General features: G+C 63.2%; 52 protein-coding genes and 1 tRNA gene (2 of these 53 only partly in view). 34 read left to right on the top strand and 19 right to left on the bottom strand.

The genetic code is table 11. The features are described from left to right. The 8 genes from ACSHT2_RS12900 to ACSHT2_RS12865 form a co-directional block, all read left to right on the top strand. Window positions 1-962, top strand: partial view of an ABC transporter substrate-binding protein gene (locus ACSHT2_RS12900; protein WP_440641889.1) — the 3' portion only. Its footprint begins 64 nt before the window's first position; 962 of the gene's 1,026 nt are visible here — the last part of the coding sequence; its start codon lies off the left edge, out of view; the stop codon is at window positions 960-962. Window positions 963-992: 30 nt separating this feature from the next. After that, window positions 993-1,697, top strand: coding sequence for an NUDIX hydrolase (locus tag ACSHT2_RS12895; protein WP_440641888.1), 705 nt, complete (start codon window positions 993-995; stop codon window positions 1,695-1,697). A gap of 94 nt (window positions 1,698-1,791) precedes the next feature. Continuing rightward, window positions 1,792-3,102, top strand: a complete 1,311-nt coding sequence (locus ACSHT2_RS12890) for an ABC transporter substrate-binding protein (protein WP_440641887.1) — start codon at window positions 1,792-1,794, stop codon at window positions 3,100-3,102. Between the two features lie 15 nt (window positions 3,103-3,117). Next, window positions 3,118-3,885, top strand: a complete 768-nt coding sequence (locus ACSHT2_RS12885; RefSeq protein ID WP_440641886.1) for an ABC transporter ATP-binding protein — start codon at window positions 3,118-3,120, stop codon at window positions 3,883-3,885. Between the two features lie 3 nt (window positions 3,886-3,888). Further along, window positions 3,889-4,593, top strand: a complete 705-nt coding sequence (locus tag ACSHT2_RS12880) for an ABC transporter ATP-binding protein (RefSeq protein ID WP_440641885.1) — start codon at window positions 3,889-3,891, stop codon at window positions 4,591-4,593. A gap of 5 nt (window positions 4,594-4,598) precedes the next feature. After that, window positions 4,599-5,480, top strand: coding sequence for a branched-chain amino acid ABC transporter permease (locus ACSHT2_RS12875; protein WP_440641884.1), 882 nt, complete (start codon window positions 4,599-4,601; stop codon window positions 5,478-5,480). Then, window positions 5,477-6,496 carry a branched-chain amino acid ABC transporter permease gene (locus ACSHT2_RS12870; protein WP_440641883.1) on the top strand — a complete coding sequence of 340 codons (1,020 nt, stop codon included), beginning with the start codon at window positions 5,477-5,479 and terminating at the stop codon, window positions 6,494-6,496. The genes ACSHT2_RS12875 and ACSHT2_RS12870 overlap by 4 nt, the downstream gene beginning before the upstream one ends. Continuing rightward, window positions 6,456-7,382, top strand: coding sequence for a polyphosphate kinase 2 family protein (locus ACSHT2_RS12865; protein WP_440641882.1), 927 nt, complete (start codon window positions 6,456-6,458; stop codon window positions 7,380-7,382). Before ACSHT2_RS12870 ends, ACSHT2_RS12865 begins: the two co-directional genes overlap by 41 nt. A gap of 190 nt (window positions 7,383-7,572) precedes the next feature. Here the strand turns inward: ACSHT2_RS12865 and ACSHT2_RS12860 are convergent, their stop codons facing one another. Next, on the bottom strand, window positions 7,573-8,457 hold the full coding sequence (locus ACSHT2_RS12860; protein WP_440641881.1) for an MBL fold metallo-hydrolase: 885 nt from the start codon (window positions 8,455-8,457) through the stop codon (window positions 7,573-7,575). Window positions 8,458-9,174: 717 nt separating this feature from the next. Between ACSHT2_RS12860 and ACSHT2_RS12855 the strand changes: the two genes are divergently transcribed. The 4 genes from ACSHT2_RS12855 to ACSHT2_RS12840 all read left to right on the top strand — a co-directional run bounded on the left by ACSHT2_RS12855 (window position 9,175) and on the right by ACSHT2_RS12840 (window position 14,739). Then, entirely contained in the window at window positions 9,175-11,505 is a 2,331-nt protein-coding gene (locus tag ACSHT2_RS12855) for a mechanosensitive ion channel domain-containing protein (RefSeq protein ID WP_440641880.1), read from the top strand. A 307-nt stretch (window positions 11,506-11,812) separates the two neighbouring features. Beyond that, complete coding sequence (locus ACSHT2_RS12850; protein WP_440641879.1) at window positions 11,813-13,465, top strand: NAD-dependent malic enzyme; 1,653 nt, start codon at window positions 11,813-11,815, stop codon at window positions 13,463-13,465. Window positions 13,466-13,940: 475 nt separating this feature from the next. Continuing rightward, window positions 13,941-14,459 carry a septal ring lytic transglycosylase RlpA family protein gene (locus ACSHT2_RS12845; RefSeq protein WP_440641878.1) on the top strand — a complete coding sequence of 173 codons (519 nt, stop codon included), beginning with the start codon at window positions 13,941-13,943 and terminating at the stop codon, window positions 14,457-14,459. Window positions 14,460-14,562: 103 nt separating this feature from the next. Continuing rightward, window positions 14,563-14,739 (top strand): hypothetical protein, encoded by a 177-nt coding sequence (locus ACSHT2_RS12840; RefSeq protein WP_440641877.1) that lies wholly within the window; start codon window positions 14,563-14,565, stop codon window positions 14,737-14,739. Between the two features lie 15 nt (window positions 14,740-14,754). Here ACSHT2_RS12840 and ACSHT2_RS12835 read toward each other — a convergent pair whose 3' ends face one another. The 3 genes from ACSHT2_RS12835 to ACSHT2_RS12825 form a co-directional block, all read right to left on the bottom strand. Further along, window positions 14,755-15,141, bottom strand: coding sequence for a hypothetical protein (locus ACSHT2_RS12835; RefSeq protein ID WP_440641876.1), 387 nt, complete (start codon window positions 15,139-15,141; stop codon window positions 14,755-14,757). A gap of 85 nt (window positions 15,142-15,226) precedes the next feature. Next, complete coding sequence (locus tag ACSHT2_RS12830; RefSeq protein ID WP_319328505.1) at window positions 15,227-15,499, bottom strand: hypothetical protein; 273 nt, start codon at window positions 15,497-15,499, stop codon at window positions 15,227-15,229. 130 nt (window positions 15,500-15,629) lie between these two features. Further along, complete coding sequence (locus tag ACSHT2_RS12825; protein ID WP_440641875.1) at window positions 15,630-18,317, bottom strand: flavin-containing monooxygenase; 2,688 nt, start codon at window positions 18,315-18,317, stop codon at window positions 15,630-15,632. Between the two features lie 190 nt (window positions 18,318-18,507). Here ACSHT2_RS12825 and ACSHT2_RS12820 point away from each other — a divergent pair, with 190 nt between their 5' ends. Together ACSHT2_RS12820 and ACSHT2_RS12815 are read left to right on the top strand one after the other, a co-directional pair. Next, complete coding sequence (locus tag ACSHT2_RS12820; RefSeq protein WP_440641874.1) at window positions 18,508-18,756, top strand: hypothetical protein; 249 nt, start codon at window positions 18,508-18,510, stop codon at window positions 18,754-18,756. 75 nt (window positions 18,757-18,831) lie between these two features. Further along, window positions 18,832-20,298, top strand: coding sequence for a carboxylesterase/lipase family protein (locus ACSHT2_RS12815; protein ID WP_440641873.1), 1,467 nt, complete (start codon window positions 18,832-18,834; stop codon window positions 20,296-20,298). 7 nt (window positions 20,299-20,305) lie between these two features. Here ACSHT2_RS12815 and ACSHT2_RS12810 read toward each other — a convergent pair whose 3' ends face one another. Next, window positions 20,306-20,485 carry a hypothetical protein gene (locus ACSHT2_RS12810; RefSeq protein ID WP_036006694.1) on the bottom strand — a complete coding sequence of 60 codons (180 nt, stop codon included), beginning with the start codon at window positions 20,483-20,485 and terminating at the stop codon, window positions 20,306-20,308. A gap of 162 nt (window positions 20,486-20,647) precedes the next feature. Between ACSHT2_RS12810 and ACSHT2_RS12805 the strand changes: the two genes are divergently transcribed. Next, window positions 20,648-21,445, top strand: coding sequence for a DODA-type extradiol aromatic ring-opening family dioxygenase (locus tag ACSHT2_RS12805; RefSeq protein ID WP_440641872.1), 798 nt, complete (start codon window positions 20,648-20,650; stop codon window positions 21,443-21,445). 50 nt (window positions 21,446-21,495) lie between these two features. Here the strand turns inward: ACSHT2_RS12805 and ACSHT2_RS12800 are convergent, their stop codons facing one another. From ACSHT2_RS12800 to glgC, 3 genes are read right to left on the bottom strand one after another with little or no spacing between them, the layout of a single operon-like run. Beyond that, window positions 21,496-21,756 (bottom strand): SemiSWEET transporter, encoded by a 261-nt coding sequence (locus ACSHT2_RS12800; RefSeq protein WP_319328455.1) that lies wholly within the window; start codon window positions 21,754-21,756, stop codon window positions 21,496-21,498. A 32-nt stretch (window positions 21,757-21,788) separates the two neighbouring features. Then, window positions 21,789-23,243 (bottom strand): glycogen synthase GlgA, encoded by a 1,455-nt coding sequence (glgA, locus tag ACSHT2_RS12795; protein WP_440641871.1) that lies wholly within the window; start codon window positions 23,241-23,243, stop codon window positions 21,789-21,791. Then, a complete protein-coding gene (glgC, locus tag ACSHT2_RS12790; protein WP_440641870.1) occupies window positions 23,240-24,502 on the bottom strand; it encodes a glucose-1-phosphate adenylyltransferase in 1,263 nt (420 codons plus the stop codon). The genes glgA and glgC overlap by 4 nt, the downstream gene beginning before the upstream one ends. A 333-nt stretch (window positions 24,503-24,835) precedes the next feature. Here glgC and ACSHT2_RS12785 point away from each other — a divergent pair, with 333 nt between their 5' ends. From ACSHT2_RS12785 to ACSHT2_RS12775, 3 genes are all read left to right on the top strand, one after another. Next, complete coding sequence (locus ACSHT2_RS12785; RefSeq protein ID WP_440641869.1) at window positions 24,836-25,273, top strand: hypothetical protein; 438 nt, start codon at window positions 24,836-24,838, stop codon at window positions 25,271-25,273. A 373-nt stretch (window positions 25,274-25,646) separates the two neighbouring features. Next, complete coding sequence (locus tag ACSHT2_RS12780) at window positions 25,647-25,961, top strand: septal ring lytic transglycosylase RlpA family protein (protein ID WP_061879275.1); 315 nt, start codon at window positions 25,647-25,649, stop codon at window positions 25,959-25,961. A gap of 44 nt (window positions 25,962-26,005) precedes the next feature. Continuing rightward, on the top strand, window positions 26,006-27,175 hold the full coding sequence (locus ACSHT2_RS12775; RefSeq protein WP_440641868.1) for a Gfo/Idh/MocA family protein: 1,170 nt from the start codon (window positions 26,006-26,008) through the stop codon (window positions 27,173-27,175). A gap of 285 nt (window positions 27,176-27,460) precedes the next feature. Here ACSHT2_RS12775 and ACSHT2_RS12770 read toward each other — a convergent pair whose 3' ends face one another. Next, the gene (locus ACSHT2_RS12770) at window positions 27,461-28,771 is read right to left on the bottom strand and encodes an ABC transporter substrate-binding protein (RefSeq protein ID WP_440641867.1); all 1,311 of its coding nucleotides are present in this window, start codon (window positions 28,769-28,771) and stop codon (window positions 27,461-27,463) included. 261 nt (window positions 28,772-29,032) lie between these two features. Then, window positions 29,033-30,271 (bottom strand): SMP-30/gluconolactonase/LRE family protein, encoded by a 1,239-nt coding sequence (locus ACSHT2_RS12765; RefSeq protein ID WP_440641866.1) that lies wholly within the window; start codon window positions 30,269-30,271, stop codon window positions 29,033-29,035. A gap of 323 nt (window positions 30,272-30,594) precedes the next feature. Here ACSHT2_RS12765 and ACSHT2_RS12760 point away from each other — a divergent pair, with 323 nt between their 5' ends. Next, on the top strand, window positions 30,595-30,855 hold the full coding sequence (locus ACSHT2_RS12760) for a hypothetical protein (RefSeq protein ID WP_440641865.1): 261 nt from the start codon (window positions 30,595-30,597) through the stop codon (window positions 30,853-30,855). A gap of 168 nt (window positions 30,856-31,023) precedes the next feature. Here ACSHT2_RS12760 and ACSHT2_RS12755 read toward each other — a convergent pair whose 3' ends face one another. After that, on the bottom strand, window positions 31,024-31,998 hold the full coding sequence (locus ACSHT2_RS12755) for a LysR family transcriptional regulator (RefSeq protein ID WP_440641864.1): 975 nt from the start codon (window positions 31,996-31,998) through the stop codon (window positions 31,024-31,026). A 101-nt stretch (window positions 31,999-32,099) separates the two neighbouring features. Here ACSHT2_RS12755 and ACSHT2_RS12750 point away from each other — a divergent pair, with 101 nt between their 5' ends. The 5 genes from ACSHT2_RS12750 to ACSHT2_RS12730 all read left to right on the top strand — a co-directional run bounded on the left by ACSHT2_RS12750 (window position 32,100) and on the right by ACSHT2_RS12730 (window position 37,279). Further along, entirely contained in the window at window positions 32,100-32,927 is an 828-nt protein-coding gene (locus tag ACSHT2_RS12750; RefSeq protein WP_440641863.1) for an oxidoreductase, read from the top strand. 438 nt (window positions 32,928-33,365) lie between these two features. Continuing rightward, entirely contained in the window at window positions 33,366-34,928 is a 1,563-nt protein-coding gene (locus ACSHT2_RS12745; protein WP_440641862.1) for a 2-isopropylmalate synthase, read from the top strand. A 308-nt stretch (window positions 34,929-35,236) separates the two neighbouring features. Then, a complete protein-coding gene (locus tag ACSHT2_RS12740; RefSeq protein WP_319335096.1) occupies window positions 35,237-36,241 on the top strand; it encodes a TRAP transporter substrate-binding protein in 1,005 nt (334 codons plus the stop codon). A gap of 199 nt (window positions 36,242-36,440) precedes the next feature. Continuing rightward, window positions 36,441-37,037 carry a Spy/CpxP family protein refolding chaperone gene (locus tag ACSHT2_RS12735; protein ID WP_440641861.1) on the top strand — a complete coding sequence of 199 codons (597 nt, stop codon included), beginning with the start codon at window positions 36,441-36,443 and terminating at the stop codon, window positions 37,035-37,037. 166 nt (window positions 37,038-37,203) lie between these two features. Next, window positions 37,204-37,279: transfer RNA gene (locus ACSHT2_RS12730), tRNA-Lys, on the top strand. Between the two features lie 162 nt (window positions 37,280-37,441). On the opposite strand, the gene ACSHT2_RS12725 is transcribed toward ACSHT2_RS12730, so the two are convergent. Next, window positions 37,442-38,935: a hypothetical protein gene (locus ACSHT2_RS12725; protein WP_440641860.1), complete on the bottom strand. Its 1,494-nt coding sequence runs from the start codon at window positions 38,933-38,935 to the stop codon at window positions 37,442-37,444. 351 nt (window positions 38,936-39,286) lie between these two features. Next, a complete protein-coding gene (locus tag ACSHT2_RS12720; RefSeq protein WP_440641859.1) occupies window positions 39,287-39,892 on the bottom strand; it encodes a TetR/AcrR family transcriptional regulator in 606 nt (201 codons plus the stop codon). Window positions 39,893-39,979: 87 nt separating this feature from the next. Between ACSHT2_RS12720 and ACSHT2_RS12715 the strand changes: the two genes are divergently transcribed. The 7 genes from ACSHT2_RS12715 (at window position 39,980) to ACSHT2_RS12685 (ending at window position 45,483) form a co-directional block, all read left to right on the top strand. Then, window positions 39,980-40,357, top strand: coding sequence for an SDR family NAD(P)-dependent oxidoreductase (locus tag ACSHT2_RS12715; RefSeq protein ID WP_440641858.1), 378 nt, complete (start codon window positions 39,980-39,982; stop codon window positions 40,355-40,357). A gap of 53 nt (window positions 40,358-40,410) precedes the next feature. Beyond that, a complete protein-coding gene (locus tag ACSHT2_RS12710; protein ID WP_440641857.1) occupies window positions 40,411-40,929 on the top strand; it encodes a hypothetical protein in 519 nt (172 codons plus the stop codon). A gap of 236 nt (window positions 40,930-41,165) precedes the next feature. Next, window positions 41,166-41,609, top strand: coding sequence for a (2Fe-2S)-binding protein (locus ACSHT2_RS12705; protein ID WP_440641856.1), 444 nt, complete (start codon window positions 41,166-41,168; stop codon window positions 41,607-41,609). A 53-nt stretch (window positions 41,610-41,662) separates the two neighbouring features. Next, the gene (locus ACSHT2_RS12700; RefSeq protein ID WP_440641855.1) at window positions 41,663-43,786 is read left to right on the top strand and encodes a molybdopterin cofactor-binding domain-containing protein; all 2,124 of its coding nucleotides are present in this window, start codon (window positions 41,663-41,665) and stop codon (window positions 43,784-43,786) included. A gap of 31 nt (window positions 43,787-43,817) precedes the next feature. Further along, the gene (locus tag ACSHT2_RS12695) at window positions 43,818-44,516 is read left to right on the top strand and encodes a class I SAM-dependent methyltransferase (protein WP_440641854.1); all 699 of its coding nucleotides are present in this window, start codon (window positions 43,818-43,820) and stop codon (window positions 44,514-44,516) included. Further along, window positions 44,503-44,991 carry a tetratricopeptide repeat protein gene (locus tag ACSHT2_RS12690; RefSeq protein ID WP_440641853.1) on the top strand — a complete coding sequence of 163 codons (489 nt, stop codon included), beginning with the start codon at window positions 44,503-44,505 and terminating at the stop codon, window positions 44,989-44,991. The genes ACSHT2_RS12695 and ACSHT2_RS12690 overlap by 14 nt, the downstream gene beginning before the upstream one ends. A gap of 3 nt (window positions 44,992-44,994) precedes the next feature. Further along, entirely contained in the window at window positions 44,995-45,483 is a 489-nt protein-coding gene (locus tag ACSHT2_RS12685) for a DUF2147 domain-containing protein (RefSeq protein ID WP_440641852.1), read from the top strand. Window positions 45,484-46,405: 922 nt separating this feature from the next. Here the strand turns inward: ACSHT2_RS12685 and ACSHT2_RS12680 are convergent. The 3 genes from ACSHT2_RS12680 to ACSHT2_RS12670 are packed head-to-tail and all read right to left on the bottom strand — an operon-like array spanning window position 46,406 to window position 52,263. After that, the gene (locus ACSHT2_RS12680) at window positions 46,406-47,959 is read right to left on the bottom strand and encodes an efflux transporter outer membrane subunit (RefSeq protein ID WP_440641851.1); all 1,554 of its coding nucleotides are present in this window, start codon (window positions 47,957-47,959) and stop codon (window positions 46,406-46,408) included. Then, a complete protein-coding gene (locus ACSHT2_RS12675; protein WP_440641850.1) occupies window positions 47,956-51,078 on the bottom strand; it encodes a multidrug efflux RND transporter permease subunit in 3,123 nt (1,040 codons plus the stop codon). The genes ACSHT2_RS12680 and ACSHT2_RS12675 overlap by 4 nt, the downstream gene beginning before the upstream one ends. Window positions 51,079-51,096: 18 nt before the next feature. After that, on the bottom strand, window positions 51,097-52,263 hold the full coding sequence (locus ACSHT2_RS12670) for an efflux RND transporter periplasmic adaptor subunit (protein WP_440641849.1): 1,167 nt from the start codon (window positions 52,261-52,263) through the stop codon (window positions 51,097-51,099). 311 nt (window positions 52,264-52,574) lie between these two features. Here ACSHT2_RS12670 and ACSHT2_RS12665 point away from each other — a divergent pair, with 311 nt between their 5' ends. Next, window positions 52,575-53,132, top strand: a complete 558-nt coding sequence (locus ACSHT2_RS12665) for a cytochrome b (RefSeq protein WP_440641848.1) — start codon at window positions 52,575-52,577, stop codon at window positions 53,130-53,132. Window positions 53,133-53,307: 175 nt separating this feature from the next. Here the strand turns inward: ACSHT2_RS12665 and ACSHT2_RS12660 are convergent, their stop codons facing one another. From ACSHT2_RS12660 to ACSHT2_RS12650, 3 genes are all read right to left on the bottom strand, one after another. Then, window positions 53,308-53,805 carry a GNAT family N-acetyltransferase gene (locus ACSHT2_RS12660; RefSeq protein ID WP_440641847.1) on the bottom strand — a complete coding sequence of 166 codons (498 nt, stop codon included), beginning with the start codon at window positions 53,803-53,805 and terminating at the stop codon, window positions 53,308-53,310. A gap of 258 nt (window positions 53,806-54,063) precedes the next feature. After that, window positions 54,064-54,564, bottom strand: a complete 501-nt coding sequence (locus ACSHT2_RS12655) for an SH3 domain-containing protein (RefSeq protein WP_440641846.1) — start codon at window positions 54,562-54,564, stop codon at window positions 54,064-54,066. A gap of 191 nt (window positions 54,565-54,755) precedes the next feature. Beyond that, window positions 54,756-55,226, bottom strand: a complete 471-nt coding sequence (locus ACSHT2_RS12650; protein WP_440641845.1) for a DUF2147 domain-containing protein — start codon at window positions 55,224-55,226, stop codon at window positions 54,756-54,758. A gap of 216 nt (window positions 55,227-55,442) precedes the next feature. Here ACSHT2_RS12650 and ACSHT2_RS12645 point away from each other — a divergent pair, with 216 nt between their 5' ends. Beyond that, complete coding sequence (locus tag ACSHT2_RS12645) at window positions 55,443-56,129, top strand: response regulator (RefSeq protein WP_440641844.1); 687 nt, start codon at window positions 55,443-55,445, stop codon at window positions 56,127-56,129. Next, window positions 56,126-56,433: the 5' portion of an ATP-binding protein gene (locus tag ACSHT2_RS12640; RefSeq protein WP_440641843.1), read on the top strand. 796 nt of this gene lie beyond the right edge of the window; the window shows 308 of its 1,104 coding nt (coding positions 1-308); the start codon lies at window positions 56,126-56,128; its stop codon lies beyond the right edge, outside the window. The genes ACSHT2_RS12645 and ACSHT2_RS12640 overlap by 4 nt, the downstream gene beginning before the upstream one ends.

Here is a 56,433-nt window from a genome sequence, read left to right as displayed (position 1 = left end):
CCGCGGCGCAAAGCAAGGTGACCATCGCGGTCGGCGGCGGTTCCTGCCTGTGCTACCTGCCCACGGTGCTGGCCAGGCAACTCGGCGAATACGAGAAGACCGGCCTCAATGTCGAACTGGTCGACCTCAAGGGCGGTTCGGACGCGCTGAAGGCCGTGCTTGGCGGCAGCGCCGACGTCGTCTCCGGCTATTTCGACCATTGCGTCAATCTCGCCGCCAAGAAGCAGGAGCTCCAGGCTTTCGTGGTCTATGACCGCTATCCCGGCCTCGTGCTGGTGGTGGCACCCTCGCGCACCAATGATATCAAGTCGGTCAAGGATCTCGCCGGCAAGAAGGTCGGTGTCAGCGCGCCCGGATCTTCAACCGACTTCTTCCTCAAATACATGCTCAAGAAGAACGGGCTCGATCCCGCCGGCACCGCCGTGATCGGCGTCGGCCTCGGCGCCACTGCGGTTGCCGCCATGCAGCAGGGCCAGATCGATGCGGCCGTGATGCTTGATCCTTCGGTGACCGTGCTTCAGGGCAGCCACAAGGATCTTCGCATCCTCTCGGACACCCGCACCCAGAAGGACACGCTCGAGACGTTCGGCGGCGAATATCCGGGCGGCGCGCTGTATTCGACCGCGGCCTGGATCAACGGCCATGAGAAGGAGACGCAGGCGCTCACCAATGCGATCCTCGCAACGCTGGCCTGGATCCATTCGCATTCGCCCGAGGAGATCATGGCGAAGATGCCGGAGGAGACGGTCGGCAAGAACAAGGACCTCTATCTCGCCGCACTGAAGAACACGATTCCGATGTACTCCGAGACCGGCAAGATGGATCCGAAGGGCGCCGACGCCGTGCTCGCGGTGTTCACCGTCGGCTCGCCCGAGGTGGCCAACGCCAAGATCGACGTCAGCAAGACTTTCACCAACAAATTCGTCGAGCAGGCCAAGAAGACCACGGGGAGTGCCAAATAGCCGACGCGAAGGCGTGGTAATCGCCCGGTTATGACGTCACCTTTCATTCATCGCGTCACGACGCTTGATCTTGCGGTGCGGCCGATCGCGTGGCCGTTCGCGGAGGAACGGCGTGCCGAGATCGCAGCGCATTTCGCCGAACTGCAGCGCGAGCGACCGAAGATCTGGAATGGCCGCGTCTTGCTTGGGCGCGATCCCGTGTTCACGGGCAACCATTTCGCCGCGACCTATTTCGAGACCGATTTCGCCAGCTTCCTCGCCTGGCGCGACTGGGGCTTTCCCGACCCTGCCGTGTTCAACGGTTTCGGCATGGGTGCGCTACGCACGACCGACGGCGCCTTCATCATGGGCGAGATGGCGCAGCACACGGCCAATGCCGGCCGCATCTATTTCCCTTCGGGCACGCCCGACCTCGGCGACGTCAGGGATGGCGCCCTCGACGTTCCCGGCAGCGTCGTCCGCGAGATCGCGGAAGAGACCGGGCTGACCGCGGACGACTACGCGGCGGAGGCGGACTGGCACTGCGTCGTCTCCGGCCGTGCGATTGCGATGATTCAGATCCTCAACCTGGACATGCCGGGCGATGCGGCCCGTGCCCGGATCGAAGCCAATCTCGCACGTGACGACGAGCCTGAATTGTCGGCCATTCATCTCGTGCGCGACATGGGTGATCTCAGGCCGTCCATGCCGCGATTTGTCACGGCCTTCGTCGAGCGCCAGTTCGCCTCGCGCTGATGCGCGAGGCTTGACATCGCCGCGCTCAGCCCATGTGATGGGAAAAAAGCAAAAGCAACAAGAATGCGATGCACAATCGTCCAGGGAGGTTTTGATGCGCCTGCGCATGGCTATCCGTTTGGTACGTGGGGTGTTGGTCGCGATTGCCGCGACGGGCCTGGCGGCGTCCGCCCAGGCTCAGGAGAAGAAGATCAAGATCGGTGTGATCTATGATCTGACCGGCCCGCTCGCCGGCGGCGGCTCGGAGCTGCAATATACCGGCGCAAGAATCATGCTGGATCAGTACAGCGCGAAGGATGTCGAAGGCTACAAGATCGAGGCGATCTATGCCGACGCTCAGAGCAAGCCGGACGTCGCCATCAATGAAGCGATCCGTTTGATCGAGCAGGAAAAGGTCGACATGCTGCTCGGCTTCTTTTCATCGGCGCAGTGCGTGCCGGTGGCAGCGCGCGTCGAGCAGCTGAAGAAGTTCATGTGGATCACGACCTGCATTTCGTCAGCGGTGCTGGAGAACAAGAACTACAAATACGTGTTTCGGCCGCAGGCCTCCGGCGATCAGTTCGGTATGATGACGATGGACTTCATCGCGCAGAACACGAAGGAAAAGCTGGGCAAGGATCCGAAGGACCTGCGGGTCGCCATCATCCATGAGGACGGCGCCTACGGCGTCGACGTTGCCAAAGGCAATGAAGCCGGTGCCAAGAAGGCCGGCTTCAACATCGTGCTCAGGGAAGGCTATTCGGCCACGGCCCCGGATTTGTCTGCGCTGGTCACCAAGCTGAAGCGGGCCAAGCCGGATGTGATCTTCCACACCGGCTACAATCCCGACATCACCCTGTTGCTCCGGCAAGCTCGCGAACAAGGGCTGAAGTTCGGTGCACTGGTGGGACATGGCGCCGGCTACGGGGTCTATGAGAAGCTGAAGGAAGGCCTGGGCGCCGATGTAAACTACTTCTTCAACACCGATCCGATCTCGATCTGGCTCGCCAACCAGAAGAGCATGGATCCGAAGCTGCCGCCGATCATCAAGGCGGTTGGCGAGGAGTTCGACAAGCGCAAGCCGGGCGTCGCCATCCGTTCGGCTCATGTCGGCATGGCTGCGTCCAACACCTACCTGTTCCTGACCGACGTGCTGCCGCGAGCGATCAAGAAATATGGCGGCATAGATCCCGACTCCCTGCGCAAGGCCGCACTCGACACCGACATACCCGAAGGCGGCACCATGCTCGGCTTCGGCGTCAAATTCCACGGCGAGGGCTCGCCAATCGCCGGCCAGAACGAGCGCTCGTTCCCCGTCGTAATCCAGTACGTCGACGACAAATCCTACGTGGTGTGGCCCAAGAGCCAGGCGCAGCGCGAGGCGGTGCTGCCGCTGCCGAAAGGCACCACCTACAGCAACCAGTAGCGGCGGAGAGCGGCGGTGCTGGAAGTGAACGGGCTGGTGAAGCGGTTTGGCGGCTTCATCGCCGTGAACAACGTGTCGTTCAAGGTCGACCAGGGCGAAATCCTCGGCCTGATCGGCCCCAACGGTTCGGGCAAGAGCACGATCTTCAACATGCTCTCCGGCACGCTGGCGCCGACATCGGGTTCGATCCTGTTCGGCGGCCACGAGATCGCGGGCCTCGCGCCGCACCGGATCATCAACAGCGGCATCGGCCGCACCTTCCAGATTCCGCGCCCCTTCCGCCGCCTGACCATTTTCGAGAATGTCGCGCTCGCCGGCTTCTACGGCCAGGGCCGCCACAGTCGTGCCAGGGCGGAGGAGGCGGCCGAACGCTCGCTTGCCATGGTCGGCCTGCCGACAGATCGCCATGCCAGTGTCGATGGTCTCGGCGCGGCGGGGCTGAAGAAGCTCGAACTTGCGAAAGCGCTCGCTACCGCGCCGAAGCTGCTGCTGGCCGACGAGAGCCTCGGCGGTCTCGACGAGGCCGAGATGGATCAGGCCGCGGACATGCTGCGCAACATCCGCGACGAGCTGGGCATCACCATCATCTGGGTCGAGCACATCATGGGTGTGTTGATGCGCGTCGTCGATCGGGTCATGGTGCTCGATCACGGCGAGAAGATCTCGGAAGGCTTGCCGAGCGTCGTCGCCGGCGATCCGCGCGTGATCGAGGTCTATCTCGGCACAGATGCCGAGACCACGCAGGCCGCGGCCGCCGAAGCGCGCCGCCGCGCGGGAGGGTAGCCGATGCTGGAGCTTCGCGGCGTCAATGCCGGCTACGGCACCTTCCAGGCCCTGTTCGACGTCGCCCTCGATGTGAGGGCTGGCGAAGCGGTCGGCGTCATCGGCCCGAACGGCGCCGGCAAGACCACCTTGATGCGCGTCATCTCCGGCCTGATCCGTCCCTCGCGCGGGTCAGTCAGGATGGAAGGTATCGACGTCGTGGCCACGCCGGCGCACAAGATCGTCAGCCTCGGCATTGCGCATGTGCCGGAGAACCGCCGGCTGTTTCCGCAGCTCACAGTCGATGACAATCTCAAGATGGGCGCCTTTATGAAGGAGGCGCGCGGGCACTATGCCGATCGACTCGACGTCGTGTTCGAGCTGTTTCCGCGCCTGAAGGAGCGCCGCCACCAGATGGCGGGCACCATGTCCGGCGGCGAGCAGCAGATGTGCGCGATCGGTCGCGCGCTGATGTCCAATCCGAAGCTGCTGCTGCTCGACGAGCCTTCGGCGGGGCTCGCGCCGGTCGTGGTGCAGCAGGTATTCGAGCTGGTGAAACGGATTCGCGCCAGCGGCCTGACCGTGCTGATCGTTGAGCAGAACGTGCAGCAGGTGCTGAAGGTGGTCGACCGCGCCTATCTGATCGAGGCGGGCACGATCAGGGCGTCCGGCACCTCGGCCGAGATGCTGGCGAGCGACACGGTCAAGGAAGCGTATCTCGGGGTGTGACGGGCATGCAGGCATTCCTGGACATTTTCGACATCTACCTGCTGGAGGCCGTGATCAACGGCATCCTGCTCGGCGGCGTGCTGGCGCTGCTCGCGCTCGGCCTCAACCTGATCTTCGGCGTCATCGACGTCACATGGATCTGCTATGCCGAGCTCGTGATGATCGGCATGTACGCCATGTACTTCACGGTGCAGTATTACGGCGCCAGCTATTTCATCGCTGCGCCGCTCACCATCCTGCTGGTCGCGGTGCTCGGCGCGGCGCTGCACTACCTCGTGATCGCGCCGCTGCTGACCGCGCCGCCGATCAACCAGCTGCTCGCGACCGGCGGCGTGCTTTTCGTGCTGCAAAGCTTTGCCACCGTCGCCTTCGGCATCGATTTCCGCAATCTCGGCATCCGCCTGCCGGTGCTGGCCTTCGGCGAGATGAATTTCAGCTACGCACGGCTGCTATCGTTCCTGGCCGCGCTGGTCGGCATGGTCGCTGTCTATCTGTTCATGACGCGCACCTTCACCGGCACTGCGATCCGCGCCATCTCGCAGGACCGGCAGATCATGGCCTTGATGGGCGTCGATACCAGGCGGATCTATCTGATCACCTCGGCGCTGGGCGGCGCGTTGGCCGGCCTCGCCGCCTGCCTCCTGGTGCTGCAATATGACGTACATCCCTTCGTCGGCCTGTCCTTCGGGCCGATCACCTTCCTGATCTGCGTGCTCGGGGGGCTCGGCAATTTCATCGGCGGCTTCATCGCCGCCTTCGTCTTCGCCGAGATCATCTCGCTCGGCGGCCTGTTCTCCGATCTCGAATGGGGCTATGTGCTCGCCTTTGCCTTTTTCATCGTCATGATGTTCATCCGGCCCGCGGGCCTGCTTGCGAGGCGGCGATGATGGGGCAGGGACGGCTTGCAGCATGGGGGCTGGGGCTGGCGGCGCTGGTCGCGCTGCCCTTCGTTTATCGCGATCCCTATCATCTGCACATTCTGGTGCTGATCCTGATCTGGTCGTTCGCCTACACCTCCTGGTCGATGATGGGCCGGTTCGGCCTCGTCTCGCTCGGCCATGGCGGCTTCATGGGGATCGGCGCCTACGTCACCGCGCTGCTCTGGAATCATCTCGGCCTGTCGCCATGGATCGGCATTCCCATCAGCATGGTGGCGGCCGGCGCGCTGGCGCTGATCGTCGGCTATCCCTGCTTCCGCTTCCGCATCACCGGCCACTATTTCGTGCTGGTGACGCTGGCACTCTCCGGCATCGTGCTCCAGGTCATCACCGCGACGCGCGACTACACCGGCGGCTCGCTGGGCTACACGCCGAACCGGACCTCGGGCAACAAGCTGCTGGCGCTGCAATTCGACGACAAGACGACCTGGTACCTGATCGCGCTCGGGATCTGGCTTTTCGGCATCGTGGTCTGGCACTGGGTCGATCGCAGCATGGCCCGCTATGCGCTGGAGGCGATCTCGGAGGACGAGGACGCCGCTGCCGCGGCCGGCGTCGATGTCACTGCGGAGAAGCTGAAGATCACGCTGCTCAGCGCGCTGATGACGGCGCTTGCCGGCGCGATCTACTGCCAGTACCAGATGTTCATCACGCCTGACACGGTCAGCGGCATCGCGGTGTCGCTCCAGATGGTGTTCGCTGCCATCGTCGGCGGCCTGTTCGTCTCGCTCGGCCCGACCGTCGGCGCCGTCATCACCATTCTGCTGGCCGAGACCTTGCGCATCGGCTTCGGCACCAGGGCGGTCGGCTGGGACAACCTCGTCTACGGCGTGCTGCTCGTCCTTTTCATCATATTCCTTCCCAAGGGCATCCTTGGTAGCTTGCTCGACCGATTGAAGCCGCAACGCAAGGTGCCCCGCGCTCATGAGCAAGAAGCCGTCCAAATCGCTCGCCCAGGAACTTGACCGCTACATCACGCCATTCCGCCACGATGGTTCGGGCAAGTTTCACCTCAAGGACCACAAGACCGACGAGAGGGGCGATCTCGACAAGGAGAAGGCGCTGGCGATCCTCGACTCCAACAAGAAGCGGATGATCGAGTTCCAGGAGAAGCTTTACGCGCAGGACCGCTGGTCGCTCCTGATCGTGTTCCAGGCGATGGACGCCGGCGGCAAGGATTCTGCGATCAAGGCGATCTTCGAGGGCATCAATCCGCAGGGCTGCGAGGTTCATGCCTTCAAGGCACCGAGCAGCAAGGAGCTCGATCATGACTTCCTCTGGCGCCATGTGATCGCGCTGCCCGAGCGGGGGCGTATCGGCATCTTCAACCGCTCCCACTACGAGGAATGCCTGGTGACGCGCGTGCACCCGGAGATTCTCGCCAAGGAGAAGCTGCCGCCGAGGCTCGTGACCAAGCACATCTGGAGGGAGCGGTTCGAGGACATCTCGGCCTTCGAGCGCTATCTCTGCCGCAACGGCACCGTTGTGCTGAAATTCTTCCTCAACGTCTCCAGGGAGGAGCAACGCAAGCGCTTTCTCGAGCGGCTGGAGGATCCGGCCAAGCAGTGGAAGTTCTCGATGGATGACATCAAGGAGCGCGCGCTGTGGCCGCGCTACCAGGCAGTCTATCAGGACATCGTCCGCCACACGGCTACGCCCCACGCGCCCTGGTACGTCGTGCCCGCCGACCACAAATGGTTCGCCCGCGTCGTGATCGGCTCGGTGATCAACGCGGCGCTCGAAGAGCTCGACTTGCGCTTCCCGCGCGCCGACAAGGGCTCGCTGGAAGAGTTCGAGCAGGTGCGCCAGGCGCTGGTGAAGGAGGAGAATGGGGGCAAGAAGCGGCGATGATCCATCATGTGGCGGACCCGCGCGTCGCGATCAGTAACAAAAGCACGAAAACAACCCCATGCACAGTAGCCGACGACAGTCAAATCAATGACTTGGCCGCCGGTGTCATGCTTCTGCGGATTTCACGAAGCCGTTTGACTCGTCGGGCAAAACGGGGGCATGATGTCATCGTCGTCCCCTGTGCCTCCCCTCAATATCCGCGGGCCCACCAGTAGCAGAAGCGCTCGACATTGGCGGGAAGGGCGGTCTCGTAGTTCGCCCATTTCTCGTATTTCGGCAGCTTCACTTCCTTCATCGCGGTGTCGAAGCACTTGCCGGCATCCGCCGCCTTCTTCACCTCGGCGGAGAGATCCTCCATGTAGGCGATGTCGTTCTCGACGTCCTTCCTGGTGCCGAAGCGGCCGCCGGCATAGGGATGGCCGGGGATCATCCGCTCCCAGTCGAGCGAGGCGAGCTTCTTCAGCGAGGCGATATATTCCAGTGGCGAGGCGTTGTCGGGGATGTTGCGGAACTGGACCTGCTCGATCGGGGCGAAGTCGACCACGAAGACGAGCTTTTCCTTCGGCAGCCGCATCACCAGCGAATTGTCGGAATGGTTGCGGCCGACATAGTTCAGCTCCAGCGTGGTGCCGCCGAGCGTGATGCTCTTTTTGTCATCCACCACCTGATCCGGCATCACGACGTCCGCGAGCAGCGATTTCTGCTTCTTCAGCTCGAGCAGGCGCTCCTTGGTTCGCCGGTGCGCGATGAAAGTCGCGCCGAGATCCTTGAAGGGCTGGCCTCCGGCGATGTGATCGTAGTGATGATGGCTGTAGATGACGTATTTGATCGGCTTGTCGGTGACCGCCTTGATCGCGTCGATATAGGGTTTGGCGGGACGCAAATAGGAGATCGGATCGGTCGCGATCACGCCTTGCGGCGTCACCACGAACATCGCCTGATGACCGCCATAGCGGAAGATGTAGACGTTGTCGGTGCCGTCGACCTTCCTGGTGGATGTCTGCGGCGGGTTCTGCGCCAATGCTGATCCGGTGACGAGGGAAGCGAGAGCCGCGATGCAAAATGATGCTTTCATCTCTGGCTTTCCGGAAATGAACGAGGGTGACAGAGGCGGATATTCTCTTCGATACAAACGCTGCCGTCAGGGATTTATTCCGCCGCTTTCACGGGGCCAATCGGTCGTGGGAACGCCTGGAACGCGCCTTCAAATGTGATTTCAAGGCCTTTGATCCCGCTTGACAGTTTTGTGTCGCAGGAGGACCATCCCCATGGTCGCCAACAAGCGACGCGCAACGTCCACCTCATGAGCAAGGGGAGGTCTATGACGCCACCTCCGCAAATCCAGCCGCGTTGATTGCGATGGAGCTCGTTCGGACTATCGCATAGCGGCAGAAACCGCGAACGGCACGCCGGGACCAGGTTTAGCGGGCTGCATCAGTGAGGCAAAGCCCCTACCTTCCCGGCGCTGTATTTTGCGTTACATCGATCGCGTCTGACGGCCGGGACGAGGCCGCCGCGACGAGCATCCATGACATTCTTCTTTCCTCCTTCCTCCTCCTCGCCGTCGTTTCGCAATGACGGGAGAGGTCTTTGTGCGCACGGGGCCTGAAGGCGTTTCGCTGACGCCGCGGCTCCTGATTTTGCGTTGCGGCAAATGCCAAGAGAATGTCGCCTCAAAGGCCAACTTCCGACACAGGACCGGGGCGAATAGCAGGAATCCGACATGATGCATCTGCTTCGTCGGTGACGGTCCCGACGCCGCCGGCGCATTCATTTTTTCCAGGGAATCCTCGTGTCGCATAAGCTGGCCGTGGCGCTCCTCGCCGCTCTCTTCCTCACGATTCCATCTCTCTCCGGCGCCCGTGCCGAGCCGCCTCCACCGGCGGCAAATAGCGCTGCCGCACTGTCGCCCGACGAGGCGAAGCGCGCGCTGGAAACCCTTCAGGACGACAAGAAGCGCGCGCAGATGATCGACACGCTCCGCGCGATCGCCAACGCGTCCGGTCCGCAGCTACCCGCGTCCGAGCCAAAATCGCCGATCCCGCTCTCGGCCGACGGGCTCGGTGCGCAGCTCCTGCTCACGGTGTCGGACGAGATCGGCGAGATTTCGGGCCAGATCGCCGGCATGGCGCGGACGCTCACGCACTTCCCGGCGTTCTATTACTGGATCATGCGGACCGCGAACGATCCCGCGGCCTACAACCTCCTGATCGAGATCGCCTGGAAGCTGGCGCTGGTGTTCGGTGCTGCCTTCTGCGCGGAATGGGTGATCTTCCGCCTGATCCGGCGTCCGGTCGCGTTCCTGGAAGCACGCGTGCCGCAAACGGCACGCCTGCCAACCCAGGCGCTGCCGATTGCCGGTCCGCCGTCGTCGGTCGTTGATGTCACCCCCGAGCCGGAACTGCACAAGCGCCGTCACAACCTCGCGCGGATCTGGCAACTGTTGCTGCGGCTACCTTTCGTGCTGGGCCGCATCGTCCTTGAACTGCTTCCAGTGTTCGTCTTCGTGGGCGTTGCTACGGCGCTGCTCGGGACGGAAATCGGCGAGCCCACGACCGTTCGCCTCGTGATCCTCGCAGTCATCAATGCCTACGCGTTCTCGCGCGGGCTCATCTGCATGGTCCGGACGCTGGCGGGGCCGTTCGGCCTGTTTCCGGTGCGCGCCGAGACCGCCGCCTATATCGAGATCTGGGCGCGCCGCATCGTCGGCGTTGGTGTCTCCGGCATCGCCTTTGCCAACGTGGCGCTGCTGCTCGGCCTGCACCGCGCCGGCTACGCCGCGCTGCTGCGCATGGTGATGCTGGTCGTGCACCTCTTCATCGTCGTCATCATCCTGCAATGCCGCCGCCAGGTCGCCGACGCCATTCGCGCGCCGGCCGAGCGGCAGGGGATTGCCGCCCGTTTGCGTAACCGCATCGCCGGGGGCTGGCACTATCCTGCCATTGCGCTCGATCTCGCGTTGTGGGCGGTTTGGGCGCTCAACATCCGCAACGGATATTCGTTGTTGCTGCAATATTTCGTCGGCACCGCCGTGGTGGCGCTGGTCACGCGCGTCGTCATCATGGTGACGCTGAGCCTGATCGACCGCGGCTTCCGCATCAAGCCGGAGATCCTGCAGCGCTTTCCGGGCCTCGAGATCCGCGCCAACCGGTATCTGCCGCTGCTGCGCAAGATCGTGTCCAGCGTGATCGCCTTCATCGGCTTCGTCGCCGTGCTCGAAGTCTGGGGCGTCGACGCCATCGTCTGGTTCTATGGCGGCCAGATCGGCAGCCGGCTGATCTCCGCCGTGGTGACGATCGGCCTTGCCGTGCTAATCGCGGCCGCGATATGGGAAGCCAGCAACGCGCTGCTGGACCGCCAGATCAATACACTGTCCCGGGACGGCCATTATGCCCGCGCCGCGCGTCTGCGCACCTTCCAGCCGATGCTGCGCACGGCGCTGCTCTGTCTGATCGCCACCGTCGTCGGCCTCACGGCGCTGAGCGAGATCGGCGTCAATGTCGCGCCGCTGCTCGCGGGCGCCGGCATCGTCGGCATCGCGATCGGCTTCGGTTCGCAAAAGCTGGTGCAGGATCTCATCACCGGCCTGTTCCTGCTGCTGGAGAACACGGTCCAGGTCGGTGACAATGTCAGCGTCTCGGGGCTCTCGGGCGTGGTCGAGAATGTCTCGATCCGCACCATCCGCCTGCGCGCCGGTGACGGTGCCGTGCACATCGTACCGTTCAGCGCGGTCACGACCATCACCAATGCCAGCCGCGGCGCCGGCAACGCCTCCGTCAGCGTCAACGTCGCCTACAAGGAGGACACCGACCGTGCCGGCCAGATCCTCAAGGACATCGTCGACGAGATGCGCCGCGAACCGGAATTCCGCGCACTGATCCGCGGCGACCTCGAACTGTGGGGCATTGACAAGGTCGATGGCGCGATGGTGTCGATCGTCGGCCAGATCCGCTGCACCGAGGCCGGGCGCTGGCCGGTCCAGCGCGAATTCAACCGGCGCATGAAGCTGCGCTTCCAGCAGAACGGTATCGAGGTCGCATCCGCCACCCAGACCATCTTGATGCATATCGGGCCGCCGGCGGATAGCGCCGCCAGCCTGACGCCGCGGCGGGCGGCTGGATAAGCAGGTCCCCCAAACTTCCGGCTTGCCTCTACGGATGCGGCAGCATTCAGTCTGCATCCAGGTGCGCGAACATGGCCACTTTTCAGAAGGTTGAGACGGCGAAATGGTGGCCGATCGTGGAGGCGGCCGACATTGAGCCGGAGCAGCGCCGTTGCCCCATTTTCGCGCGCGCAATTGCCAGTCGTTCGCGAAAATCTCGCTGCGGTGCGGGATCATAGCCCATTCCCGAGTCCTCTCCGTCCTTGATCTGGATGGAGCGCTGGCCGACAATGTCCGCGATTCAACTACAAGCTCCTTGGGGGAATTCGTGAATAGACCTGCCCGGGTCGTTACCCAACCGACATCGTCCAATCCGCAGCAAGGCATGACGCTGCTGCGCGATCCCTTGCTCAACAAGGGGACTGCCTTCACGGAAGCGGAGCGCGAGACGCTCGGCCTGCGCGGCCTCTTGCCACCTTGCGTGCTGACGATGCAGACCCAGGCCGAGCGAGTTCTCACCAACCTGCGCGCGCTTCCGACCGACCTCGAAAAATATGTCGCGTTGAACGCCCTGCATGACCGCAACGAGGCGTTGTTCTTCCGCGTCGTTGTCGACAATATCGACGAGATTCAGCCGATCATCTATACGCCGACGGTCGGGCTTGCGTGCCAGAAATACGGCCTGATCTTCCAGCGGCCGCGCGGCATGTTCATCTCCTCGCGCGATCGCGGCCAGATCGCGGAGCTTCTGAAGAACTGGCCTTATCGGGCCGGGCTGATCGTCGTCACCGACGGCGAGCGCATTCTTGGTCTCGGCGATCTCGGCGCCAACGGCATGGGCATCCCGGTCGGAAAACTCTCGCTCTATTCGGCCTGCGCCGGTGTGCATCCCGAGTTGTGCCTGCCGATCGTGCTCGATGTCGGCACGAATAACGAAGAGTTGTTGAACGATCCCTACTATCTCGGCCTGCGCGAGCGGCGGCTGACCGGCGAGGCCTATGACAGCTTCGTCGACGAGTTCATGCAGGCCGCGCGAAAGACGTTTCCGGGCGTGCTGATCCAGTTCGAGGATTTCGCCAATCACTCCGCCTTCAAGCTGCTGCACAAGTACCGGGATGAAGCCTGCGTCTTCAACGACGATATCCAGGGCACCGCGGCGGTGGCACTCGCAGGCCTGTTCTCGGGCTTGCGTATTTCCGGCGGCAAACTCACGGATCAGCGAATCCTGTTCCTCGGCGCGGGCGAGGCGGCGACCGGCATCGCCGATCTCGTGGTGTCCGCCATGATGGCGGAGGGCGCCTCCGAGGCCGAAGCGCTTCGCCGTAACTGGCTGGTGGACTCCCGCGGCCTCGTCGTCAGCGGCCGCGAAGGCCTCTCTGGCCACAAGCTCCGCTACGCACATACCGACCAGGCGCCGATCGCCGATTTCCTCACCGCGATCAGGACGCTGAAACCGACCGCGATCATCGGCGTTGCTGCGGTTGGCGGCGCCTTCACGCCCGACGTGCTCAAGACGATGGCCGAACTCAACGAGCGGCCGATCGTGTTCGCACTTTCCAACCCGACTTCGAAGGCCGAGTGCTCGGCGGAGGATGCCTATCGCTACACCGAGGGCCGCGCGCTGTTTGCGTGCGGCAGTCCGTATGATCCGGTCACGCTCGACGGACGCACCTACGTGCCGCGCCAGGGCAACAATTCCTACATCTTCCCCGGCGTCGGTCTCGGCGTCATCGCCAGCCGCTCGCGCCTCGTCACCGACGAGATGTTCATGGCGGCGGCCCATACGCTTGCCGATTGCGTCGGCAAGGAGGACCTCGCGCAAGGCAGTCTCTATCCGGCACTGCCGCGCATCCGCGAGGTCTCGGTCCGCATCGCTGCGGCCGTTGCCGACGTCGCCTATCAGCGCGGGCTCGCAGACGGACCTGCGCCGAATGACGTGAAGGCCTTGGTCCAGTCGCAGATGTACGAGCCGCAATACTGAGGCACCAGGCCGACAGTTGATCGGCGCCGGAACGCAATCCAGTCGGGCGCTCGCCAGGCTTCTGGCGTAGCGCCCGATTTTTGTTACCCCTGCGCTGGCCAAAGCGCGATGAAATGAGGATTGATCGCTGCGACGACGGTAGTGAGCCCCCTCTCCCGCTTGCTTGCGGGAGAGGGTTGGGGCGAGGGTGCTTCCGCAATGGGACAATCCCCAAGAGGAGAAAGCCCTCACCCGGCGCTTCGCGCCGACCTCTCCCGCAAGCAAGCGGGAGAGGTGAACCGAGGCCGGTCCGGGCAAGGATTCAACCAAAGCCCGCCACGCTCATCTGGAGCCGGCTGTTCCGATTCAGAACACGCCACTGTGGTGGAATCGTCACAGCTGATCGTGAAACGGCCGCGGCCCCAGAGCCGCTTTTGTTCCGACAAGGTTCTGCCCTCATTGCCGACCGAAAATCCGGCTATTCGGAGGGCGTAACATGTCTCGCATTGCACGTGCCGAAACTGCCCCGATTTCCTTCGCAACCTCATGCCGGCTGGTGCTCGCCGTCGTCGTCGCAGCATCGCTCGCCGCCTGCGCGCAAGCGCCGGTCGGTCGCCAGAAGGCCGATCTCGCCGGCACCAGCCGGAAGGCCGCGGTGGAGCGTCCGCACAGGGTGGCGGCGCTGCATCCACGCCCGATCAGCCGGGCGCGCGCCACGAACAGTGACGCAAAGCAGACTCCCTCGCATGGGGTCGCCAGCTTCTATTCGGATACGGCAACTGCGAGCGGCGAGAAGTTCGATAAGAACGAGTTGACCGCGGCGCATCCCACCCTGCCGTTCGGCACCAAGCTGCGGGTCACCGATACCACCTCCGGCCGCTTCGTCACCGTCAGGGTCAACGATCGCGGACCCTATATTCGCGGGCGCGTGGTCGACATCACCCCTTCCGCGGCCGAGGCGCTCGGCATGGTCGACAAGGGCATCACCAATGTCAGGCTGGAGGTCGTGCAATAGGGCACGACTCGGTAAGACCAATGCAACGCGCTTAACCGGCTGTTAGCTGCTTCTCGAGCACCATGGCTGCCCACACAATTCGGGGCTTTCGGGGAGGCGGCGCTTGAACACGATCCAGTATCTCGAAGATCAGGCTGCGCGCGCCGAGCGGCTCGCCAAACGGATCACGGATACGCTGACGATCGAAAAGCTCCTGACCTTCGCCGGCGAGCGCCGCCGCGAGATCGAGGTCATCGCCGGCAAGCACCACGGCACTCGTTCCCCGAAAACGATGCTTTGAGCGCATTGCGCCACGTCATTCGGCGCGGAACTTCTCTTGTCCCGGCGTCATCCCGGCGATGCACGAGGATGAGGACATCATCGGCGCAACGCGCGCTTTAGGATGGCTCTCGACGAAGTCGCTGAGATAGTCAGGCAGCGTCACGCCGTCGATGTCGCAGCGCGCCTTTATCTCGCCGGCGACATCGGCCGAGATGTCCTTCATCCAATGCTCGAGCGTGTTGAACGAGATCACCTTGACGGGATCGTTGAAGCAGCCGGCGACGAGTTCGTCGATCGTGGTTTCGAGATCGCTCCGCTCAATGCGGATCTCGGTCGTCCGGTCGAGGCGATCGATCACCACGAACAGTGTCCGGTCTGCGCCATAGGGCACGACATGTGAGGGTAGGCCAGCTTCAAGCATCTGCGGCGCTCACGCCTTGGCTTCCGATCGCTGACAACGGGAAAGACCGGACGAAGGTTCCTGCGCGCGTGCTTGCAAACTGCCGTCAGAGAAATTCTCTCAACCGCGACAACTCGGTGACGTGCTCGGGCGAGAGGATCTCCGTCACGAGTGGCGGCTGCGGCACCGTCCGGATCTCGTAGAGATGCCGGGTCGTCGCCGGCTTCTCCATGAAGGCCGAGATGCACGCGTCGAGGGTGCCTTCGCTGATCTGGTACGACTCCCGGTCCGGCCGGCGCTGGTTTGCAAGCGACGGCCATTTATGCAGCACCGCATGCGCACCAAAATCGACCTTTGAACCCGCAATCGCATCCCCCATCGCACTCGCCTCACGCAAGAAGCACCCCAGCACGCGGACTTGCGTGCCGGGGCCCACACCTATCGCTGCATCTCAATGTCACAGCGCTGAACGCGGCCGCCGGGAAAAGGTTCCCGCCGTCTCGTCGTGATCAGCTCGCCGCCGCCGCGATTCTGTGTCCCGGGCTGGCCTGACCGCTGCTGTGCTCGTCGCCGCGCCCGACCTCCGGCGGGAGCCCGGCGAAGCGGCGCAAGGCTTCGGCCATCTGCACCCGGCCCGGCCCCCCGGTGATCACCACATCGACCATGGTGAAGGATGAGTGGAAATGGCCGTGCGCCCTAAGCTGCCTGACCGGAACGCCGGCTGCGGCCATCGCCTCGGCATAGGCGACGCCCTCGTCGCGCAACGGATCGAACTCGCAGGTGACAACGAAGGCCGGTGGCAGCCTTTCGACCTTGCCGCGCAGCGGCGAGACGCGCGGATCGGTGCGATCGGCCGGCGAGCAGTAGAGGTCCCAGAACCAGTACATCAGCGAGCGCGTCAGAAAATAGCCGGTCGCATTGTCGTTGTAGGACGGGCGATCGAAGGTGCAGTCCGTGACCGGGCATATCAGGAGCTGGCCCGCGATTTCGGGCCCGCCACGATCGCGCGCGAGCTGGCAGGTGACGGCTGCGATGTTGCCGCCGGCGCTCCAGCCCGCGACCAGCACCGCGCCAGGCTTGCCGCCGAGCTCGCTGGCGTGCTCGGCGATCCAGCGCGTTGCCGCATAGCCGTCTTCGGCGGCCGCCGGAAAGCGATGCTCCGGCGCGTGGCGATAGCCGACGCTGACGAACATCATGCCGGTTCGCCGCACCATGTCGCGGCAGAACGGCTCGTCCGACTGCTCGTCGCCGAGCACCCAGCCGCCGCCGTGGAAATAGACCACGACCGGATGCGGCCCGGGCGTTGCCGGCTTGTAGACGCGATAGGGCAGCGGGCCGTCTGCGCCGGGCAGGGTGCCGTCGACGATCTCGCCGATCGGCCGTCCTGCCGGGCGGCTCTTGTTGAACTCGTTGACGAAGGCGCGTGCGCCTTCCGCGCCCATCGACTCGATCGGCGGCAGGTTGAGCGATGCGAGCAGGTTCAGCACCAGCCGCACGTCCGGCTGCAGGCGTACCACCTCGCCGTCATTGCACTGCGCAGCAACGTAGGGTCCGCTGAGCCTGAAGCCGAGCATGCCGCGGCTGACCACCTCGTCGCAGATGCTGCGATAGGGGCCGACGCCGCCGGTATAGGGCATCAGTCCCTGGACCTTGCCGGGCACGTTGGCGCCCGTGTACCAGGTATTGGCGAGCCGGTGCAGCGTCAGCGTCGAACAGTCCGCCATGTGCCGGCCCCAGCCGGCTTGCGCCGTCTCGGTCGCCTCGATCGTGGTGAAGCCGGCCTCGCGCAGCGCAGCCAGGCGATCCACGACCCAGTCGACATGCTGCTCGATCGAAACCGCCATGTTCGACAGGACCGACGGGCTGCCGGGGCCGGTGATCATGAAGAAGTTCGGGAAGCCCGCGACCGTGAGGCCGAGATAGGTCTCGGGTCCCTTCGCCCACAGGTCGGAGAGCGACTTGCCGCCGCGCCCGGTGATCGGGTGCACGGCGCGGATCGCGCCGGTCATCGCGTCGAAGCCGGTCGCGAACACGATGACGTCGAGGTCGATGCTGCGCCTGGCCGTCGTGATGCCGCCTGCGGTGATCGCCTTGATCGGCTCCTGGCGCAGATTGACCAGCGTGACGTTCGGCCGGTTGTAGGTGGCGTAGTAGTTGGTGTCGAGGCAGGGACGTTTTGCGCCGAAGGGATGATCGTCCGGCGTGAGCGCCGCGGCGGTCTCGGGGTCCTTGACGGCGGCGCGGATCTTCTCGCGGATCAGGTCCTGAACGATCTTGTTGCCGTCGATATCGACGGCCTGGTCGGCCCAGAGCTGCGTGAGGATATAGACGAGATCGCCCTTGCCCCAGGCTTCCTCGAACCGCGCGCGGCGCTCGGCGTCGGTGAGCTGCCAGCTGACGACCGTCTGCTGGGGATAGGGCACTCCGGCCATCGACTGGCGTGCCTGCTCGCGATAGGCGGCGCGATCGCCCTGCAGCAGGCTCATGCGGTCCGACGGCGCCGGGCCGTTATGCGCGGGCAGCGCGAAATTTGGCGTGCGCTGGAACACGGTGAGATGTGCGGCCTGCTCGGCGATCAGCGGGATCGACTGGATCGCCGACGAACCCGTGCCGATCACGGCGACGCGTTTTCCCGCGAGGTTGACGCCGTCATGCGGCCAGCGGCCGGTGAAATAGACCTCGCCCTTGAAGTCCTTGACGCCGTCGATCTCCGGCGGCTTCGGCGCGGAGAGGCAGCCGGTGGCCATGATGTAATGGCGGCAGGAGACCGGTGCGCCATTGTCGGTCGTGAGCTGCCAGCGCTCGGACGCATCGTCCCATCTGGCTTCGGTGACCTTGGTCTTGAAACGAATGTCGCGCCTGAGACCGTAGCGGTCGGCGACGAAGCCGAGATAGCGCAGGATCTCGGGCTGGGTCGCGTATTTCTCCGACCAGGTCCAGGCTGACTCGAGCTCCGGGTCGAAAGTGTAGCTGTAGTCGATGGTCTGGATGTCGCAGCGCGCCCCGGGATAACGGTTCCAGTACCAGGTGCCGCCGACATCGCCGGCCTCATCGAGGGCGACCGTGGAGAAGCCGGCCTTGCGCAGGCGGTGCAAGAGATAGAGGCCGGCGAATCCGGCGCCGACCACGGCGACGTCGACCTGCTGAGCGGTTCCGCGCTCATCGGAGACACGTGTGGCAACCATTGCGTCAGGCATGGCATTCCTCCCGTATGTTTTGTTTTGCCGGCAGGCTATCGCCGCAGGTTCAGCTTGTCATCAGAGCAAGTGCAATCCCCGGTGGTCGTTTGCGGCGGCAGCGTGACCGCGCGAATGTTGCGGCATCACACGCACCGCGATGCACAATGGCCGTGATAGCCCGGGGTAATCAGAGCGCATCCTTCTGTGTATGCTTGCGCTTACAAGCCACGCGTACCGGCCGGGCGTCATGACAGAGTTGAGTGAGCGAACCAAAGCGAACATGGATGTCGTCCTCGAGGAGACGTGCCGCCAATTGCCGCATGGCGGCGATCATGACAGCCGCAGGTTCATCGCCGAGCGCCTGATCGAGGCGGCGCAGTCCGGCCACTCCACGCTCGGCGAGCTCGGCATCGTCGCGCGGCGCGCGCTGGCGGAGTTGATGGGCAAAGGCGGCTAGGCGCGGGCGCGAGGCTTGCCTCGCTGACGGCCGTGGACATAACCTGCCCGGGATCCTTCATCGAGATATTCGAAGATGCGGTCTTTGCTTGCACTCGTTGCGGCTTGCGCAGTCCTGTGTTGCGCACGATCGGCTGCGGCTCAGCCGGTCGGACAGTTTCCATTCGCGCTGACGCGTGAAGGGCAGATGCTCGGCGCCGTGGAAGGCGAGGTGGCGTCGTTCAAGGGACTGGCTTACGCGGCGCCGCCGGTCGGCGCGCTGCGCTGGCGTCCGCCGCAGCCGACGACCGAAAGCTCGGAAATGCGCACCGCTTACGACTATGGTGCGCCGTGCCTTCAACCGTCGCGGCAGGACGCGAGCGAGGATTGCCTGACGCTGAACGTGTTCCGTCCTTTCGGGGTCGACGGCCCATTGCCGGTGATGGTGTTCTTCCATGGCGGCGCCTTCGTCTCGGGCACGGCCAACGATCCGCTGTTCGACGGCGCCAGGCTGGCGCAGGCGGGCCTCATCGTGGTCACCGTGAACTATCGCCTCGGCGCGCTCGGCTGGCTCACTCATCCCGCCGTTTCGGACAGCGGCGGAAACTACGGCCTGATGGACCAGATTGCCGCGCTGCATTGGGTGCACGACAATATCGCGGCCTTCGGCGGCGATCCGAGCAACGTCACTTTGTTTGGCCGCGATGCAGGCGCGACGTCGATCGCGCTCCTGATGCTGTCTGTGCAATCACGCGACCTCTTCCAGAAAGCCATTCTGCAATCGGTGCCAGGTCGGACCCGCCTCCGTTCGGCGCACGAGGCGCAGGCGGTGGGCCGGCAGTTCGCGGCCGCGCTTGGACGAGAGGCGGATTTGCGCGCAGCCGAGCCGCGGCGCGTGCAGGCCGCCGAACAGCAATTGCTGGAGAAGTCGCCGCGCAGCTTCGCGCCGATGATGGATGGGCGTCTGGTGACCGAGGATCTCGCCCCAGCCTTCGCGGCCGGACGTCAAAGCCGCATTCCCCTGATCGTCGGCTCGAACGACGACGAGACGGGCTTCGACAATGAGTCCGATCTCGAGGGGGAGCTTGCGTCGTCCGGCATTCCCGGCGACGAACTGCGAAAGCTCTATCCGGACCTCGCCAGACCTTCGGATCTCGCGGCAAGGTTCTACACCGACAAGGTCTTCTCGGAGCCGGCGCGATTGCTGGCTCGCCTGCACGTTGCGAGCGGTGCGCCGGCGTTTCGCTATCGCTTCGCCTATGTGCCGGAGGCCCGGCGCGCGACTCCGGAAGGTGGCCACGGGCGGGAGTTGCAGTTCATCTTCGGTGCGGAAGGCGTGCCCGGCGCAGGCATCTTGTCGCGACGTGATCGCGCGGTCGCAAGCCGCATGCGCGCCTACTGGATCAATTTCGCGAGAAGCGGCGATCCCAACGGTCCCGACCTGCCGCGCTGGGACGCGGCGGGCGGCGATCGCCTGCTGCTGATCACGAACGATCGCATCGCGAGCGGCGACGATCCGTTGGCGGAGCGTCTCGACCGGCTCGCAGGTGAGGGCAGGAAATGAGTTGGAGTTACGCGGCGAGCTCGACGCGCGGCGCCGGGCTCAGCCGGTCTTCCTCCAGGTAGTCCATCGCGCCGTCCTTCTCGACGGCGTAGAACTGCTGGCCGTCCCTGGACTTGAAGGCGGCGCGGACGACACCGCGGCGGCCCTTGTCACTGTTGACGACGTCCCCCAGCGCAAACTTCCTCATCTCACCACGTCTCACTTGTCTTCAGGCCGACTCCTTCGGCCACACCGGGGATTCTGAGCGGCAAATCGTTAACGGCTTGCTAACCATGCGGGTTTGCCTATGCTCGCCCTTGATCGCGCGGCTGCTGCACGCGCATGTTGCGAACCAGACGAGCCGGCATCCATGACTCGATTTCCGACGTTCTTCCTGTCCCACGGCGGCGGCCCATGGCCGTTCATGGAGGACAGGCGGGTGCAATATGCGAAAACTGCGCAGGAATTCGGCCGGCTGCCGCAGCTTCTCCGGGAGCGACCGAAGGCCGTGCTCGTCATCACCGGACATTGGGAGGCCGATGCCTTCACCGTGTCCAGCTCGCCGCATCCGCCGATGGTCTACGACTACTACGGTTTCCCCGAGCATACCTATCACCTGAAGTATCCGGCGCCCGGCAAGCCCGAGCTTGCCGCAGAGGTGAAGGCGCAGCTCGCGCGCGCCGGCCTCGATTGCCGGGCGGATCCCAACCAGGGTTTCGATCACGGCACATTCGTCCCGCTCGGGCTGATGTATCCGAACGCCGACATGCCGATCGTGCTGCTGTCGCTGAAATCGAGCTACGATGCGGCTGAGCACATCAAGGTGGGACAGGCGATCGCTCCGCTGCGCGACGCCGGCATCCTGATCATCGGCAGTGGGCTCACCTATCACAACATGCGTGGCTTCAACCGGCCGGAGTCCAAGCCGGTCTCGTACGACTTCGAGGCCTATCTGAACGAGGCGATCAGCAACCCGGATGCGGCGCGCCGCAACGCGATGCTGGTCGACTGGGAGAATGCGCCGAGCGCGCGTCTTGCGCATCCGCGCGAGGATCATCTGCTGCCGCTGATGGTGGCGGCTGGTGCTGCCGGCAGCGACGTCGGACGCCGCGTCTTCGTCGACGAGGTCGCGAACGTGGCGATGGCGTCCTATGTGTTTGGCGGGTGACCCCTTCTCCCTTTCCCCGCAAGCGGGGAGAGGCGAAGAAAAAGTGGGCCTCACCCGTATTTCAGCTTCATGAACAGGATGCCGCCGGCGAGCAGCATGGTTATGGCGTTGGCGGCGACGAGGGGCGCATCGCCGGAGAGCAGGCCGTAGGCGAGCCAGAGCGCCAGGCCCAGCACCATGACCAGGAACATGCCGAGCGAGATGTCGCGCGCCGAGCGGGTCTTCCAGACCTTGATGAACTGCGGCGCGTAGGCAACGGTGGTGCAGGTTGCGGCGGCAAAGCCGAGCAGCTTGATCGCGAAGGGGTCCATGCCCGGCTCTATAGCATGGATTCGGCCATGCCTCACGCGCGGGCCGTGATGAGGCGGCGATAGAGCGCGGCATAGTCGCCGGCGCGGTTGCGCCATGAGACGTCGGTCGCAAGCCCGCTTCGTTGCAGCCGGCGCCAGGTCAGCTTGTCGTGGAAGACGGTGTTGGCCTTGCGCAGCGTGCCGGCGAGGGCATCCGCCGTCACCGGGCCGAACTTGAATCCCGTGGCGTCGTGGCCGGACGCATCGGCCTCGCCGATGTCGACGATGGTGTCTTCGAGGCCGCCGACGCGGGAGACGATCGGCACGGCGCCATAGCGCAGCGCGCAGAGCTGGGTCAGGCCGCACGGCTCGAACCGCGAAGGAACGATGAGGGCGTCCGAACCGGCCTGGATCAGATGCGCCAGAATCTCGTCGTAACCGATCACGACGCCGATCCGGCCGGGGTTGGCGCGGGCCGCAGCCTGATAGCGATCCTGCAGATCGCGGTCGCCGCTGCCGAGCAGTGCGAGCTGCATGCCCTGGCGCAAAATGGTCGGAATGGCCTCGAGCAGGAGATCGAGCCCCTTCTGCCAGGACAGCCGGCTGATGACGCCGAGCAGCGGCGCATCGTCGGAGGAATCGAGGTTGAACTGCTGCTGCAGCACCGCCTTGTTCGCGGCCCGGACCGTCAGGTCCTCCGCGCCGAAGCGGTAGGCGATGTGCGGATCTTCCTGCGGATTCCACACCGATATGTCGATGCCGTTGAGGATGCCGCTCAGCACGCCGGACCGTTCGCGAAGCAGACCGCCGAACCCCATGCCGCCTTCGTCGCTCTGGATTTCCTTCGCGTAGGTCGGCGACACCGTGGTGATGCGATCGGCGAATCGCAGGCCGGCCTTCAGGAAGCTGATGCCGCCGAAATACTCCAGGGCCTGAACGTTGAACGAGTCCCAGGGCAGGCCGATCGCTCCGATCAGCTCGCGCGCGAACTTGCCCTGATAGGCCATGTTGTGAATGGTCATCACGGTACCGGGCCGCGGGCGATCGTCGTAGTGCAGATAGGCCGGCGCCAGCGCGGCCTGCCAGTCATGGGCGTGCACGATGTCGGGCACGAACGCCGGAACGAGGCCGTGGCCGATATCGGCGGCGATGCGCGACAGCGCCGCGAAGCGCACGCCATTGTCGGGCCAGTCGATGCCCTCAGGGGTGACGTAGGGGTTGCCGGGCCGGGCATAGAGATGCGGCACGTCGAGCACGAACAGATCGAGCCCGTCATGCGAGCCCGCCAGCAGCCGGCCGGGGCCGCCGAAATAATCCGGCCAGCTCCGGAGTTCCTCCGCGCCCGACACCAGGCGCATCACGTCGGGATAGCCGGGCATCAAGGTGCGCATCTCGACGCCATGCGCCTTCAGCGCAACCGGCAGCGCGCCGGCGACATCCGCAAGGCCACCGGTCTTGACGAGGGGATAGACTTCAGAGGCGACCGCGAGGACGCGAACAGGCGTCATGTATTGAGCCTGTCGATCATCGGCTGGGTGATCAGCGAGATGCCCTGCTCGGTGGTGCGGAAGCGCTTTCCGTCGAGCTCGGGATCCTCGCCGACGACGAGGCCTTCCGGAATCTCGACGCCGCGGTCGATCACGACGTTCCTCAAATGGGCACCGCGACCGACATGCACATAGGGCATGATCACGGCGTTCTCGACATTGGCATAGGAGTTGATGCGCACGCCGGTGAACAGCAGCGAGCGCCGCAGCGAGGCGCCGGAGATGATGCAGCCGCCGGAGACCAGCGAGCTCACCGCCTGACCGCGCCGGCTCTCCTCGTCGTGGACGAATTTCGCGGGCGGCGTGATCTCGGCATAAGACCAGATCGGCCAGGCGCGATCGAACAGGTCGAGCTCGGGCACGACGTCGGTGAGGTCGATATTGGCGGCCCAATAGGCATCCACCGTGCCGACGTCGCGCCAATAGGCGCGGGGGTCGTTGCCGGAGCGGACGCAGGAGGTCGAGTACTGGTGCGCCATCGCGCGGCCGTTCTTGACGATGTAGGGAATGATGTCCTTGCCGAAATCGTGGTTCGAGTTCGGATCCTCGGCGTCGCGCTTGAGCTGGTCGAACAGGAATTTCGCGTCGAATACGTAGATGCCCATGCTGGCGAGCGAGACGTCCGGCTTGCCCGGCATCGGCGGCGGATCTTTCGGCTTCTCCAGGAACGCCTGGATCCAGCCGTTCTCGTCGATATGCATGATGCCGAAGCCGGAGGATTCCGTCCGCGGCATTTCGAGGCAGCCGACGGTGACGTCGGCGCCACTCTCGACGTGCTGACGCAGCATCAGCTCGTAGTCCATCTTATAGATGTGGTCGCCGGCCAGCACCACGATGAAGCGGCAGGCGTGAGTTTCGATGATGTCGATGTTCTGGTACACCGCGTCCGCCGTGCCGACATACCACATGGTCTCGGAGACGCGCTGGCTGGCGGGAAGGATGTCAAAACTCTCGTTGCGTTCGGGGCGGAAGAAGTTCCAGCCCATCTGGAGATGCCGGATCAGGCTGTGCGCCTTGTATTGGGTCGCGACCGCGATGCGGCGGATGCCCGAGTTCACCGCGTTCGACAGCGCGAAATCGATGATGCGGGACTTGCCGCCGAAATAGACCGCGGGCTTGGCGCGCCGGTCGGTCAGCTCAAGGAGCCGGCTGCCGCGCCCGCCAGCCAGGACGAACGCCAGCGCCTGACGGGCAAGCGGCTCGGGTCTCGCGGCACTCATGTCATCCTCCCACAACTCTGGCGCTCGCGAGAAGCCTCCCGGCTGCGCACATTGGAACCGATAGTAATGGCACGAATAGTAAATCGTGAAGGTGGTTGTTGGTTGCGAATGCGCGGGAAGCTTAATGCTTTCCGGGTGTTCGGGCCTCAGGCGCCGTCGCGCCGGTGTCACACGAGGCGAGGTCGCCGAGCTTCGCCGGGCACTGGCTGATCAGAACGGAGGCATGCGTCTTGTGCGGTGCACGCAAATCCCAGGCTTTGACTTGGCGCAAGGATGCCCGATCATGACGCTGCGATCCTTTTCCGAGCGAAAGGTCAGACAGGGAGTAAGACGATGAGGATCTGGAAGACGGCAATTGCCTGCTCGTTGGCCGGCGTGGTCATGGCAGGCCAAATCGGGCAGGCCGCGGCGGGCCCGATGCCGACCAACGTCGCGACGATGAAGGCTGCGGCCGGCGACAACGTCGCGCAGGTGCATTGGCGCGGCGGCGGATGGGGATTTGCTCTTGGCGGTCTCGCAGCCGGCGCGATCATCGGCGGCGCCATCGCCAGCGGCGCGCCTTACGGCTACGGCTATTATGGCCGCCCCTATTATGGCGGCTATGGATATCCGGGCTACGGCTATGGTTATGGCCCAGCGTATTACGGCTATGGCTACAGACCAGTCTATGCCTATCCGCGATACTATCGGCCCTATCGTCCGTATTACGGCTATGGCTATTACCGGCCATACCGGGTTTATCACCGCCATTATTACCGCAGATATTGGTGAGCACCGCGGCTAGAACGAGAGTCACACGATCAAGCTCATGCTTGCTAGATGCATGAGCTTGATCGCGGCGAGATGCAATGGGCCGGGCTTGAGGCGAAGCTCGCGCATGTCGCCGCTCTTCGTCCCGCTCGATCTGAGCTTGCGCTGGTCAACGCGGCGAGTTTTGTTCGGCGAGAATAGAACCCGAGCCATCATTGGTCGATTTGACCGAGGCCAGTTCGGCAGACGCAGAGCGTCGAAGCACGCAGGCTGGTCCTTCGCAAACAGAAACAATGTGTGATGGCATGCCGCCTGGCGGACGGCAGTTTTCCAGGAACTTCAGGGAACAAGCGACGTTTGCAGCGCCGGGCAAGGGTCAACCGGGAGCGGTGCCGTGCGAGCGCAGCCGACTTTATTGCTTGGTCTCGTGACTTCATCCCTTGCCTTCATGTCCGTTGCAAAGGCCGAAAGCGGGCTCGCCTCCTATTACGGATACGGGAAGGCCGGCAGAGGCGGCGAGTTGACCTGCGCCCATCGCACGCGCCCGTTCGGCAGCGTGCTCAAGGTGTCCTACAGCGGACGCACGATCCAATGCCGCGTCAACGATCGCGGTCCCTTCATCCGCGGGCGGATCGTCGATCTCTCGGTGCCGGCCGCCCGCGCGCTCGGCATGATGAGCGCGGGCGTGGTGAGGGTCTCGGTGGAATAGGCCTCTGAGCGCGCTATAGTGCCGCCCCAAAGCAAGGGGGCGCCATGGCCAGGATCAGGGTGGGAGTCGTCGGCTGCGGCTTCGTGTCGGAGCTGCACATGCATGCGTTCCGGCGCGTTTATGGCGTGGACGTCGAGGTCGCGGCGGCTGCGGCGCGTGGTGACCACGTCGTTGAATTCGCCGATCGACACAACATCCCGCGCGTCTATCGTAGTTTCGCCGATCTGATCGCGGACGCCGATCTCGACGTCATCGACATCTGCACGCCGCCCAATCTCCATGCCGGGATGATCGTCGGCGCGATGCAGGCCGGCAAACATGTGATCTGCGAAAAGCCCTTCGCCGGCTATTTCGGCCGCGAGGGCGACGAGCAGCCCATCGGCAAGCACGTGCCGAAGGCGCTGATGTATGAGCGCGTGCTGGAAGAGATGGACGCGACACGCGCCGCGATCGAGCGGACAGGGAAGCTCTTCATGTACGCCGAGGACTGGATCTACGCGCCGGCGGTGACCAAGACCGCGGAGATCATCAGGGCGACGAAAGACAAGATCCTGTTCATGAAGGGCGAGGAAAGCCATTCCGGCTCGCACGCCGCCCATGCCGCGCAATGGGCGATGACCGGCGGCGGCTCGCTGATCCGGATGGGCTGCCATCCGCTCTCGGCCGTGTTGTATCTCAAGCAGGTCGAAGCGAAGGCGCGCGGCGAGACCATCCGCGTCGCCAGCGTCACCGGCGACGTCGGCAACGTCACCGCCGGCCTCAAGCCCGAAGAGCGGAGCTACATCAAAGCCGATCCCGTCGACGTCGAGGACTGGGGAACGCTGACGGCGACCTTCTCCGACGGCACCAAGGCCACCGTGTTCTCCGGCGACATGATCATGGGCGGCGTGCGCAATCTGATCGAGACCTATACGAGCGGCGGCTCGCTGTTCGCCAACATCACCCCGAACACCCATCTGATGAGCTACCAGACCAGTGAGGAGAAGCTCGCGGGCGTCTACATCACCGAGAAAGTCGACCGCAAGACCGGCTGGCAATATGTCTGCCTCGAGGAGGAATGGACGCGCGGGTACTTGCAGGAGATCCAGGACTTCATGGAATGCGTCGCGACCGGACGACAGCCGCTGTCGGACCTCGCGCTCGCGTATGAGACGATCAAGGTGAACTATGCCGGCTATTGGGCGGCGGAGGAGGGACGGCGGGTGGTGCTGTAGGGTGATCGTCGCCGCGATGGGACTGTGCTCCTTTGCCCCGCAAACGGCAGGGCTATCGCATTTGAGAGCCTTTCCCTGCGGCCATCCTTCGAGACGCGCGCCTTTGGCGGGCCCTCAGGATGAGGACCGAGTGCGTGACAGTGTTTCCACAAGCAAAGCTGCCGCTTAGCCTCATCCTGAGGAGACCGCGAAGCGGTCGTCTCGAAGGACGAGGCGCTCGCTCAGGCCTTGCCAAGAACGCATATGCGATAGCCCCTGCCGCAAGCGGAGAGAGGCGAAAGCCCGTCACGTCCCGTAGGTCGAGCCCTTCGGCAGCGGGAACACCGGGTCCTGTGTCCTGATGTTGGTCGGCCACACCACCGAGATGTGCTCGCCCGCGTTCTGCATCACCACCGGTGTCGAGCGTTCGTTCTGACCGGAGAGCGGCGTGCCCGGCGGGAAGAATTTGACGCCATAGCCCTGGATGGTGCCGCCGGCGGGGATGTCGACGTCGAGCGCCGCTTTGCGGATGGCCTCGGGCTCGAAGCTGCCGTACTTCTCCTTGGCGACCGGCAGCACGTTGTTGAGCAGCACCCAGGTCTGGTTGAAGCCCATCGAGCAGTGTGGCGGCACGTCCGTCGCACCGGTCTTCGCCTTGTAGCGCGTGACCATGGCGTTGATCAGATCGCCCATGCCCGGCGCGAGCTTGGCGGGGTCGAGCAGTTGCGCCGGCACCGGGTCGATGTTGCAGAAATTGTCGATATCGGCCCCGAAGGTGGCGCGCAGCTTGTCGAGCTGGCTGTAGCCGGCGCCGGCGCCGAACAGCATCTTGAAGCGCAGGCCGCTCTCACGCGCCTGGCGCAGGAACAGGGTGATATCAGGGTTGTAGCCGGCATGCGAGATCACGTCGGCCTTGGCGCGCTTGATCTTCGTGACGAGCACCGACAGGTCCGGCGCCGATGCCGAATAGCCCTCGCGCAGCACCACCGGCATGCCGGCCTGCTTGGCATAGGCTTCGTCGGCCGTGGCGACGCCGACGCCGTAGGGGCCGTCCTCGTGGATCAGCGCGACCTTGACCTCCTTCGGGTCCATGCCGAGCTTGGCTTTCGCATGTTCGTTGATGAAGCTTGCAAAGGCCTGCCCGTACTGATCCGAATGGATCTGCGCGCGAAACACGTATTGCAGGTTCTTGTCCTTGAACACGGCGGTCGAGACCGCGGTCGTGATCCAGAGGATCTTCTTCTGCTGCTCGACCTTGGCCGCGAGCGGCACCGCATGCGAGCTCGCATAGACGCCGTTGAGGATGTCGATCTTCTCCTGGCTGATCAGCCGTTCGGCCTCGTTGATCGCAACGTCGGGTTTGCTCTGGGAATCCGCGGCGACCGGAGCAATCTTGTATTTGCCGCCGATACCGCCTTTCTCGTTGACGAGATCGATCGCGATCTGTGCGCCGATCGACGAGGCGACCGAGCCGCCCGCGGCGAAGGGGCCGGTGAGGTCGTAGATCAGGCCGATGCGTAGAGTCTCGGCTTGCGCCTGGGCCCGTGTCCAATCGAGGCTGAGTGCGGCGGCGGCAGCCGCCGAGCTCTTCAGCAGCTGCCTGCGTGAAGTCGGCATCCTATCCTCCCTCAAAACCGTCTTATGATTGATTGCTATTTTTTGCGAAGTATTGGGAGGGGAGTACGGAAAGTCAACATCGCCCAAGGTTGATGAGGCGGCGGCATCGAACGCAACTGCGAAGGCCAAGAAGCCCAGCGCTCCGTGCGATGCAGGCGCCGACATGCTGCGGCCGCAGATCACAGCGCGCGGCGCGGATGGAAAGCATCGGGCGCCGACGGTTCACGTCGGCGTCCTTGATTGCGGGTCCCTCGCTCTTGCTCAGCCGGGCCCTGCGCCTTGCGTCGCAGTATACACTGCGTAGAGCGATTGGCTGGCGGCCATGAAAAGACGGTTTCGTTTCGGGCCGCCGAAACAGACGTTGCCGCAGACTTCAGGCAGGCGGATGCGGCCGAGCAGCTTGCCCTCCGGCGACCACACGGTCACGCCGCTGTAGCCGACGGCGCGGCCGGCATTGCTGGAAGCCCAGAGGTTGCCATTGACGTCGCAGCGCAGGCCATCCGGTCCGCACTTCACGCCGTCGATCATGCAATCGCTGAACTTCTTGAGATTGGAGAGTTTGTTGTCGCTGCCGACGTCGAACACGAAGATCTCGCCCTTGCCGCCGGGACCGGTGTCTCCAGGCCCTTTGCCGGTCGAGGCGATGTAGAGCTTCTTGTAGTCGGGCGAGAAGCAGAGCCCGTTCGGGTCGGGCACCTGGTCCTCGGTGACGACGAGATCGATGCGGCCGGAAGGGTCGATGCGATAGCAGTTGGTCGGCAGCTCGCGCTTGCCCGGCACGAAGCCGGCCGGCTGCCCGATCCGCGGATTGAGCTTGCCGCCCGCATTGCTCGGGCCGCCCGCGACGTCGGGCTCGCCCTCATAGAGCTGGCCGCCATAGGGCGGATCGGTGAACCAGTAGCTGCCATCGGGATGCGCGGCGATGTCGTTCGGCGAGTTCAGCCGCTTGCCCTGGTAGGAATCGGCCAGCACCGTGGCGGTGCCGTCATGCTCGTAGCGCGTCACCCGGCGCGTCAGGTGCTCGCAGGAGAGCTGGCGGCCCTGGAAGTCGAAGGAGTTGCCGTTGGAATTGTTGGACGGCGAGCGGAATATGCTGACGCGGCCGTCGTCCTCGCTCCAGCGCATCTGCCGGTTGTTGGGAATGTCGCTCCACAGAAGATACCGGCCCTGCGCGCTCCAAGCCGGGCCTTCGGCCCATAGCAGTCCGGTGTACAGACGCTTGATCGCGGTGTTGGGCTGCGCGAGATCGTTGAAGGACGGATCGACTGCGATGATGTCGGGGTCCCAGAAATAAGTGGTCGGCGCGCCGTGGGGGCCGAAATCGCGCGGCGGGGTGGTGATCGTCGTCGGCGGGGCGGCAGGCCCGGTCTGGCCCAGTGCGGGACTGCCTCCGGCCAAGGTCGCCGCGGCGCCGAGCGCCAGTCCCCGGACAAGTGTTCGTCGTGAAAGCGCAGTATCCTGCTCACGCTGCTCGTGGTCACGAGCCTCTTGGCGTGTCATCGCGTCCTCCCGATCATGTTCGCTGGCCGGTTGATCCGGCCGAGCCGGAACGGAGGTTAATGCGGTCCGCCACCGGTTGCGAGGGGTGGAATCGGTTTCTCCGCGCGAGGTCAGGCCGCAATCCGGTCATATTCGCTTGCGTTTGGAATGGCGGCGCTTCGCACTTGCATTGCGTCGCCAGCGAAGCTCGGAAATGTTCCGCGAGATCGGACAAAATTTTCTGCGGCAAAGCGCAGCATGCAACGCGTTCGCCCCATCTCAAGCCTTGATTTCGTGCCTATTGCCACGCAGAAACCAGCCGGGGGCGACGGACGGAGTTGATCGTGGCTGGCGTCATCGTATTGGTCTCGTTGCTGGGAATCGCGTTCGCGGCCGGCTATTTCACGCGTGAATTCATCTCCAGCAAACGACGTGCGGAGGCACGCCGCTGGCGTGAGTATAGTGAGCCGGATTGGCTTCCCGCCAACGCCCCGGCCAACACCAACGAGATCGCACGCGCCACGGCGGCTGCCGTGGTCACCGGCGAGCTCGGTCAGATGCTGAACCGCTGGGAGACGAGGGCCCGCGCCCGCCGTGCGGGATAGCTGGCCGAATTGCTTCGCTCCATCCGGGCACCAAGGGCGCGCGTTGCTTGTCGGGCAAACGGCATGCGAGTTGGATTGATCGTGACGATGCGGCTTGGTCCGTCGTGCTTGCCGCGATGACGCTGCGGGCGACGAGCCGGCTTGCAGCGGATACCTCCAAGCCGATGTCTATGTCCCGGCCGCGAGCGCCCTCGCCGCGAGCTGCTTCCGCTTTTTGCCCGCCGTCGATATCAATGCGTCCTTGCGTTCCGCCTTGCTTTCCTCCTGCAGCAGATCGATGAAGGCGCGAAGCCCGGCCGTCATATGGCGGTGACGGGGATAATACAGGCGCAGGCCAGGGAATGGCGGTGTCCAATCGTCCAGCGCGGCTTGCAAGGCTCCGGTGGCGAGATATTTAGCCACCCAGAAATCGCTGACAAACGCGAGGCCTAGTCCTTCAAGCGCGGCTTCAACCATCAGAGCGTCATTGTCGAGCGTGAGCCTACCCGGCACGTCCACGGTGATCTCCTCCCCGCGCTTCTCGAACTCCCAGCGATAGAGCTTGCCGCCCGGCATCCGCCTGCGGATGCAGGCGTGACTGAGGAGATCCGAAGGCGACCTCGGCAATGGATTGCGTGCGAAATAATCCGGCGCGCCAACGACGATGAAACGGGAGGCCGGACCGCAGGGAATGGAGACCATGTCCTGCGGCACGGCTTCGGCCAGTCGAATTCCGGCGTCGAAACCTTCCGCGACAATATCGATGTGACGCCCCTCCAGAACAAGTTCGACGTTCATGTCGGGATAGCGCCGCAGGAATTTCCCGACGACGGGGCGAAGGATCTGGTGCGCAGCGCGCTCCTTCAGATTGATGCGAAGCGTTCCCGTCGGGGTGTCGCGAAACGCGTTCACATCTTCAATCGCGCCGGCAATCTCACGCAACGCGGGGCTAACCCGTGCGAGGAAACGCTCACCCGCTTCCGACAGCGACACGCTGCGCGTCGTGCGATGGATGAGGCGGACGCCGAGCCGTTTTTCGAGCGCGGCGACCGCATGGCTCAGGGCCGAGGGCGAAATGCCGAGCTCAGTCGCGGCCGCGCGAAAACTGCGATGCGCCGAAATCGCGGCAACGGCGTGCAGCTCGAAAAGACCGGTGTGAGGCATTGTGCGATATCTTGCATCAGGTCATGCCATTTTATGCCGATTATCGCATTAATCAACCCGACTATATTGAGCCCACAATCGCGACCCGAAGGACATCTCACATGGCAAAGACCTTCCTCATCACCGGCGTTTCGTCGGGCTTCGGCAGGGCATTGGCGGAGGCTGCGTTGAGCGACGGCCATGCCGTTGCCGGCACCGTGCGCAACGACGCCGACAAGCAGGGCTTCCAGGCGCTCGGTCGCGGCGCGCATGCGGTGCTCCTGGACGTCACCGATACCGAGGCGATCGCGCCTGCGGTTGCTGACATCGAAAGCCGGCTCGGTACGATCGACGTGCTCGTGAACAATGCGGGCTATGGCCACGAGGGCATCCTGGAAGAATCGTCCATGGACGATCTGCGACGCCAGTTCGAGGTCAATGTGTTCGGCGCCGTGGCGATGATCCAGGCCGTGCTGCCTTCCATGCGAAAGCGCCGTGCCGGACATATTCTGAACATTACGTCGATGGGCGGGATCATGACGCTGCCGGGCTTGAGCTATTACCACGGCAGCAAGTTTGCTCTGGAAGGGATCTCCGAATCCCTTGGCAAGGAAGTCAAGGGGCTCGGGATCAAGGTCACCGCGGTCGAGCCCGGCAGCTTCCGCACCGACTGGGCCGGTCGATCGATGGTGAGGGCGGCACGATCGATAGGAGACTACGACGCGATCATCGAACCGATCCGCAAACGGCGCATGGAGCTGAGCGGCAAACAGGTCGGCGATCCCAGGAAGGCCGCGCTGGCGATGCTGAAAGTCGCGCTGTCGGCAGATCCGCCGGCGCATCTGCTTCTCGGCAGTGACGCCGTGCGGCTGGTCGACGAAAAGATGAAATCGTTGCAGGCCGAGCTCGATGCATGGAAAGGCGTTTCGCTTTCCACCGATGTGGCGTGACGCGTACCCGCACGCGGCCGGCGTTTTGAGCGCGCCGGGACAAGCCAGCGGCCGACAGGCCAACCAGGTCAGCCTTCCTGACCATCTTTTGGCGTTGCAGTTGCGGCCGTTTCTCGTCTAGAAACGGCCGTATCGGTCCTCCTGGCAACCAACCGTCAACGGTTTTCGCCGAGGATTTCGGGGCTCAAAAGGGTCTGGCAATGCTGATTCGCGGCCAAATCGAGGGGATTTCGGGGGAGGTGGCTCTGGCCGCCGCCACGACCTCGGCCGCGTTGCTGCCCACCCTCCTTATTGGCGGCCTTCTTCTTACTTGCCCCTGAGGGCCGGCTGGGCGCCACGCGCCTGGGCGCTCAGGGGTTGGTCGAGATCACCAGACACCTCAAGCGCCAAGGGACTAAAACGGTCTGAACGGCGCAAACGCTCAAAAGGAAATTTCGTATGGCCACCCAGAACAAGTCCGAGAGGGACCGCGTCATCATTTTCGACACCACGTTGCGCGACGGCGAGCAGTGCCCCGGTGCCACCATGACCTTCGAGGAGAAGCTCGAGGTTGCCGAGTTGCTGGATGATATGGGCGTCGACGTCATTGAGGCCGGCTTCCCGATCACCTCCGAAGGCGACTTCCAGGCGGTCAGCGAGATCGCCCGCCGCTCCAAGAACGCGGTCATCGCCGGACTGTCGCGCGCCCATCCCGCCGACATCGACCGCTGCGCCGAGGCGGTGAAGTTTGCAAAGCGCGGCCGCGTCCACACCGTGATCGCCACCTCGCCGCTGCACATGCGGGTGAAGCTGAACAAGACCCCGGAGCAGGTGGTCGAGACCTCGGTCGCCATGGTCGCGCGCGCCCGCAACCAGATCGACGACGTCGAATGGTCGGCCGAGGACGGCACCCGCAGCGAGATGGACTTTTTGTGCCGCATCGTCGAGGCCGTGATCAAGGCCGGCGCCACCACGGTGAACATCCCCGACACCGTCGGCTACACGGTGCCGGAGGAATACACTCACTTCATGAAGACGCTGATCGAGCGCGTGCCGAATTCAGACAAGGCCGTGTTCTCCGTGCACTGCCACAACGACCTCGGCATGGCGGTTGCGAACTCGCTGGCCGGCATCGTCGGCGGCGCGCGCCAGGTCGAGTGCACCATCAACGGAATCGGCGAGCGCGCCGGTAACGCCGCGCTCGAAGAGATCGTGATGGCGATCAACGTGCGCAACGACAAATTCCCCTACTGGAACAAGATCGACACCACCCAGCTCACCCGCGCCTCCAAGCTGGTGTCTGCGGCGACCTCGTTCCCGGTGCAGTACAACAAGGCAATCGTCGGCCGGAACGCCTTCGCGCATGAGAGCGGCATCCACCAGGACGGCGTGCTGAAGGACGCTTCCACCTACGAGATCATGCGGCCGGAGATGGTCGGCCTGAAGCAGTCCTCGCTGGTGCTCGGCAAGCATTCCGGCCGCCACGCCTTCGTGCACAAGCTGGAGGAGATGGGCTACAAGCTCGGCCCCAACCAGCTGGAAGATGCGTTCACGCGGATGAAGGCGCTGGCCGACCGCAAGAAGGACATCTACGACGAGGACATCGAGGCGCTGGTCGACGAGGAGATGGCGGCGTCCCACGATCGCATCAAGCTGACCTCGCTGACCGTGATTGCCGGCACCCATGGCCCGCAGCGCGCGACCATGAAGCTCGACGTCGACGGCCAGATCAAGATCGAGGAGGCCGAGGGCAACGGTCCGGTGGACGCGGTGTTCAACTGCATCAAGCGCCTTGTGCCGCACGAGGCCAAGCTGGAGCTGTACCAGGTCCACGCCGTCACCGAAGGTACCGATGCGCAGGCCGAAGTCTCGGTGCGGCTGTCGCATGACGGCCGTTCGATGACGGCGCGGGCGGCGGACCCGGATACGCTGGTGGCCTCGGCCAAGGCCTATCTCGGCGCGCTCAACAAGATCGTCATGAAGCGCCAGCGCGATACGGTGACGGCGGCGGCGGCGAGCTGACACTGCTGGTCTTCGCCTCTTCCGCTTGCGGGAGAGGCCGACGCTCTCCGGGCGATGCGAAGCATCGTTCCTGGGGCGGCGGGCGAGGGCTCCTGCCGAACGGGGATTGTCCCGTTGCGCATACACCCTCTCGCCAACCCTCTCCTGCATGCGGGAGAGGGCGCGCACCGGTGCTTGCGGCGTTCACCATGAATAGCTGTCCTGCTAAGGGCCAATAGCGGCCGCCTGCGCGAGCCGCTATTGATGCAGTCGGCATAAGATTGGCTACCCGCACCGCCGGGCGGCTCAAACAACAACAGGGAGAGACTATGCGCACTTTAGCGATCGCCGCGTCCATCGCGGCACTGGCACTCGGACTTGCCGGGCCGGCATCGGCTCAATCGCCGATCATCATCAAGTTCAGCCACGTCGTCGCCACAGACACGCCGAAGGGCAAGGGGGCGGAGAAGTTCAAGGAGCTCGCCGAGAAGTACACCGGCGGCAAGGTCAAGGTCGAGATCTATCCGAACTCGACGCTGTACAAGGACAAGGAAGAGCTCGAGGCGCTGCAGCTCGGCAGCGTGCAGATGCTGGCACCGTCCAACTCCAAGTTCGGACCGCTCGGCATCCGCGAGTTCGAGGTGTTCGATCTGCCCTACATTCTTCCGGACCTGAAGACGCTGCGGAAGGTGACGGAAGGCCCGCTCGGCACAAAGCTGCTCAAGCTGCTGGACGCCAAGGGCATCACGGGACTTGCCTATTGGGACAACGGCTTCAAGCAGATGAGCGCCAACAAGAAGCTGGTGACGCCGGCCGACTATCAGGGCGTCAAGTTCCGCATCCAGTCCTCGCGCGTGCTGCAGGCCCAGTTCAAGGCGCTCGGCTCGCTGCCGCAGGTGATGGCGTTCTCTGAAGTCTACCAGGCGCTGCAGACCGGCGTGGTCGACGGCCAGGAGAACACCTGGTCGAACATCTACACCCAGAAGATGCACGAGGTGCAGAAGTACATCACCGAGACCAATCACGGCTACATCGGCTACGTCGTGATCGTGAACAAGAAGTTCTGGGACGATCTGCCGGCCGACATCCGCGACCAGCTCACCAAGGCGATGAAGGAAGCGACCGCCTTCAGCAATGCGCAGTCGCAGAAGGAAAACGACGACGCGCTCGCCGAGATCAAGAAGAGCGGCAAGAGCGAGATCATCAAGCTCACGCCGGAGCAGAACGAGGCGATGCGCAAGGCGATGGAGCCGGTCTACAAGGATGCCGCCAGCCGGATCGGCCAGCCGCTGATCGACGAGTTCCAGAAGGAAGCCAAGAGCACCACGAACTGATCCGACGGACGATGAATGATGAACGAAGGCTTCCGTGCGAGCTGCACGGAAGCCTTCTTGTTGCGAATGATTTCCGATCGCGGCTGGAGGTAAAATCGGCCGTTACATCTTCGTAACAACGCGCTCCCTGTCCAAGTTGTAAGTTGCGCGTCAGCCGCGCCGCGCTCATCCTCAGCGTACCCTTCCAGAGGAGGTCCGTATGAGGAAGTTCACCATCGCCGCCATCGCCGTGCTCAGCATCGCCGGCTCGGGCGCGGTCTATGCCCAATATCATCGCCCGTGGATGGAGCATGCCCGCCACATGCGCATGAACCCCGAGGACCGCGCCGCCTTCGTCGACGCGCGGATCGCCGCCGTCCATGCCGGGCTGAAGCTCAACGCCGATCAGGAGAAGCTGTGGCCGCCGGTCGAGGCTGCCGTTCGGGATTTCGCCAAGCTGCGCATCGACCGCGCCAATGCGCGCATGAATGCCGGTCCCGGTGATGCCGACAAGCCGGAAGATCCGATCGCCCGCCTGCGCCAGCGCGCGGAGGACATGGGCGCCAGCTCCGCCGCCCTGAAGAAGATCGCCGATGCCGCCGATCCGCTCTACAAGACCCTGGACGACGGCCAGAAGCGGCGCCTCGCCGTGCTGACCCGCCACCGCGGCCCGTTCGGCGGCGGCGAAGACGGCCCACGGCACCGCCACTTCATGGACCGCATGGACCGCATGATGGATCGGGGCATGGACCACTTCCACCATGACCGTTTCGACCGTGACGGCGGTCCGGACCGGGACCGCGAGGGCCGGCTCTGAGCGGCTCGGGTCTCCGGCCATTAACCTTGGCGAAGCCGCTGGAATCCAGCGGCTTTTCGCATTTCTAGGTTTGTGGACGAAGCCTTGGAAAACTTGCACCCGATCGCTTGCCATCCCCGGATCGCTTTGCTAAACGACCGGCCTCGCAAGGCTTTGACCGCCTTTCGGGCGCATAGCTCAGTTGGTAGAGCAGCTGACTCTTAATCAGCGGGTCCCAGGTTCGAGCCCTGGTGCGCCCACCACCCTTAAGAGATTGGCCCGCAAGGGCTTTTTTAAATTCCTCGGCAGAACAAACCGGGTCTCGTGCGACGCTTTTAATGGTCGTACGTCGCACGCCGTGCGACGAGTCGGATAATTAGGGGCCGAAGCCTATCCACCGCTGAAACACGCCAGCCAAATGAGACCTACCGGTCTGTGTTCAGCCATGCCTTCCTTCCGCACCTGCAATTCAAGCCTGTCGATGCCGGAATCGGTGCGAGCCGCATTGCGGGCGCGGTAGTGTTCACGATGGTCTGCGCGCTTCGGTATGAATGCCCTGTGATGTTGCAGATCGTCAGCAAGTCGCAGCCAGCCCGATCGAGAAGCATGACGCAGGTATCACGTAGGTCTTGGTCGTGCTTTTGGTCGAGTTCGCCGGCGCCGTTGAGGAACATCAGAGCGGGGCAAGGCTTCAGACGCCATGCTGTCTCATGGCCATTGCTGTCGCGTGCGGTCTGCGCATCCAGCCATTCCGCCAATGCGCGCTTGCGCTGATCGACCGCTCGAGCGCGCTGCGCCTTGTTCTCCTCGTCGAGAGGAATAGGGGCGAACAGCCCGTCGACATTCTTAATCAGTTCGGCGTTCAGTCGCTCTGCGCGGACAATTGCCTGGCGCGCGTTGTCGCGCGCGAGAAAGCCGAAGATTGCGACGACCCGGGCGGTCGACACCCAATGGCGATAGGTACTCTCGTCGTAAGGCTCACCATTGTCCTCGTTGACCACGAGCTCGGGTGGGACCTTACCCAGTTGAAGCCGAAGCTTGAGTTCCTTTATTCGTGCACGCGAGGCATTTAGCCGTGCGCTGAGTTGTGGCGCCTCTTTGATGTCGACAAGCTCGCCGGTCTTGCTCTGCCGGAACGCGTGCCGGCCCTCGACGTCGCTCTCATTGCGCATAGTTAGACGGTCAGTCTGACGTTGCCCGGTGAACAACGCAAGATGGAAGCTGTCCCCCACCGAGGGCCGGTCGATCGCATCGGCTGCTGCGACCCAAGCCGAAAATTCGGACATCGCAACCTGTACGATGCGTCCGTCCGGATGATCGAACTCCATGCCTTCTCGCGGGTTGGGTCCGAGACGCCACAAGACGCTTTCCTGTCCCCAAGTGAATGCCGCTGAGAGCGTGGCTATCATCGAGAGCGCCATATGATGGCCGCGAGCCGATTTCGCATAGTTATAGAAGGCTCGGAACTCCGGTTTGCCGATTGATGTCGGAGTGGCAGTCGCGATCGCCTCGAGTTCTCGAACGGGCTCGGCTACGCCGAGCAGCTTGGCGGCACGGATTTCGGCACGCATCTTCGCCGCGGATTCGCGTGATTGCGGTCGGTACAAGATAGCGGAGATACATTTGCGATAGGAAGATTGCGAGGCGGACGACAACGCCTTGAACTCAACCGACTTGCTCCAATCGTCCAGAAGATCTTCGATCGTAGAACGCTTCCGGATCGTAATTTTCTTTGGCAGCTTGCCAGCACGGCGAGCCGCCTCAATTTCCGACTTTCGCTTGTCTGAAAAGTCTGAGGCTTCTTGGAGATTGAACCGCGCACCGACCGGACGTCCTTTTTCATCGTATTGCCTTCCGTCTTTGCGCGACCTGGACGCAGAGATGCCTGTCGAAGGCATCGTACATGGGAACTGGCGCATTTCCTGGCGTCGGCTGGATGCAAGTTCGCTTAGGACTACTTCTTCAGCTGCGCGGTCGACTCTGCTGAGGCAACGACTTTACTGCAAGAAAGCGTCCTTTTCTTCGACTTGACCTATACAAAACGCAAAAAAAGCGGTGGTCGTTTGATATCGACGCTGGCGCGTTGATAAGCATATCCAGTTAGCGGAGGTGGCTGATAGTTTCCGGCCTGTTGATGAGCTCCTGTTGGGGATACGTGCTCACCTTGCAGTTCTCGCCGTGCTCGCTGATATCTTCGATCTCTCGCGTCCGCCATGCCATTGGGAGTAGCAGAGACTTCGACGAGCCGCTTCCGCGCGGGTGATCATACCTTATTGAAATTGAAATGTGCCCTCGAGGGTTGCAAACGTCTCGCGGAGATAGGCCGAGGGCGGGCGTTTTCCATTGTCCTTGCTCCAGGCGTCGACCGCCAGACGAAACGCGCCCACAGTGACCATTGCGGCAATACGCAAGGACTTTCGATGCTTCGCTTGCGGCCACTTCTCGCAAAGCGCCTCGAAGATCGCTTGCTCCTGGGCGACATACTTTGCGTGACTCGCCGACATCAGGGCAGGGCTCGATCGGATGACACGATCCAGCACGATGCTTTGATCCGAATGGTAGCTGCTAGTTAGTTTCAGAAGCGCATTCTTCACAGTATCGACGGGCGTTTGGTGAGGCGGTTCGGCGATTACGGCCGCACGCATCAGGTGCGTGAAGTTGCTTTGCCAGACCAGGATGATGTCTTCTTTGGACTTGAAATAATAGAAGAACGTCCTTCGGGAAATCCCCGCCGCTTCGGCGATCGCTTCCAAGGTCGTGTTCTCATATCCGTCGGTCATGAACAGCCGAAGTCCAGTCTCTGCGATCCGCGCCAGCGTCTCGCGGCGTTTACGCTCCCGCACTCCCTCTTCGGTCTCCTGTCGATCACCCAACATCACGCCCTTCAGATTGCCACTTGAAATATTGCACTCGGTGCAATATTTATTTTCGCACAGAGTGTAACGTTTTGCAAGGAGTGGGTCGTGAACGTGTCAAACCGAACGAGCGGCGAGGCAGGCCGCGTTATCGTCACCGGAACGGGCGGATTGGGGTTCGAGACCGGACTGGCACTGGCCAAACTCGGTTGGAAGGTGATCATCGCCGGACGGCATGCAGGCAAGGGCACTGCGGCTGTCAAGGAAATCAAAAGCCAGGTTCCAGAGGCGTCGCTTGTCTTCGAACAAGTCGATCTTGCCGATCTGGCGTCCATTGCAGCCTTCGGTCGTCGGTTGAACGCGGTCTACGACCGCGTTGACATGTTGATTAACAATGCGGGTGTCATGACCCCGCCCAGGCGACGGGTCACCGTCGACGGGTTCGAACTGCAGTTCGGGGTCAATTATCTGGGACATTTGCCCTGACGTCACACATGCTTCCGCTATTGCGCAGAGGAAGGGCACCTAAGGTGATCAGCGTGTCGAGCATCGCGAACCGCGACGCTCGGATCAATTTCGAGGATCTGCAGAGCGCGCGCGCATACAAGCCCTTCGAGGCCTATGGACAGTCAAAACTCGCGCAACTCATGTTCGCATTCGAACTCCAGCGACGCAGCCAGGAGAACGGCTGGGGTGTCGCAAGCCTGGCCGCGCATCCAGGGCTGGCGCGTACGGAGATCATCCCGAACGGTTCTGGAAGACTAAGCAGCTCCTTCCTGCTTCGTCAGCTGTTGTGGTTCGTTTTTCAATCCCCTGCCCAAGGCGCGTGTCCGACGTTGTCTGCAGCGACGTCGCCCGCCGCGAACCCGGGAGGCTACTACGGGCCAGATAGGTGGAATGAGGTTCGCGGCAGTCCGGCCCCTGCGCGGATTCCCGAGCGCGCGCAGGATCGCAAGGATGCTGCTCAACTTTGGGACCTGTCGGAACGTTTGATCGGAATTTCATTCGGAGAATCGAACTCCGCGGATTTCCTACTTCAACAAACGGCATCCGGGTGATCGACGCCGCGCAGACAAGTTCGGAAATAATCGCGACATGCAGCCGCCTTGGAGTGTCGCCTAATCAGCTCTGCTCGCGGACGAGGCTTCTCTCTCCGTCGATGCGAAAACGGATCGCCCCACGGTCCAATCGATACCGCGACACAATGACGCCGAGATCAAAACTTGAATTCCCGCACTCAGTGTAAATAATATCGCACCGAGTGCAAAGTATAGTTCATGGGATGAGGCGAGACATGAAGCTCAACATCAATGGCCAAGGCTTGACGATAGACGTTGATCCGGACACGCCTCTTCTCTGGGCGATCCGCGATCATCTGCATATGACCGGTACGAAGTACGGCTGTGGGATCGCGCAATGCGGTGCCTGCACCGTCCTGGCCGACGGCCATGCCGTTCGCTCCTGCTCGCTATCTATCGAAAGTGCGCAGGGAATGCAGATCACTACGATCGAGGGGCTTGGGGGCGATCACCCGCTCCAGCGCGCATGGATCAAGCGCGATGTCGCGCAATGCGGGTACTGCCAGTCCGGCCAGATCATGCAAGCGGCAGCGCTGCTTGCCGCAAATCCAAAGCCAACCGACTCGGACATCGATGTTGCCATGGCTGGCAATGTCTGTCGCTGCGGGACTTATCAGCGAATCAGGGCGGCCATCAAAGACGCGGCAGGAGTGGTCTAATGACGTCGCCTCGAACGAAATCCAGCGCTCTCGCCCTCACAAGACGCAAGCTCGTGCTGGGCGGCAGCCTGGTCGGCGGCGCCCTGATCATCGGGTACACCGCAATGAACTTCGGTGCGGTGGCATCGGGGGCGCTGAGCATCGGCGCGGAAGCGCCCGTGAGCAGCCCGTTTGGGCCGTTCATCACAATCGATCGCGACAATTGGGTAACCGTCGTCAACTCCTATCAGGAAATGGGGCAGGGTATCCATGCGGGCGTCGCGGCCATCGTCGCGGAAGAGCTGGATGCGGACTGGAGCAAGGTGAAGGTCATGTCGGCCCCCGCCAATGCCGCCGTCTATAGGAATAGGGCGATGGGCATGCAGGCCACGGCGGGATCCAGCGCGATCGCCGGGGCCTGGACTCAACTGCGAATGGCCGGCGCCGCGGCGCGAGAGATGTTCGTGCTTGCCGCCGCAGCAAAATGGGAGGTGTCGGCCGGGACTGTTTATGTCCGCAACGGCATGGTCATCCATGCAGGTTCGGGCCGTCAGGAGAGTTTTGGCGATCTCCTGGAAATGGCAGCGAAGCAGGAGGCACCTGCGGCGCCGCTGCTGAAGGAGATCGAGAGCTTCGCACTGGTCGGATCGCGCCGCGTCAAGAGGATGGACGGCGCTTCGAAAGCGACGGGTGCCGTGACCTACACGCAGGACGTCCAGATGCCGGGAATGCTGGTAGCTATGGTGGCGCATCCACCGCATTTCGGCGGCAAGGTGCAGTCTTTCGATGCCGTTGCGGCGCGGAAGATTAAAGGCGTTGTCGACGTCTTTGCGATACCGAGCGGAGTTGCGGTAGTTGCTCAGGATACTTGGTCAGCGCGCAAGGGCAGAGACGCGCTTACCGTCACCTGGGATGACAGCGCCACCGAAAAGCGATCGTCGGAGCAGCTTCTGCAGCTCTATCGACGGATCGGAGAGGGCGGCACCGACGATCGCGGCGCCTCGTATCATTCGAAGGGCGATCCGGCGACGGCTTTTAGGGAAGCATATCTCGAGGCCAGCTACGATTTCCCGTATCTTGCGCATGCTCCGATGGAGCCGATGAACTGCGTCGCGCAGGTAGATGGGCGCCGAGTCAAGCTCACCTTCGCCTCGCAGCTCCAGACCGTCGACCAAGTCAACAGCGCTCTCGCCACCATCACCCTTCCCGGAATGGTGCACATCGAGACGCTCCCTGCCGGAGGATCATTCGGCCGGCGCGGTGGCCTGTCGTCCGGCTATGTCGTGGAAAGTGTTCGGATCGCACGTCACGTCGGCAAGGGCAGGCCTGTGAAGCTCGTCTGGACGCGCGAGGACGACATGACGGGGGGGTATTATCGACCGATGGCGCATCATCGCTTGTGGGTCGATCGCGGTGCCGACGGATTGCCGGCCGCATGGCGTCATCACACGGTCGCACAATCTTTGCTGCCGGTCGGCCCCAATGTGACCGAAGTGGAGGGCATCAAGAACTCGCCATACGTCGCAGGCTGCGCGGTTGCTGATTGCCGCGTATTTTCGCCGAGCGTCGGCGTGCCGGTCGGCTTCTGGCGATCGGTCGGACACTCCCATAACGCGATGGTGATGGAGCACACGATCGACCAGATCGCGCGTCTCGGCGACCTCGATCCGGCAGAGTATCGGCGCGCCATCTATCGCAAGGCAGGTGACGAGCGGCGACTGGCAGTTCTCGACCTTGCATGCGAGCGGGCGGGTTGGGGGAGCTCGATGCAGGGCGACTGGGCCCGCGGGCTGGCCGTGCACGAGGCGTTCGGAACCGTGGTCGCCCAGATCGCCGAGGTCGCTTTTGTCGAGGGACGCCCGCGTGTCCGTAGAGTCGTGTGCGCGGTGGACTGCGGGATCGCCGTGTCGCCCGATCAGGTCGCGGCGCAGATGGAGGGAGGCGTCTGCTTCGGTCTCAGCGCGGCCATGTATGGCAAGATCACGCTCGACGATGGCGTTCCCGCCCAAAGCAATTTCGACACTTACGAGGTCCTCCGTATCGACGATGCGCCGGTCGTGGAGACGCATATCGTCCCGTCTCGACGAGATCCGTCCGGAGTCGGCGAGCCCGGCGTGCCGCCGATCGCACCCGCTGTCGCTAATGCACTGCTTGTTTTGACGGGCAAGCCGACAACAAGCCTGCCATTCGTGGGCTGATCGGTCCGTCATGCAAAATTCCAGGTGCGCAATGTCTCATGACTTCATGTCGTTCTTTCTGGCGTGGCTTGCCTCGCCTGGCCGCGTCGGCGCGATCGCGCCGTCCGGCGATGCTCTCGCCGAACTGATTACGCGCGAGATTGGACCTTCGACCGGGCCTGTCGTTGAGCTCGGGCCCGGGACGGGAGCTTTCACCTACAAGCTTCTCAAACGAGGGGTGCGGCCGTCCGATCTCAGCCTCGTCGAATATGGCTCCGAATTCGTGAAGATCCTGCAGCTTCGCTTCCCAGGCGCCCGCGTCCTCTGGATGGATGCGGCACGCATTGGGTCGTCCGGTCTGTTCGGCGCGAGGGACGTCGGTGCAGTTGTCAGCGGGTTGCCCCTTCTGAACATGTCGCCGCGCAAGGTAATCGCGATCCTGGACGGTGCGTTTTCCGTGATCCGCGCGGGCGGCGCGTTCTATCAGTTCACATATGGCGTGAGGTGTCCGGTCCCGCGCCGCATTCTCGATCGGCTCGGCCTTAAGGCCACTCTGGTCGATCGAGCGATCCTGAACATCCCACCGGCGGCGGTCTACAGGCTCACGCGCAGGACGGCGCGGCCGGTCCTATCAGCGGATCACGAAGACGAACGAGTGAAGCTCAACAGCAAAAAATGGGAGACATCCGTTGAACCACGTGCAGGAATTGAACCCATCGAATTGGCTGGTGGAACGCATGCCGCTCATTAGCGATGTGCCGCTGATGAACCTGCGAGATGTCCTCGCCAAACTCACGGAGTGGGGCAAGGAATATCCGATCTTCCTCACCTTGCAGACGCGCACCGGCGCACTCGCGACGGCGCTGCGCGAATTCGGCGCCATGTGTCTGAGGGCTGAGAACTACGACCCGGCCGTCGAAGTGTTTCTGGCCGCCGTCTCCATGCGGCCCGACAATTGCTGGCTATGGCACAACCTGTCCACGGCCTATCAGGGAGCTTCGCAGGAAGACCGCGCGCTGCAGTGTGCACGGCGGGCGCTCGACCTCGACAGATCTCATGCCGAGATCTGGACGCAGTTCGGCGTGCTGTTGCGCGACACCGGGCAGGGCAAACAGGCCAAAGTCGCGTTTGAGCTCGCTTCTCGCGCAAGCCTTTCGAACTCGAAGTTCATTCAACGGAAAAGTGAGACGCCGACGGATTATCATCGGCAAAGGAAGGGAAACTAACCAATGATCTGGAAGATTTACGCTGCCGCCGCGATCGTGACCGCGCTCATTATTGCATCGCCGACGGGGGCGGCGAGGGCGGCGCAACCCGACGACATCGTCGGAACGTGGCAGTCCGAGACGATCAAGCTGGAATTCTTCAAGGCAGGCCCGGAATACAATGCACGCATTCTGTGGGGCAACCGAATCGTCGAGAGCGATGGCACGACCTTCAAGAAAGATACGCTCAACCCGGATCCGGCGCTTCGGTCGCGATCGCTCCAGGGCATTACGATGGTCACCGGTCTGGCCTACCAGAACGGCGAATGGACCGGCGGGAGCCTTTATGATGGATCTTCCGGGCGTCTGGTCAGCGGCAAGGCGGAGATTGTCGACGGCAAGCTCCATCTTCGCGGCTACATGGGTATACCGGCCATGGGACAAACCATGGTTCTGCAACGGGCGGCGGCACCTGCACCTCCTGCTGCAAAGTCGCCGATGCCGAAGCGCTGATCGAATGCAAGGAGCGACCGATGCCATGGACGGACCGTGGAGAGGAGATTTCTCCGGTAGCTATTCAGCTGCTCGGGCGCGCCCTGAGCAGCGTCCCGATCGACGATCTCAGACAATTCGTTGCGCTGATGGAGGCCGTTGAGTCGGTGCCGTCACCCACCGCGCGGCCTCGCCGCGCATTTGACCGAAGCGGGCGTCGGCGGGCGCACGAACATCGAAGCGGACGGTCATCTTCTCCGGCTGGCCGACCCGGAATGCGGCCGCCGAAGGCTTAGCAACGTTGAGAGAAATTCCCATCCAAAAGCTGCCTTGATTGGACCAAGAATGGTCGACGCGTAAGCAGGGTACGCCGGTTGCTAACGGGGAACGGTTTTCGTTCCGCCCATCCTCGGTCGGGATAGTGGAGGCCCAACGGTGGCAACAATGATATTTCGGAGCAAGTCGTGACGATCGGCTGGTTGAGTTTGCGTCATCTCTCAGTGAGGCTCGTCGTGGTCACTACGATGGTCTCCAGCCTCTCGCCTGCGCGAGCAGATACTTTCAGCGCCGGCTACCAGGCAAGAATGTCGGGTATCTCGATTGGGTCCGGCCATTTGACCGGCGACTTGAAAGCCGGAACCTATACGGCGACGTTGCGCGGAGATGTGTCGCTCCTGGGCATCTCGACCCGCTTCGTGGCATCGTCCAACAGGATTTCGCGGGACGCCAAGATATTGCCGGCCCGATATCAACTCCGCACGGAGGGCGTGACCGAACGCACAGTCACGGTTGATTTCTTGCCCGATCGCACCGCGGCGGTGTCGATCGAGCCATCTCCAACGGAGTCCGAGAAGCGCGGCCTCGTTCCGCTGGAAGACGCCGCTGTCGACGTCGGTCGTGCTCGACGACGGCACGGGCCGGTCCCTCGAAATCCTGATGGCTCTTATGGAGTGACCAGGGGGAGGTTGGCGGAAATCGGGCGTGGACCCATGCTCGGGTCATTAACCTCGGGATCCGACACATCGACAAGGCCATCCCACCCGCCTCCGAGTGCCTTGTTCAGGGCGACATAGTGGATTGCCAATGCAATCCTGCTTTGCACCAACGCGTCCTCGGCGGAGTAGAGGGAGCGTTCAGCATCGAGCACGGTGAAAAAGCTGGCAGAGCCGTTCCGGTACAGCGCTCGCGAGAGCGTCGACGCCTGCCGGTAGGAGTCGACGGAGGCCGAAAGTTTTCCAATTCGGATTCGCTCCTGCGCCAAGGCGACGATCGCATTCTCGACCTCTTCGAGCCCTTTGAGTACTGCTGCCTGATATTGCGTAAAGCTCTGATCGCGCTGTGCCTGCCTGACCTCTACCGCCGCCTTCAATTGTCCGCCATTGAAGATGGGAGCACTGAGTGTCGGGCCGACGGACCACCCGATCGAAGAATTCTTCCCGAGATCTCCGACCTTCAACCCCGTAGTGGAGATGTTTCCAGTGAGGCTTATCGTTGGATAGCGCGCGGCCTCGGCTTGGCCGATCTTTGCTGTAGCCTGCGCGAGTACGCGTTCGGCCTGCCGTATGTCAGGCCGCGACATCAGAATATCGGCGGGAATGCCGACCGGCATCGGCAGGCGAGGCTTGGGAATGGGAAGGCTGCGCTCCATCAACTCCATGAACACGCCCGGCGCCTGGCCGGTCAGCACGCTCAGCCGATGCACGGTGCCGGCATAAGAGGCTTCGAGACCCGGAACTGCAGCCTCCGTCGAACTCATTTGCCCCTTGGCGTTGGCAAGGTCGATGGCCGATGTGCCTCCTGCTTCGAACCTCGTGCCGGTGAGCTCGGCGGTCTCGCGCTGCGTGGCAACTGTTCGGCGCGCCAACGAAAGCCGGGTCTGGTACCCCCGCGCCATCGCGTAGTTTGATGCGACGTCGCCGATGAGCGTCAACAACGTGAGACGAAGCTGCTCGTCTGCGGCCTCCACGCCGTAGCTGGCCGCCTCGACTCCGCGTCCGTTCTTGCCGAAAATATCGATCTCCCAGCTGGCATCGAAGCCGGCTTGATATTGGACAAAGGCCGGGACGATCGCGGGAACGCTTTCGTTCGCCAAATTGGGCCCGCTTTTCTGGTAAGTCGTCCCGCTCGTCCCTCCAACTGTCGGGAATAGCGCTCCTGCCGATTGTCGATAATTCGCACGGGCCTCCCGGACGCGAGCCTTTGCGGTCGCGACATCGCGGTTCTGCAGCACCGCCTCATCGATCAGCGCATTCAGCAGCGGATCGTTCAGGCGCATCCACCAGCGCGCCAGCACCGGTGCTTCCGTTGACTGCGTCCGTTCGGCTGCGCTCCATTTCGTAGGAACACCCACCAGCGGGGGCAAGTAGTCGGGACCGACAGCGCAAGCACCGACCATGAGCGCCAGACCAGTCGCGGCGACCGCGCCGCGCACCCGCAATCGCTCCTCGCCCCGGAGCTGCTTCCGCCAATTCGCAAAGGCATCTCTTGCCGGTCTCATTCGACCGCCTCCTTCGAGGTAGCCACGACCTTGCTCTCGCGCGAGCCGAATTGGCTCATCACCACGACGTAGAAGACGGGGACAAAGAGTAGCGCGAGGAGGGTGGCGGAGAGCATGCCGCCGAAGACTCCGGTTCCGATCGCATGCTGGGTCTCTGCGCTGGCTCCCCGCGCGAGCATCAGCGGGACGACGCCGAGCGCGAACGCCAGCGAAGTCATCAGGATCGGTCGCAAACGGAGCCGGGCAGCTTCGACGACGGCGTCCCCGAGTCCTCGCCCCTCCGCACGCAAGCTCCTGGCGAACTCGACGATGAGAATCGCGTTCTTGGCCGACAGCCCGATGATGGTGATGAGCCCAACCTTGAAGAACACGTCGTTTTCGAGCCCACGAATTTGCACGGCGAGCACGGCGCCGAGAATGCCAAGAGGCACGACCAGCATGACCGAAAGCGGAATCGACCAGCTTTCGTACAGAGCCGCCAATACCAAGAATACGACGAGCGTCGACAGCGCGAGCAGGATCGGCGCCTGCGAGGTGGAGTCTTTCTCCTGCAGCGACTGCCCGGTCCATTCGACCACGAAGCCGGCCGGAAGCTTTGCGGCCAGCCGCTCCATCTCCGCCATGGCGTCGCCGCTGGAGACGCCTGGCGCGGCGTTGCCGGAAATACGCGCTGTCGGATAGCCGTTGTACCGCACGAGTTGAAGCGGTTCCTCGCCCCACACGGGTGTGACCACTTCCGACAAGGACACCATGCCGCCGGCATTATTCCGGAGGTAGAGCTTCAGAACGTCGTCGATCTGCATGCGGTTCGGCGCGTCCGCCTGAACGACCACTTGTTGCAGCCGTCCGGCATTCGGAAAGTCGCTCACGTAGGTCGACCCCATGGCCGCGGTCAGCGTGTCGCTGATCATGTTGAAAGGCACGCCGAGGGCTTCGGCCTTCTGGCGGTCGATCTTCAGATTCACGCTCGGTCCGTTCGGCAGACCTTCAGGATAGACCCCGCTGACGAGCCTGCTTTGCGCTGCAAGCTCCAGCAGTTTGGCTTGAGCCGCCATCAATGCGGGGTGGTCGCGATTGGCGCGGTCTTCAAGGCGCAGCGCGAACCCGTTGGTGGTGCCCAGAGACTCGATCGCCGGCGGTTTCATGCTCATGACCGTACCCTCGGGCACCTTGGCCATCGCCGCGGTGGCGGCGGCGACCTCGTCGCCAACGGTCGCATCCCGTTCGCTCCAATCCTTGAGGCTCGTGAACGACATCGCCGCGTTCGATCCGGAGCCGGAGAAGCCAAAGCCGATGATGGACGTGTTGCCCGCAACGGCCGCCCGCGTCGCGACGTAGGCATCGTATTGCTTGACGATATCGAGGGTTCGTTCGGCCGTCGCGTCGGCCGGCAGCGTGAAGCTCGTCATGAAGTTGCCCTGATCCTCGGCCGGAACGAACGACGATGGCAACCGCATGTAACTATGGGCGAGCGCGGCGACGATGACGGCATAGAGAGCCGTCATGCGCCCCGTCCTGCGTACCAACGCCGCGACCCAGCCGGCATAGCCTTCCGTCATCCGGTTGAAAGTCCGGTTGAACCAACCAAGGAAGCCGTTCCTCTCGTGATGGCCGGCGCCGATCGGCTTAAGCAACGTGGCGCATAGCGCGGGAGTCAGCGTGAGCGCCAGGAATGCCGAGAACAGGATCGACACCGCCATCGACAGCGTGAACTGCCGATAGATCGCGCCGACCGAGCCGCTCGCGAGTCCCATGGGAATGAACACGGCGGTCAGAACGAGAGTGATCCCGATGATTGCCCCGGTGATCTCCTTCATGGCCTTCTGGGTGGCTTCCTTGGGCGGAAGGCCCTCGGCGGCCATGATCCGTTCGACATTCTCGACCACCACGATCGCGTCGTCGACGACGATACCGATCGCGAGAACGATGCCGAACATCGTCAGCACGTTGATCGAATATCCAGCCGCCCACATGACCGAGAAGGTGCCGAGCAGCGCGATCGGCGCGACGATGGCCGGGATCAGCGTGTATCGAATGCTCTGGAGAAACAGGAGCATCACCAGGAAGACGAGCACCATGGCCTCGATCAAGGTGTGGACGACCTTCTCGATCGATATCTTCACAAAAGGGGCTGTGTCGAAGGCGATGGCATAGCCCATCCTCTCCGGCATGGCCGGCGCGAGTTCGGCAAGGCGCGCATAGACGGCCGCGGCGGCGCGCACGGCATTGGCGCCTGGCGCCAGCTGGATCCCGGCAGCCGTCGCCGGCTTGCCATTTTCAAGGGTCGAAAAGCCTGTGCTCTGCGCGCCGAGTTCGACGCGGGCCACGTCGCCCAATACCAGCTTGGAGCCGTCGCTTTCGGCGCGCAGAACAATCGCCCTGAACTCCTCGGGCGTCTGCAACTGGCCCTGCACAGTGAGCGGAATACTGACTTTCTGTCCGGGGACCGTAGGCTCGGCGCCCACCCGGCCCGGCGCGATCTGGGCGTTCTGCGCCTGGATCGCACCCGTGATTTGGGCCAGCGACAGCGAGTAGGACACCAGCTTGGCGGGATCGACCCAAATCCGCATCGCTCGTTCCGAACCGAAGGTCTGGACGCGGCCGACGCCTTCCACGCGCTTCAGCTCCTGCACGATATTGCGTGTCATGTAGTCGCCGAGCGCCAGTTCGTCATAGGCGCCATCGGCCGAGTTGAGCGTGACGATCATCAGAAAGTCCGAGGCCGCCGATTCGACGGTGACGCCCATGCGCCGGACCGCCTCGGGAAGCCGCGGTTCAATAGCCTTCAGACGGTTCTGGACGTCAACCTGGGCCAGATCGGCCGCGGTGCCCGGCTTGAACGTCGCGGTGATGCTCGCGCTGCCGGATGTATCGACGGTCGATTCGAAATACAGCAGGTTCTTGACGCTCGACAGTTCCCTTTCGATCAGTGTGACGACGCTGTCGTTGATCGTCTGCGGCGTCGCCCCGGTATAGGTCGCATAGATGCTAACACTGGGAGGCGCGATGGCCGGAAAGCGCGACACCGGGAGCTGCGTAATGGCGATTGCGCCGACCAGCGCGATGAAGATCGCGATGACCCAGGCGAACACGGGGCGATCGATGAAGAACTGAGACATCGTGCTGTCGCTGCACTCTCAGTCGGTCACTGCGGCGGCGGCCGCGCCGAAGGGGGCAGTCTCGACCACTGCGCCGTTCTTCGCGCGCTCCTGGCCCTGCACGACGACAATCTCGCCTGCTTGCAGACCTGACGTCACGATGTAACGGCGGTCCACGATCTCGCCGAGAGCGACCGCGCGCCGCGTGGCTCGCTTGTGATCGTCGACGATCACGAGCTGCGGCGTCCCGGCCGGGTCTCGGACGACGGCCTCCTGCGGTACCAGCAGCGCATTGTGCCCGACACCGCGCGGCATTCGGGCACGGACGTACATGCCGGGAAGCAGTAGCCGATCCGGATTCGGGACCTCGACCCGAACCGTGACGTTACCCGTGCCGGGATCGACGCTGATATCGGAGAACAGAGCGCGACCTTTGACTGGATACGGCTTGCCACTGGCGGCGAAAATTGTCACCGGCACCTTGGAGGCGTCGTCGAGGTGTCCGGATTGGGCGGCCTCCCGGATCGCGTCGATCTGCGAAGCCGGCTGGCGCACATCGACATAGACCCGGTCGATCTGCTGGATGGTGGCCAGCGCGTTCGTGGAGGACACGGATGCGAGCGCCCCCTCGCTCACGAGAGCCCGCCCGCTTCGCCCGGCGATAGGGGCCCGAACCGTCGTGAACGCGAGATCAAGTTGCTTGCGCCGGAGCGTGGCTTGGGCTTCTGCAACATTTGCCTTGGCCTGAGCGACGTCCGCAGCGGCGTCGTCATAGGCCTCGCGGCTGATCGCATTGCTCGTCACCAATTGCTTCGCGCGGTCGAACTTGCCTTGCGAGCGGACAAGACCCGCCTCGACCCGCTGAAGCGCCGCAGCTGCACTGCCGACGTCTGCCTGGAAGATATCGGAGTTGATTTGAAAGAGGGCCTGACCGGCCTCAACCTCGGCTCCTTGATCGAACAGGCGCTTTTCGAGGATCCCGCCGACCTGCGGCCGGATCTCTGCAGTTCGGAAAGCCGTGACCCGTCCCGGCAACTCGTCGACGAGGACCACTGTTTCGGGCTTGACCGACAAGACCGTGACGAGGGCTGACGGCGCTCCACCCTGCGCGCTCGTTTCGTCGGATTGAGGCCGGCCGCAACCAGCCAGACCAAGCGCTGCAACAATAGCGAGCAGAATGTTGGGATTGCGGAATTGATACGTCATTCATGGGTCCACAGCGGCACCGGTGCGGCCAACGAGCGGCCCCGTCCGCTGCGGATTGCAGCGCGACTGTTGGTGCCTCGTCGAGATTGTGTGGAGATTTCGTGGAGGTATCTCACGTTGACTGCAACGGGAGTGGTTCGTATCAGTGATCGCAATTCAAACGCCGCTGCGCCGGGCCACGGCGCGCAGAGTTCATCTGGCCGCGGACTGCGTCGCCAAATAATCGACACCAAGGAACTGCGCAGCTCTGGACGGGCGGGGTGCGTGTTGTTCGATGTGCATTTTGTCCGTCCGAGCCAGGAATACAAAGCATGATCCACGACATTCAACCGACGATCGATAGATATCCGGCAACGCTGCGGATCCTGCATTGGGTGCGGGCGGTGTTGACCATCGGCCTCATCGCCGCTGGCTGGACCATGGCCGAACTGAACGACGCGGTTACGGCGAAGTACGATTTTCTCTATCCCTGGCACAAATGCTTCGGTGTTCTGGTGTTCCTGATCGTTCTTGCGCAGCTTGCGATCCGCGCGATATCGCGTTTGCCGGGACCGGCACCACTTCCCGCCCATGAGAGAATTCTCTCCCATGCAGTGCACATCACCATGTACGGGTTGCTGCTGATCGTTCCGCTGATGGGCTACGCGATGTCCAGCTCTTACGCAGAGAGTGACGGGGTATTCTTCTTCGGCATTCACGTTCCCGAGCTTCTGCCGAAGGACAACGAAAGGTTCGAATTGTTCCGGTTCCTGCACAAGGCGCTCGCCTACAGCCTGCTGGCGCTGATCATGTTGCATGTCGCCGGTGCGTTGAAGCACCGCTTTCTCGACACGAACCGACGTACCGACGTTCTGCCGCGCATGCTCTGAGCCGGTTGTTCCGCGCTCACGTATTCTGACAGATCGATTCGATGCCGCGAGTTCGACGTTGGCGAGGCTGGAGAGATCGCAGCCGAGTTGCAGGCACGCCGAATACCCGTCGACGTCGTCGAAAGTCCCTTTGTCGCGATATCCTTCAGTTCGTAAAGGCTCGGCACTGGCCGCTCTACAAGTCGTCGAAATCTTGCCCATCGCCGTCGTGCAGCATCGCACCATAGATGCTGTCTTCCGAACCTGGGATATCGATCGCATCGAGATGCTTCCGGTAGAATGCTATGGGTCCTACGCCGCCGATGATCGCATAGGCATATTCGGTTTCCCGCATGCCACGCAGTGTGGCGAAGAGGAGCGCCTCGCCAATGCCCTGGCCACGGGCAGCCTTCACCACTCCCATAGGGCCGAAGAAGCCGCGCATCGAGCAGTCAGCACAGGCAAAGCCCAGCAGCTCGTTCTTCCGCACAGCGATCCAGATCATCACGGGGGAGCGCGTGAAGGCGCGTGTGGCTTCGCTCACCCAGGGGCGATCGAAATGCTTTTCGATCCAGGGGAGCACCACATGTGCTTCGGCCGCCATAGCGCGACGAACCGTGATCCCGCTGGAGGCGATCTTCTCCTCCGTGCGAACATCGGGAAGATCGAAAAGGCGAACGAGGAGATCACTCATGGATGGGACTTTCCTTGGATTGATCACGAGACCGGTAGTGCGCCGACGATGCTCGGGCGTCCGATTGTTGCGGGCATACCTTCGGCACCGATTTGCGAACGCGACCCGAACAATGATGGTGGAATTACCCGACGCCGCGGGCGATGATCCAACGTGGCCGCTGGGGTGAACCTTGCTTGCTGACCGGTGCCGGGAACGTCTTGCATCGGTCAGCGCTTTGACACTCGTGGCCGATGCCACGGTGGCGTATGGCTCCGGCTATTCGTTGTCCGGCGCGGGCTCGTCCTCGGGGTCGACATGATCGTTGTCCCAATTGTCGCGCCAGCCGGGCGGGTTGCCGTCGTCCTCCCAATGATGTTCGTTCCAGCGGTCGATTTCGCCGTAGAAGCTGTAGTCCCGATAGTGGTCGTGCCAGTAATCCCCGAAGTTGAACGTCACGACCGGGATTTGCGATTGCGCTGCGTAGGCCGGAACGTAGACCCGGCGGGCCTCGTGAACGAACTGGATATAGGCTCCCGACACCCAGCCGCGAGTCCCGGATACACTCACGTCGCACCAAGTATAGCGCGCCAGACATCCGTGAATCGTCAGCGATGATCCGGCAACCAATCTCCCGACTGTCGGAAATCGAGCACTCGGTCCGGAGCGGATATTGAGATTCACGGCGGTATATCCGTCGTTAGTTCCGGCATAACCCTCGCCGGGAAGAGCGATTAGGAGCGGCAGCGCGATTGCATGGGCAACGAGGCGATTTCTCATGGTTTCTCCAACAGGAAAGTATCGAAAGTGGTGCGCCATGCGGCTCGTGCCCCGGCTTGGTCCCCCGCATTGCCTCGCCACTGTTGGCGCGACGTCGAGAATGCATGGATATTTCATCGAGGATTCGTTGGACTCCGATTGACAGGGATTCTCGGCGCGATGATGCGCCCTCACATCTCGATGCTCTCAGGCTACCGCGCGGCCCGGCTCCATATCTCGCTCCCGCACAGCGGACCGGCACAGCCCCGCACTTCCAGTCGTTCTGCATCGACTTGGGTCACTGTGCTGGTGTAGCTCTTGCCGTCATCGGCGTTGTAGACTCGACCCGACCACGAGCTTGACGTCGAGGGCAGCATGTCGAGGAAGATCTGAAGCCCCACGATGCGACGCGTTCGGAGCGACGGATCCGGGTTCTTGTCGTCCGTCTGGAGTTTGCCGGTTGCGCCATCGACCGGTTGTTTTAGCCACACGACCTTGCCGCAGATTGCTGCGCCGCATGGTCTCACCAGCACTTTGGCGTCGCCGGCCTGGGTCAACCAAGTCCCGAACGGATCGGTTTTCTGCTTCGTACGCTCTGATGCGACGTCGCGTGCGAGAACGAGCGAAGCAGCCAAAACCAGCGGCAGCACGTAAATGGCGGTGCGAACAGGGTCGATGCGCATTCGAGAAAATCCTTACCGGAGGGGGACGGCAATCAAGGGGGCCGGTTTCAACTTCCACCGGCCTCCCGGATAGGGCCGGGGCTCCGCCTCATCGCCGGCGGCCGTCCATCGACCATGGAGAGTGTGTGGAGATTTGGTGGAGAAGGCCCATATTGGGTCGACGGGGAGCTTCCCCCCGTGCCATGGGATCCGAACGATGCTTGGCCTTGTGCTCCGATGAACGCCCTTATCCTCATTGCCGAAGATGAACCGCAAATCTGCGAAATTCTCGACGCCTATCTGGTGCGGGAGGGCTTCCGCACGGTCCGCGCTGGCGATGGTCGAACTGCACTGGACCTACATCTTGCCCTGAAGCCGGACCTCATTCTTCTCGACGTGACGATGCCGCGGCTCGACGGATGGGAGGTGTTGGTCGAGATCCGCCGCCGGGGCGATACGGCGGTCATCATGATCACGGCGCTCGACCAGGACATCGACCGCCTGCAGGGACTGCGCATCGGGGCCGACGACTATGTCGTCAAACCGTTCAATCCGGTCGAAGTTGTCGCTCGTACCAAGGCGGTATTGCGGCGGGTCGGCCAGTCAAGCGCTGGCGGCATGCTGCGGGTCGACTGCGTTGCCATTGATCTCGACAGCCACGTGGTCAAGATCGAGGTGGGCGGAACAGCACAGCCACTGCCGCTTACACTCACCGAGTTTCGTCTCCTGGTTCACATGGCGCGAACACCCACCAAGGCGTTCACACGAAGCGAACTCGTCGATGCCTGCCTTCCCGGCAGCGACGCCCTTGAGCGGACGGTCGACAGCCATATCAGCAATCTTCGTAAAAAGCTGGGCGAGGCTGGCGCGCCGGGCATGCTCTCCGGCGTGCGCGGCATCGGCTATCGATTGGCCGCGCTATGAAGCGATATCGCCTGAGTGGACAGATCATAGTCTCGATGAGCGTCGTGGCGACCATTGCGATGCTGATCGTCTTCGTCGGTTCGTTCATCTTCTATGGAATATATCTCACCTATGTTCCCGCGCCTCCCGGGCCGCCACCCCTTCTTCCGGAAGCGCCGGACCTGTTGCTGATCGCATTCTTCCTTCTCATCGGACTGGCTCTTGCTATCGCCGTCGCGCTTCGGCTAGCAAAGCGAATTCTAGCCCCGCTGAATTCGCTGGCGGAAAGCGCGCGCAAGATAGCCGCGGGAGACCTGTCAGCCCG

Source organism: Bradyrhizobium sp. PUT101 (assembly GCF_052043945.1).
Taxonomy (GTDB): Bacteria; Pseudomonadota; Alphaproteobacteria; order Rhizobiales; family Xanthobacteraceae; genus Bradyrhizobium.
The sequence above is the reverse complement of the archived record's forward strand: the minus strand, read 5'-3'. Positions and strand labels throughout refer to the sequence as shown.

What these genes read in the sequence shown, in the direction of transcription:
- ACSHT2_RS12815 (WP_440641873.1), top strand. Translation starts at nt 18,832, where the DNA reads ATGCGGTCTTTGCTTGCACTCGTTGCGGCTTGCGCAGTCCTGTGTTGC.
- ACSHT2_RS12695 (WP_440641854.1), top strand. Translation starts at nt 43,818, where the DNA reads ATGTCTCATGACTTCATGTCGTTCTTTCTGGCGTGGCTTGCCTCGCCT.
- ACSHT2_RS12685 (WP_440641852.1), top strand. Translation starts at nt 44,995, where the DNA reads ATGATCTGGAAGATTTACGCTGCCGCCGCGATCGTGACCGCGCTCATT.
- ACSHT2_RS12645 (WP_440641844.1), top strand. Translation starts at nt 55,443, where the DNA reads ATGAACGCCCTTATCCTCATTGCCGAAGATGAACCGCAAATCTGCGAA.
- ACSHT2_RS12720 (WP_440641859.1), bottom strand. Translation starts at nt 39,892, where the DNA reads ATGTTGGGTGATCGACAGGAGACCGAAGAGGGAGTGCGGGAGCGTAAA.
- ACSHT2_RS12830 (WP_319328505.1), bottom strand. Translation starts at nt 15,499, where the DNA reads ATGGGGGATGCGATTGCGGGTTCAAAGGTCGATTTTGGTGCGCATGCG.
- ACSHT2_RS12675 (WP_440641850.1), bottom strand. Translation starts at nt 51,078, where the DNA reads ATGTCTCAGTTCTTCATCGATCGCCCCGTGTTCGCCTGGGTCATCGCG.
- ACSHT2_RS12735 (WP_440641861.1), top strand. Translation starts at nt 36,441, where the DNA reads ATGAGGAAGTTCACCATCGCCGCCATCGCCGTGCTCAGCATCGCCGGC.
- ACSHT2_RS12890 (WP_440641887.1), top strand. Translation starts at nt 1,792, where the DNA reads ATGCGCCTGCGCATGGCTATCCGTTTGGTACGTGGGGTGTTGGTCGCG.
- ACSHT2_RS12705 (WP_440641856.1), top strand. Translation starts at nt 41,166, where the DNA reads ATGAAGCTCAACATCAATGGCCAAGGCTTGACGATAGACGTTGATCCG.
- ACSHT2_RS12665 (WP_440641848.1), top strand. Translation starts at nt 52,575, where the DNA reads ATGATCCACGACATTCAACCGACGATCGATAGATATCCGGCAACGCTG.
- ACSHT2_RS12810 (WP_036006694.1), bottom strand. Translation starts at nt 20,485, where the DNA reads ATGAGGAAGTTTGCGCTGGGGGACGTCGTCAACAGTGACAAGGGCCGC.
- ACSHT2_RS12650 (WP_440641845.1), bottom strand. Translation starts at nt 55,226, where the DNA reads ATGCGCATCGACCCTGTTCGCACCGCCATTTACGTGCTGCCGCTGGTT.
- ACSHT2_RS12895 (WP_440641888.1), top strand. Translation starts at nt 993, where the DNA reads ATGACGTCACCTTTCATTCATCGCGTCACGACGCTTGATCTTGCGGTG.
- ACSHT2_RS12800 (WP_319328455.1), bottom strand. Translation starts at nt 21,756, where the DNA reads ATGGACCCCTTCGCGATCAAGCTGCTCGGCTTTGCCGCCGCAACCTGC.
- ACSHT2_RS12725 (WP_440641860.1), bottom strand. Translation starts at nt 38,935, where the DNA reads ATGCGCCAGTTCCCATGTACGATGCCTTCGACAGGCATCTCTGCGTCC.
- ACSHT2_RS12755 (WP_440641864.1), bottom strand. Translation starts at nt 31,998, where the DNA reads ATGCCTCACACCGGTCTTTTCGAGCTGCACGCCGTTGCCGCGATTTCG.
- ACSHT2_RS12740 (WP_319335096.1), top strand. Translation starts at nt 35,237, where the DNA reads ATGCGCACTTTAGCGATCGCCGCGTCCATCGCGGCACTGGCACTCGGA.
- ACSHT2_RS12870 (WP_440641883.1), top strand. Translation starts at nt 5,477, where the DNA reads ATGATGGGGCAGGGACGGCTTGCAGCATGGGGGCTGGGGCTGGCGGCG.
- ACSHT2_RS12835 (WP_440641876.1), bottom strand. Translation starts at nt 15,141, where the DNA reads ATGCTTGAAGCTGGCCTACCCTCACATGTCGTGCCCTATGGCGCAGAC.
- ACSHT2_RS12785 (WP_440641869.1), top strand. Translation starts at nt 24,836, where the DNA reads ATGAGGATCTGGAAGACGGCAATTGCCTGCTCGTTGGCCGGCGTGGTC.
- ACSHT2_RS12670 (WP_440641849.1), bottom strand. Translation starts at nt 52,263, where the DNA reads ATGACGTATCAATTCCGCAATCCCAACATTCTGCTCGCTATTGTTGCA.
- ACSHT2_RS12680 (WP_440641851.1), bottom strand. Translation starts at nt 47,959, where the DNA reads ATGAGACCGGCAAGAGATGCCTTTGCGAATTGGCGGAAGCAGCTCCGG.
- glgA (WP_440641871.1), bottom strand. Translation starts at nt 23,243, where the DNA reads ATGACGCCTGTTCGCGTCCTCGCGGTCGCCTCTGAAGTCTATCCCCTC.
- ACSHT2_RS12825 (WP_440641875.1), bottom strand. Translation starts at nt 18,317, where the DNA reads ATGCCTGACGCAATGGTTGCCACACGTGTCTCCGATGAGCGCGGAACC.
- glgC (WP_440641870.1), bottom strand. Translation starts at nt 24,502, where the DNA reads ATGAGTGCCGCGAGACCCGAGCCGCTTGCCCGTCAGGCGCTGGCGTTC.
- ACSHT2_RS12875 (WP_440641884.1), top strand. Translation starts at nt 4,599, where the DNA reads ATGCAGGCATTCCTGGACATTTTCGACATCTACCTGCTGGAGGCCGTG.
- ACSHT2_RS12865 (WP_440641882.1), top strand. Translation starts at nt 6,456, where the DNA reads ATGAGCAAGAAGCCGTCCAAATCGCTCGCCCAGGAACTTGACCGCTAC.
- ACSHT2_RS12765 (WP_440641866.1), bottom strand. Translation starts at nt 30,271, where the DNA reads ATGACACGCCAAGAGGCTCGTGACCACGAGCAGCGTGAGCAGGATACT.
- ACSHT2_RS12845 (WP_440641878.1), top strand. Translation starts at nt 13,941, where the DNA reads ATGTCTCGCATTGCACGTGCCGAAACTGCCCCGATTTCCTTCGCAACC.
- ACSHT2_RS12690 (WP_440641853.1), top strand. Translation starts at nt 44,503, where the DNA reads ATGCCGCTCATTAGCGATGTGCCGCTGATGAACCTGCGAGATGTCCTC.
- ACSHT2_RS12750 (WP_440641863.1), top strand. Translation starts at nt 32,100, where the DNA reads ATGGCAAAGACCTTCCTCATCACCGGCGTTTCGTCGGGCTTCGGCAGG.
- ACSHT2_RS12770 (WP_440641867.1), bottom strand. Translation starts at nt 28,771, where the DNA reads ATGCCGACTTCACGCAGGCAGCTGCTGAAGAGCTCGGCGGCTGCCGCC.
- ACSHT2_RS12805 (WP_440641872.1), top strand. Translation starts at nt 20,648, where the DNA reads ATGACTCGATTTCCGACGTTCTTCCTGTCCCACGGCGGCGGCCCATGG.
- ACSHT2_RS12775 (WP_440641868.1), top strand. Translation starts at nt 26,006, where the DNA reads ATGGCCAGGATCAGGGTGGGAGTCGTCGGCTGCGGCTTCGTGTCGGAG.
- ACSHT2_RS12655 (WP_440641846.1), bottom strand. Translation starts at nt 54,564, where the DNA reads ATGAGAAATCGCCTCGTTGCCCATGCAATCGCGCTGCCGCTCCTAATC.
- ACSHT2_RS12880 (WP_440641885.1), top strand. Translation starts at nt 3,889, where the DNA reads ATGCTGGAGCTTCGCGGCGTCAATGCCGGCTACGGCACCTTCCAGGCC.
- ACSHT2_RS12660 (WP_440641847.1), bottom strand. Translation starts at nt 53,805, where the DNA reads ATGAGTGATCTCCTCGTTCGCCTTTTCGATCTTCCCGATGTTCGCACG.
- ACSHT2_RS12745 (WP_440641862.1), top strand. Translation starts at nt 33,366, where the DNA reads ATGGCCACCCAGAACAAGTCCGAGAGGGACCGCGTCATCATTTTCGAC.
- ACSHT2_RS12860 (WP_440641881.1), bottom strand. Translation starts at nt 8,457, where the DNA reads ATGAAAGCATCATTTTGCATCGCGGCTCTCGCTTCCCTCGTCACCGGA.
- ACSHT2_RS12820 (WP_440641874.1), top strand. Translation starts at nt 18,508, where the DNA reads ATGCTTGCGCTTACAAGCCACGCGTACCGGCCGGGCGTCATGACAGAG.